Origin of the sequence: Frigidibacter sp. MR17.24 (genome assembly GCF_037095655.1) — a bacterium.
Lineage (GTDB): Bacteria > Pseudomonadota > Alphaproteobacteria > Rhodobacterales > Rhodobacteraceae > Frigidibacter.
In genome coordinates, this window is the sequence record NZ_JBAWKE010000001.1 from 716,903 (window position 1) to 772,238 (window position 55,336).

The 55,336-nt window shown below is 70.6% G+C and carries 51 protein-coding genes and 1 tRNA gene (2 of these 52 cut by a window edge); 24 read left to right on the forward strand and 28 right to left on the reverse strand.

Going from position 1 to position 55,336, the window contains the following annotated elements:
- The 3 genes from V8J39_RS03355 to V8J39_RS03365 all read left to right on the forward strand — a co-directional run.
- Positions 1 to 43: the final stretch of a MerR family transcriptional regulator gene (locus V8J39_RS03355; RefSeq protein ID WP_336459448.1), read on the forward strand. 785 nt of this gene lie to the left of the window's left edge; only the last 43 of its 828 coding nucleotides appear in the window; its start codon lies off the left edge, out of view; its stop codon occupies positions 41 to 43.
- 249 nt (positions 44 to 292) lie between these two features.
- A tRNA-Pro gene (locus V8J39_RS03360) sits at positions 293 to 370 on the forward strand.
- 70 nt (positions 371 to 440) lie between these two features.
- Complete coding sequence (locus tag V8J39_RS03365; RefSeq protein ID WP_336459449.1) at positions 441 to 1,514, forward strand: 2'-deoxycytidine 5'-triphosphate deaminase; 1,074 nt, start codon at positions 441 to 443, stop codon at positions 1,512 to 1,514.
- Between the two features lie 218 nt (positions 1,515 to 1,732).
- Here the strand turns inward: V8J39_RS03365 and V8J39_RS03370 are convergent, their stop codons facing one another.
- From V8J39_RS03370 to V8J39_RS03395, 6 genes are all read right to left on the reverse strand, one after another.
- Positions 1,733 to 2,755: an LLM class flavin-dependent oxidoreductase gene (locus V8J39_RS03370; RefSeq protein WP_336459450.1), complete on the reverse strand. Its 1,023-nt coding sequence runs from the start codon at positions 2,753 to 2,755 to the stop codon at positions 1,733 to 1,735.
- A 136-nt stretch (positions 2,756 to 2,891) separates the two neighbouring features.
- Positions 2,892 to 4,286 (reverse strand): dihydrolipoyl dehydrogenase, encoded by a 1,395-nt coding sequence (gene lpdA / locus V8J39_RS03375; protein WP_336459451.1) that lies wholly within the window; start codon positions 4,284 to 4,286, stop codon positions 2,892 to 2,894.
- Between the two features lie 81 nt (positions 4,287 to 4,367).
- Positions 4,368 to 4,946, reverse strand: coding sequence for a DUF924 family protein (locus tag V8J39_RS03380; protein WP_336459452.1), 579 nt, complete (start codon positions 4,944 to 4,946; stop codon positions 4,368 to 4,370).
- 63 nt (positions 4,947 to 5,009) lie between these two features.
- Positions 5,010 to 6,305 (reverse strand): MFS transporter, encoded by a 1,296-nt coding sequence (locus V8J39_RS03385; RefSeq protein WP_336459453.1) that lies wholly within the window; start codon positions 6,303 to 6,305, stop codon positions 5,010 to 5,012.
- A 375-nt stretch (positions 6,306 to 6,680) separates the two neighbouring features.
- Positions 6,681 to 7,763, reverse strand: coding sequence for a tRNA preQ1(34) S-adenosylmethionine ribosyltransferase-isomerase QueA (gene queA / locus V8J39_RS03390; protein WP_336459454.1), 1,083 nt, complete (start codon positions 7,761 to 7,763; stop codon positions 6,681 to 6,683).
- 17 nt (positions 7,764 to 7,780) lie between these two features.
- Positions 7,781 to 11,221: an AsmA-like C-terminal region-containing protein gene (locus V8J39_RS03395; protein ID WP_336459455.1), complete on the reverse strand. Its 3,441-nt coding sequence runs from the start codon at positions 11,219 to 11,221 to the stop codon at positions 7,781 to 7,783.
- A gap of 115 nt (positions 11,222 to 11,336) precedes the next feature.
- On the opposite strand from V8J39_RS03395, the gene V8J39_RS03400 reads away from it, so the two are divergent.
- The 5 genes from V8J39_RS03400 to V8J39_RS03420 all read left to right on the forward strand — a co-directional run bounded on the left by V8J39_RS03400 (position 11,337) and on the right by V8J39_RS03420 (position 15,160).
- Positions 11,337 to 11,798: a peroxiredoxin gene (locus tag V8J39_RS03400; protein ID WP_336459456.1), complete on the forward strand. Its 462-nt coding sequence runs from the start codon at positions 11,337 to 11,339 to the stop codon at positions 11,796 to 11,798.
- 14 nt (positions 11,799 to 11,812) lie between these two features.
- Positions 11,813 to 12,610, forward strand: a complete 798-nt coding sequence (locus tag V8J39_RS03405) for a ferritin-like domain-containing protein (RefSeq protein ID WP_336460182.1) — start codon at positions 11,813 to 11,815, stop codon at positions 12,608 to 12,610.
- Positions 12,611 to 12,932: 322 nt separating this feature from the next.
- The gene (locus V8J39_RS03410; protein ID WP_336459457.1) at positions 12,933 to 14,246 is read left to right on the forward strand and encodes a M23 family metallopeptidase; all 1,314 of its coding nucleotides are present in this window, start codon (positions 12,933 to 12,935) and stop codon (positions 14,244 to 14,246) included.
- Positions 14,236 to 14,721 (forward strand): bactofilin family protein, encoded by a 486-nt coding sequence (locus tag V8J39_RS03415; protein ID WP_336459458.1) that lies wholly within the window; start codon positions 14,236 to 14,238, stop codon positions 14,719 to 14,721. The genes V8J39_RS03410 and V8J39_RS03415 overlap by 11 nt, the downstream gene beginning before the upstream one ends.
- A 73-nt stretch (positions 14,722 to 14,794) precedes the next feature.
- Positions 14,795 to 15,160, forward strand: coding sequence for an antibiotic biosynthesis monooxygenase family protein (locus V8J39_RS03420; protein ID WP_336459459.1), 366 nt, complete (start codon positions 14,795 to 14,797; stop codon positions 15,158 to 15,160).
- Here the strand turns inward: V8J39_RS03420 and V8J39_RS03425 are convergent.
- The 4 genes from V8J39_RS03425 to V8J39_RS03440 form a co-directional block, all read right to left on the reverse strand.
- Positions 15,157 to 15,951 carry an ABC transporter permease gene (locus V8J39_RS03425; protein ID WP_336459460.1) on the reverse strand — a complete coding sequence of 265 codons (795 nt, stop codon included), beginning with the start codon at positions 15,949 to 15,951 and terminating at the stop codon, positions 15,157 to 15,159. The two genes, V8J39_RS03420 and V8J39_RS03425, sit on opposite strands and share 4 nt — an antisense overlap.
- A 100-nt stretch (positions 15,952 to 16,051) precedes the next feature.
- Positions 16,052 to 16,786, reverse strand: a complete 735-nt coding sequence (locus V8J39_RS03430) for an ABC transporter ATP-binding protein (RefSeq protein ID WP_336459461.1) — start codon at positions 16,784 to 16,786, stop codon at positions 16,052 to 16,054.
- Between the two features lie 64 nt (positions 16,787 to 16,850).
- Positions 16,851 to 17,807, reverse strand: a complete 957-nt coding sequence (locus V8J39_RS03435; protein WP_336459462.1) for a YVTN family beta-propeller repeat protein — start codon at positions 17,805 to 17,807, stop codon at positions 16,851 to 16,853.
- 2 nt (positions 17,808 to 17,809) lie between these two features.
- The gene (locus V8J39_RS03440) at positions 17,810 to 19,039 is read right to left on the reverse strand and encodes an ABC transporter substrate-binding protein (RefSeq protein ID WP_336459463.1); all 1,230 of its coding nucleotides are present in this window, start codon (positions 19,037 to 19,039) and stop codon (positions 17,810 to 17,812) included.
- 169 nt (positions 19,040 to 19,208) lie between these two features.
- Between V8J39_RS03440 and pedF the strand changes: the two genes are divergently transcribed.
- The 6 genes from pedF to V8J39_RS03470 all read left to right on the forward strand — a co-directional run bounded on the left by pedF (position 19,209) and on the right by V8J39_RS03470 (position 25,380).
- Complete coding sequence (pedF, locus tag V8J39_RS03445) at positions 19,209 to 19,907, forward strand: cytochrome c-550 PedF (protein ID WP_336459464.1); 699 nt, start codon at positions 19,209 to 19,211, stop codon at positions 19,905 to 19,907.
- 14 nt (positions 19,908 to 19,921) lie between these two features.
- Entirely contained in the window at positions 19,922 to 20,839 is a 918-nt protein-coding gene (locus V8J39_RS03450) for a substrate-binding periplasmic protein (protein WP_336459465.1), read from the forward strand.
- Between the two features lie 35 nt (positions 20,840 to 20,874).
- Complete coding sequence (locus tag V8J39_RS03455; RefSeq protein WP_336459466.1) at positions 20,875 to 21,414, forward strand: CoxG family protein; 540 nt, start codon at positions 20,875 to 20,877, stop codon at positions 21,412 to 21,414.
- A gap of 105 nt (positions 21,415 to 21,519) precedes the next feature.
- The gene (locus tag V8J39_RS03460; protein WP_336459467.1) at positions 21,520 to 22,020 is read left to right on the forward strand and encodes a (2Fe-2S)-binding protein; all 501 of its coding nucleotides are present in this window, start codon (positions 21,520 to 21,522) and stop codon (positions 22,018 to 22,020) included.
- A 62-nt stretch (positions 22,021 to 22,082) separates the two neighbouring features.
- Complete coding sequence (locus tag V8J39_RS03465; RefSeq protein ID WP_336459468.1) at positions 22,083 to 24,470, forward strand: xanthine dehydrogenase family protein molybdopterin-binding subunit; 2,388 nt, start codon at positions 22,083 to 22,085, stop codon at positions 24,468 to 24,470.
- Between the two features lie 121 nt (positions 24,471 to 24,591).
- On the forward strand, positions 24,592 to 25,380 hold the full coding sequence (locus V8J39_RS03470; protein WP_336459469.1) for an FAD binding domain-containing protein: 789 nt from the start codon (positions 24,592 to 24,594) through the stop codon (positions 25,378 to 25,380).
- A gap of 229 nt (positions 25,381 to 25,609) precedes the next feature.
- Here the strand turns inward: V8J39_RS03470 and V8J39_RS03475 are convergent, their stop codons facing one another.
- Positions 25,610 to 27,226: a GMC family oxidoreductase gene (locus V8J39_RS03475; protein ID WP_336459470.1), complete on the reverse strand. Its 1,617-nt coding sequence runs from the start codon at positions 27,224 to 27,226 to the stop codon at positions 25,610 to 25,612.
- 246 nt (positions 27,227 to 27,472) lie between these two features.
- On the opposite strand from V8J39_RS03475, the gene V8J39_RS03480 reads away from it, so the two are divergent.
- From V8J39_RS03480 to V8J39_RS03490, 3 genes are all read left to right on the forward strand, one after another.
- Positions 27,473 to 28,237: a metallophosphoesterase gene (locus V8J39_RS03480; RefSeq protein ID WP_336460183.1), complete on the forward strand. Its 765-nt coding sequence runs from the start codon at positions 27,473 to 27,475 to the stop codon at positions 28,235 to 28,237.
- A 60-nt stretch (positions 28,238 to 28,297) separates the two neighbouring features.
- Positions 28,298 to 28,483, forward strand: a complete 186-nt coding sequence (locus V8J39_RS03485) for a hypothetical protein (protein WP_336459471.1) — start codon at positions 28,298 to 28,300, stop codon at positions 28,481 to 28,483.
- Positions 28,484 to 28,700: 217 nt separating this feature from the next.
- Positions 28,701 to 29,423: a sugar transferase gene (locus V8J39_RS03490; RefSeq protein ID WP_336459472.1), complete on the forward strand. Its 723-nt coding sequence runs from the start codon at positions 28,701 to 28,703 to the stop codon at positions 29,421 to 29,423.
- A gap of 526 nt (positions 29,424 to 29,949) precedes the next feature.
- Here V8J39_RS03490 and V8J39_RS03495 read toward each other — a convergent pair.
- The 5 genes from V8J39_RS03495 to V8J39_RS03515 form a co-directional block, all read right to left on the reverse strand.
- Positions 29,950 to 31,197, reverse strand: coding sequence for an aminopeptidase (locus tag V8J39_RS03495; protein WP_336460184.1), 1,248 nt, complete (start codon positions 31,195 to 31,197; stop codon positions 29,950 to 29,952).
- A 197-nt stretch (positions 31,198 to 31,394) separates the two neighbouring features.
- Complete coding sequence (locus V8J39_RS03500; protein WP_336459473.1) at positions 31,395 to 31,961, reverse strand: PqiC family protein; 567 nt, start codon at positions 31,959 to 31,961, stop codon at positions 31,395 to 31,397.
- A 1-nt stretch (position 31,962) separates the two neighbouring features.
- Positions 31,963 to 34,101, reverse strand: coding sequence for a PqiB family protein (locus V8J39_RS03505; protein WP_336459474.1), 2,139 nt, complete (start codon positions 34,099 to 34,101; stop codon positions 31,963 to 31,965).
- Positions 34,102 to 34,128: 27 nt separating this feature from the next.
- Positions 34,129 to 34,752, reverse strand: coding sequence for a paraquat-inducible protein A (locus V8J39_RS03510; RefSeq protein ID WP_336459475.1), 624 nt, complete (start codon positions 34,750 to 34,752; stop codon positions 34,129 to 34,131).
- A complete protein-coding gene (locus V8J39_RS03515; RefSeq protein ID WP_336459476.1) occupies positions 34,749 to 35,441 on the reverse strand; it encodes a paraquat-inducible protein A in 693 nt (230 codons plus the stop codon). The genes V8J39_RS03510 and V8J39_RS03515 overlap by 4 nt, the downstream gene beginning before the upstream one ends.
- Before the next feature lie 289 nt (positions 35,442 to 35,730).
- Between V8J39_RS03515 and V8J39_RS03520 the strand changes: the two genes are divergently transcribed.
- Complete coding sequence (locus V8J39_RS03520; protein ID WP_336459477.1) at positions 35,731 to 35,946, forward strand: hypothetical protein; 216 nt, start codon at positions 35,731 to 35,733, stop codon at positions 35,944 to 35,946.
- An 84-nt stretch (positions 35,947 to 36,030) separates the two neighbouring features.
- On the opposite strand, the gene V8J39_RS03525 is transcribed toward V8J39_RS03520, so the two are convergent.
- The 6 genes from V8J39_RS03525 to trkA form a co-directional block, all read right to left on the reverse strand.
- A complete protein-coding gene (locus V8J39_RS03525) occupies positions 36,031 to 37,104 on the reverse strand; it encodes a DUF475 domain-containing protein (RefSeq protein ID WP_336459478.1) in 1,074 nt (357 codons plus the stop codon).
- Between the two features lie 315 nt (positions 37,105 to 37,419).
- Positions 37,420 to 37,635: a hypothetical protein gene (locus V8J39_RS03530; protein WP_336459479.1), complete on the reverse strand. Its 216-nt coding sequence runs from the start codon at positions 37,633 to 37,635 to the stop codon at positions 37,420 to 37,422.
- Positions 37,636 to 38,117: 482 nt separating this feature from the next.
- Positions 38,118 to 39,407, reverse strand: coding sequence for a GTPase HflX (gene hflX, locus V8J39_RS03535; RefSeq protein WP_336460185.1), 1,290 nt, complete (start codon positions 39,405 to 39,407; stop codon positions 38,118 to 38,120).
- Positions 39,408 to 39,433: 26 nt separating this feature from the next.
- Positions 39,434 to 39,664 carry an RNA chaperone Hfq gene (gene hfq, locus V8J39_RS03540; RefSeq protein ID WP_336460186.1) on the reverse strand — a complete coding sequence of 77 codons (231 nt, stop codon included), beginning with the start codon at positions 39,662 to 39,664 and terminating at the stop codon, positions 39,434 to 39,436.
- Positions 39,665 to 39,875: 211 nt separating this feature from the next.
- Positions 39,876 to 41,447 (reverse strand): TrkH family potassium uptake protein, encoded by a 1,572-nt coding sequence (locus V8J39_RS03545; protein ID WP_336459480.1) that lies wholly within the window; start codon positions 41,445 to 41,447, stop codon positions 39,876 to 39,878.
- A 12-nt stretch (positions 41,448 to 41,459) separates the two neighbouring features.
- Entirely contained in the window at positions 41,460 to 42,836 is a 1,377-nt protein-coding gene (gene trkA, locus V8J39_RS03550; protein ID WP_336459481.1) for a Trk system potassium transporter TrkA, read from the reverse strand.
- Between the two features lie 254 nt (positions 42,837 to 43,090).
- Between trkA and V8J39_RS03555 the strand changes: the two genes are divergently transcribed.
- The gene (locus tag V8J39_RS03555) at positions 43,091 to 43,597 is read left to right on the forward strand and encodes a TIGR00645 family protein (protein ID WP_336460187.1); all 507 of its coding nucleotides are present in this window, start codon (positions 43,091 to 43,093) and stop codon (positions 43,595 to 43,597) included.
- A 45-nt stretch (positions 43,598 to 43,642) separates the two neighbouring features.
- On the opposite strand, the gene ntrX is transcribed toward V8J39_RS03555, so the two are convergent.
- The 5 genes from ntrX to dusB all read right to left on the reverse strand — a co-directional run bounded on the left by ntrX (position 43,643) and on the right by dusB (position 51,302).
- Positions 43,643 to 45,097, reverse strand: a complete 1,455-nt coding sequence (gene ntrX / locus V8J39_RS03560) for a nitrogen assimilation response regulator NtrX (protein WP_336459482.1) — start codon at positions 45,095 to 45,097, stop codon at positions 43,643 to 43,645.
- Positions 45,094 to 47,400: a sensor histidine kinase NtrY-like gene (locus tag V8J39_RS03565; RefSeq protein ID WP_336460188.1), complete on the reverse strand. Its 2,307-nt coding sequence runs from the start codon at positions 47,398 to 47,400 to the stop codon at positions 45,094 to 45,096. The genes ntrX and V8J39_RS03565 overlap by 4 nt, the downstream gene beginning before the upstream one ends.
- Before the next feature lie 256 nt (positions 47,401 to 47,656).
- Positions 47,657 to 49,042, reverse strand: a complete 1,386-nt coding sequence (locus V8J39_RS03570) for a response regulator (protein ID WP_336459483.1) — start codon at positions 49,040 to 49,042, stop codon at positions 47,657 to 47,659.
- Between the two features lie 113 nt (positions 49,043 to 49,155).
- Complete coding sequence (locus V8J39_RS03575) at positions 49,156 to 50,274, reverse strand: two-component system sensor histidine kinase NtrB (RefSeq protein ID WP_336459484.1); 1,119 nt, start codon at positions 50,272 to 50,274, stop codon at positions 49,156 to 49,158.
- Positions 50,271 to 51,302 (reverse strand): tRNA dihydrouridine synthase DusB, encoded by a 1,032-nt coding sequence (gene dusB / locus V8J39_RS03580; protein ID WP_336459485.1) that lies wholly within the window; start codon positions 51,300 to 51,302, stop codon positions 50,271 to 50,273. The genes V8J39_RS03575 and dusB overlap by 4 nt, the downstream gene beginning before the upstream one ends.
- Positions 51,303 to 51,543: 241 nt before the next feature.
- On the opposite strand from dusB, the gene V8J39_RS03585 reads away from it, so the two are divergent.
- The 4 genes from V8J39_RS03585 to V8J39_RS03600 are packed head-to-tail and all read left to right on the forward strand — an operon-like array spanning position 51,544 to position 54,159.
- Positions 51,544 to 52,686, forward strand: a complete 1,143-nt coding sequence (locus tag V8J39_RS03585) for a bifunctional 2-C-methyl-D-erythritol 4-phosphate cytidylyltransferase/2-C-methyl-D-erythritol 2,4-cyclodiphosphate synthase (RefSeq protein ID WP_336459486.1) — start codon at positions 51,544 to 51,546, stop codon at positions 52,684 to 52,686.
- 1 nt (position 52,687) lies between these two features.
- Complete coding sequence (locus V8J39_RS03590) at positions 52,688 to 53,251, forward strand: phosphatidylglycerophosphatase A family protein (RefSeq protein WP_336459487.1); 564 nt, start codon at positions 52,688 to 52,690, stop codon at positions 53,249 to 53,251.
- Positions 53,248 to 53,721 (forward strand): CinA family protein, encoded by a 474-nt coding sequence (locus tag V8J39_RS03595; protein WP_336459488.1) that lies wholly within the window; start codon positions 53,248 to 53,250, stop codon positions 53,719 to 53,721. Before V8J39_RS03590 ends, V8J39_RS03595 begins: the two co-directional genes overlap by 4 nt.
- Positions 53,722 to 53,781: 60 nt before the next feature.
- Complete coding sequence (locus V8J39_RS03600; protein WP_336459489.1) at positions 53,782 to 54,159, forward strand: DoxX family protein; 378 nt, start codon at positions 53,782 to 53,784, stop codon at positions 54,157 to 54,159.
- Positions 54,160 to 54,228: 69 nt separating this feature from the next.
- Here the strand turns inward: V8J39_RS03600 and V8J39_RS03605 are convergent, their stop codons facing one another.
- Positions 54,229 to 54,816 (reverse strand): YceI family protein, encoded by a 588-nt coding sequence (locus V8J39_RS03605; RefSeq protein WP_336459490.1) that lies wholly within the window; start codon positions 54,814 to 54,816, stop codon positions 54,229 to 54,231.
- 345 nt (positions 54,817 to 55,161) lie between these two features.
- Here V8J39_RS03605 and rpsF point away from each other — a divergent pair, with 345 nt between their 5' ends.
- Positions 55,162 to 55,336, forward strand: partial view of a 30S ribosomal protein S6 gene (rpsF, locus tag V8J39_RS03610; RefSeq protein ID WP_336459491.1) — the 5' portion only. The gene runs 206 nt beyond the window's last position; the window shows 175 of its 381 coding nt (coding positions 1–175); its start codon is at positions 55,162 to 55,164; its stop codon lies off the right edge, out of view.

A 55,336-nucleotide genomic window follows, 5' to 3' on the forward strand; every position in this document is an offset into this window, starting at 1 on the left:
CCGGCTCGCCGCCCGGCTCTCGGCGCTGCGCGACCGCTTCTGACCGGCGTGCCCCGCCGGACGACCGGCAGCGGCAAGGCCGCGTCCGCAGGCGCCGCAGGGCGCTCCGAAGAGCCCTCCCTCAAGCGCGGCACGCGCCGTGATCACGGCGGCGCGGGCCCGGTGTCGCCCCGGTCCGGCGCGCGATTTGCCGGTCGTGGCGGCGCCGTCAGGATGCCCCTACGAAAACCCCGCCGCTTCCCGCGTTTTGCCGCTTGTGCCCGCCCCGCGCTTCGCGCTAAGAGGCCCCCGTCGGGCCGTGGCGCAGCCTGGTTAGCGCGTCCGTCTGGGGGGCGGAAGGTCGAGAGTTCGAATCTCTCCGGCCCGACCAACCGAAACACCCGTCCCCGCAAGGGGGCGGGTGTTCGCTTATCCGACAACCGGTTGCAGGAGGCACCACCATGACCGAAGGCGTCCTGCCCGATACCGAGATCCGCGCGATGATCGCCGCCGGCGCCATCACCGCCGCGCCCGAGGTCACCGACGCCCAGCTGCAGCCCGCCAGCCTCGACCTGCGCCTGGGAACCGTCGCCTACCGCGTCCGCGCCTCGTTCCTGTGCGGCCGCGGCGCCACCGTCGCCGACCGCCTGGCCGAGTTCGAGATGCACCGCGTCTCGCTGCAGGACGGCGCGGTGCTGGAGAAGGGCTGCGTCTACCTCGTGCCGCTGGCCGAGGGGCTGCGCCTGCCCGCCGGCGTCACCGCCGTGTGCAATGCCAAGTCCTCGACCGGCCGGCTCGACCTGCTGACCCGCGTCGTCACCGACGGCGGGGTCGAGTTCGACCGCATCCCCGAAGGCTATGACGGCGCGCTCTGGGCCGAGATCTGCCCGCGCTCGTTCTCGGTGCTGGTGCGGCCGGGGATGCGGCTGAACCAGATCCGATTCCGCCGCGGCCGGGCCGAGCTGTCGGACGCCGCCCTGCGGGCGCTGCACGCGCGCACGCGGCTCGTGGACGGCGATCCGGTGATCTCGGCAGGCCTCGGCTTCTCGGTCGACCTCAGGCCCGCCACGGGCGATCTGGTGGGCTACCGCGCCAAGCCCCATACCGGGGTCATCGACCTCGACCGGATCGGCCAGTACCCGGCGGCCGAGTTCTGGGAAGAGATCCGCACCACCGAGGGGCGCATCATCCTCGACCCCGGCGCCTTCTACATCCTCGTCAGCCGCGAGGCGGTGACGATCCCGCCCGACCATGCCGCCGAGATGGCGCCCTATCTCGCCATGGTGGGCGAGTTCCGGGTGCATTACGCGGGCTTCTTCGACCCCGGCTTCGGCCATGCCGAGGCCGGCGGCGCCGGCTCGCGCGGCGTGCTCGAGGTGCGCTGCCACGAGGCGCCCTTCGTGCTGGAACATGCGCAGGTGGTGGGGCGGCTCGTCTACGAGCGCATGGCGGCCCTGCCCGCGCGGCTCTACGGCGCCGACATCAAGTCGAACTATCAGGGCCAGGGGCTGAAGCTGGCCAAGCACTTCAAGTGAAAGACCGGGGGGCATGCATGCCCCCGCGCCCCCCGCATGTCTTGGCACGGCCAATTCCGCGGGGGTCCGGGGGGATGCATCCCCCCGGACCCCCGCGGAATTGGCCGTGCCAAGACATGCGGGGGGCGGGGGGGCATGCATGCCCCCGCGCCCCCCGCATGTCTTGGCACGGCCAATTCCGCGGGGGTCCGGGGGGATGCATCCCCCCGGCCTAGCTTTCACTTCCAGCCCATCGCCGGGGCGACGTCCTTCAGGATCGCCTCCAGCACATGGGTGTTGTAGGCGACGCCCAGCTGGTTCGGGATCGTAAGAAGCAGCGTGTCGGCCTCGGTGATCGCCTCGTCGGCCTTCAGCTGCTCGACCAGCCGGTCGGGTTCCGCCGCATAGCTGCGCCCGAAGATCGCACGGGTCTGCGGGTCGATGTAGCCCACCGAATCCCGGCTCTCGCCCGCGCGGCCGAAATACATCCGGTCCTCGTCGCTGGTGATCGCGAAGATCGACCGGCTGACCGAGACGCGGGGTCTGCGCGTGTGGCCGGCCCTGTCCCAGGCCGCGCGGTACAGGCGGATCTGCGCGGCCTGCTGGACGTGGAACGGCTCGCCGGTCTCGTCGTCCTTCAGGGTCGAGCTTTGCAGGTTCATGCCGCGCTCGGCCGCCCAGACCGCGGTCGCGTTCGACCCCGACCCCCACCAGATCCGCTCCCTCAACCCCTCCGAATGCGGCTCGAGCCGCAAGAGCCCCGGCGGGTTCGGGAACATCGGCTGCGGATTGGGCCGGGCGAAGCCCTCGCCCCGCAGCGCGTCGAGAAACACCTCGGCATGGGCGCGGCCCATGTCGGCATCCGACGCGCCCTCGGCGGGGCTGTAGCCGAAATGGCGCCAGCCCTCGATCACCTGTTCGGGCGACCCGCGCGAGATCCCCAGCTGCAGCCGCCCGCCCGAGATCAGGTCCGCGGCCCCCGCATCCTCGACCATGTAGAGCGGGTTTTCATAGCGCATGTCGATGACGCCGGTGCCGATCTCGATGCGCGAGGTCTTCGCCCCGACCGCCGCCAGCAGCGGGAACGGCGAGGCGAGCTGGCGCGCGAAGTGGTGGACGCGGAAATAGGCGCCGTCGAGGCCGATGCCCTCTGCCGCCTGCGCAAGGTCGATCGACTGCAGCAGCACGTCGGCGGCGCTGTGGGTCTGCGAGCCCTGTTGCGGCGACCAGTGGCCGAAGGACAGGAAACCGATGCTCTTCATGGGGATGCTCCCTTTCGTTGCCCGGAAAGCTAGGCATCGGGGCCGTGCCCCGCAACGTCAGCCCCCGCACAGCCCCCGTGCGTCAGGGGCCCGGAAGCGGGGGGTGGGGGGGGGGTGCATACCCCCCGCGCCCTGTTCAGAAGTGGATCGCGCGGCCGTAGGCGTCCAGCACCGCCTCGTGCATCATCTCCGACAGCGTCGGGTGCGGGAACACGGTCTCCATCAGCTCGGCCTCGGTGGTCTCGAGCGTGCGGCCGATGACATAGCCCTGGATCAGCTCGGTCACCTCGGCCCCGACCATGTGCGCGCCCAGAAGCTCGCCGGTCTTGGCGTCGAAGACGGTCTTCACCATCCCCTCGGGCTCGCCCAGCGCGATCGCCTTGCCGTTGCCGATGAAGGGGAAGCGGCCGACCTTGACCTCGAACCCGGCCTCCTTGGCCTTGGCTTCGGTCATGCCCACCGAGGCGACCTGCGGCTGGCAGTAGGTGCAGCCCGCGATCGTGCCCGGCTTGATCGGGTGGCCCTTCTTGCCCGCGGCGAGTTCCGCGACCATGACGCCCTCGTGGCTGGCCTTGTGCGCAAGCCACGGTGCCCCGGCGATGTCGCCGATCGCATAAAGCCCCTCGATCCCCGTGCGGCAGTATTCGTCGACCACGACGTGGGTGCGGTCGATCTTCACCCCCAGCGCCTCGAGCCCCAGATCCTCGTAGTTGCCGACGATGCCGACGGCGGAGATCACGGTGTCGAACTCCATCGTCTCGACCTTGCCGTTGGCCTCGAGATGCGCGACGACCTTGCCCTGCCCGCGGTCGAGCTTCTTGACGTTGGTCTTCTCGCGGATCTTCATGCCCTGCTTCTCGAACTGTTTCTTGGCGAAGGCCGAGATCTCGGCATCCTCCACCGGCAGCACGCGGTCCATGACCTCGACCACCGTGGTGTCGGCGCCCAGCGTGTTGAAGAAGCTCGCGAATTCGATGCCGATCGCGCCCGAGCCGATCACCAGCAGCTTCTTGGGCATCCGGCTCGCCACCAGCGCGTCGCGATAGCCCCAGACCAGGTCGCCGTCGGGCTCCAGCCCCGGCAGGTTGCGGCCTCGCGCGCCCGTGGCCAGCACGATCGATTTCGCCGCCAGCTCCTCGGTGCCCTTGTCGGTCTTGACCGACACCTTGCCCTTCGCGGGGATCGTCGCGTGGCCCATGAAGACGGTGATCTTGTTCTTCTTCATCAGGTGCGCGATGCCCGACGACAGCTGCTTGGCCACCCCGCGCGAGCGCTTGACCACCGCGGCAAGGTCATAGCCGATCTTCTCGGCCGACAGCCCGTAGTCCTTGGCCCGCTCCATCATGTGGAACACCTCGGCCGAGCGCAGCAGCGCCTTGGTCGGAATGCAGCCCCAGTTCAGGCAGATGCCGCCCAGGTTCTCGCGCTCGACGATGGCCACCTTGAGGCCAAGCTGCGCGCCACGGATCGCCGCGACATAGCCGCCGGGACCGGCGCCGATCACGATCATGTCGAAAGTCTGGGCCGCCATCGCACCCTCCCTGAAACAGATAGTTTGGCCTTAAACTATTTTCCGGCCGCCTTCAACGCGGCCGTCGCCACACAGCTTCGGTCAGGGCCGATTAACGCCGACCGCGTCCAGCGCCGCGCGATAGCCGCCCGCCTCGAGAAAGTCGTGCTCGTCCGGCGACGAGTCGCGCCCCAGGTGCGGGTTGCGATAGGGAAAGCGGCCGAAGCGGTCGATGACCCAGGCATGGGCCCGGGCATGGCCAAGGTTGTCCGCGCCGGTCTCGGGCATCCGGGTCGCGAACATCTCGATGCAGCGCGCCTGCAGGTCCGGGTCCTCGGCATGCATGAACGGCAGGTAGAAGAACTGCCGGATCGGCTCGGGCCAGTCGCGGTCCCAGCCGTGATCACAGGCGGCCTCGGCCGCGGCGACGGCCTGGGCATCGGTGGCATAGGCCCGCGCCTCGCCGCGGTGGATGTTGCGCGGGAACTGGTCGGTCAGCAGGATGTAGGCCAGCGCGCCGCGGGCGTCGGTCAGCCAGCCTTCGCGGTCGCCCCGTGCCGCCGCTTCCCAGTCCGGCGCAAAGCGCGCGCGGATCTCGTCGTCGATCGCCGTTGATCCCTTGTACCAGCCGTCCGGTCCAAGCTCTTGCCAATAGTGCAGAATATCCTCGGCAGTCGCCATCGTTCGTCTCCTCCTCCTCGCGTCGCGCGCCCCGTCCGGCTTGGCCCGGACCGGCGCGCTGGATCAGGTGGCGGGGCGCTCGACCGGCTCCTGCGGGCCATGATCCTGCGGCCCGTGATCCTGCGGGCCATCCTCCTGCGCCGCCCCCAGCGCGGCCTCGACCGCGATCGCCGAGGCGGTCGGCGACAGCGGCGCGAAGGCCCCGGTCTGGTCCGACGACAGCGACGGCCGCCGCGTCATCCGCCAGCCCGCGTACAGCGCCAGCATCGCCATCAGCACGCCGATGTACAGGAAGAACCCGGGCGGGCCGAAGACCTCCATCGCCCAGCCGGTGATCAGCGGGCCGCCGATCGCGCCAAGCCCGTTGATGAACAGCAGCCCCGCCGAGGCCGCGGCCATGTCGGAATTGTCGAGGAAGTCGTTGGTATAGGCCACCAGCAGCGAATACAGCGGGTTGGCGATGCCGCCCGCGATCACCGCCACCGGCAGCAGCGCCCAGAACGGCAGCGGGAAGATCGCGGCCGGCACCATCGCCAGCCCCGCCACCACCGCCAGCACCAGGATCAGCAGCCGCCGGTCCATCCGGTCCGACGCCCAGCCGATCGGGAACTGGAACACCAGCCCCCCGGCATAGATGCAGCCCACGAAGATCGAGATCTCGCCGACGCTCAGCCCCGCCGTCGTCCCGAAGACCGAGGCCATGCCCCAGAGCGCGGCGAAGATCCCGCCCACCAGGAACATGCCGACACAGCCCAGCGGCGAGGCGCGGTAGAGGCGCACGAAGCTCAGCGGCTGGGTCTTGTCGAAGGCCGGCGGGTGGCCGGCGGTCAGCAGGATCGGCGTGAAGGCGAGCGAGACCAGCACCGAGGGGATGATGAACAGCACGAACCCGCCCGGATCCGCAAGGTTCAGCATCGCCTGTGCCGCGATGATGCCGATCATCTGCACCATCATGTAGGCCGACAGCGCCTGCCCCCGCGTCTCGTTGGTCGAGGTCGCGTTCAGCCAGCTTTCCGAGGTGATGTAGACGCCCGAGAAGCAGAAGCCGATCACCACCCGCAGCAGCGCCCAGGCATGCCAGTCGGGCAGCAGCGCGTAGATCACGAGCACCGCCGAGATCGTCGAGCCGAGCGCGGCGAAGACGCGCACGTGGCCGACGTTGCGCAGCAGCTCGGGCGTGAAGGTCGACCCGAGCAGGAACCCCAGGAAGTAGGACGACATCACGATCGACATCTCGAAGGGCGCGAAGCCCTCGATGCCGCCGCGGATGCCCAGCAGCGTGCCCTGCATCCCGTTGCCCAGCATGATCAGCGTGAGCCCCAGCAGCAGCGCCCAGGAGCCGCGCAGAACTTGGATCATGAAGGCACTCCCGGATGGTGGTGGCAGGCGACGGCGCGCATGGCCCGCCCCTAGGGACTGCTAGCCCGAAGCGGCGCGCCTTGCAAATCCTTCGCCGACTCCGCACGTGCCGGGGGCGACGTGCTGCGGGCGCACACGCGGCGCGTGCAATTTGCAACCTGGGCACGAAAAAGACGACTCAGGTCTTTGATAAAACGCCACAAATCCAAGATGCCGCCCCGCAGCGAACACAATCGCGCCACGTTTCAGGAGCACAGAGAAGCCAGTTCAGAAGGAACGTCCAGATGCTCAACGCGTTGCCCCTCGCAGATCCCGCCGTCGTCTTCCCGGCCCTGATCCTCCTTGCGCTGTCCGGTCCCTCGGTGGCGCTGGTCCTCACCCGCTGGTTCCCGCGCCCGGTCCGCCGGGGAGCAGCAGCGAGGCGTCTCCGTAGCTGAAGAAGCGGTAGCGGCTGGCGACGGCATGGGCATAGATCGCGCGGATGCGCGCCTGTCCCATCAGCGCCGAGACCAGCATCAGCAGCGTCGACTTCGGCAGGTGGAAATTCGTCATCAGCCCGTCCGCCACCCGGAAGGTGAATCCCGGATAGATGAAGATGTCGGTCTCGCCCGTCCAGGGCGTGATCACACCCGTGTCGCGCGCCGCGCTCTCGATCAGCCGCAGCGCCGTGGTGCCGACCGCGATCACACGCCCGCCCGCCTGCCGCGTCGCCAGGATCTCAGCCGCGGCCTGCGCGGTCACCTCGCCCCATTCGGCATGCATCCTGTGCGTGGTCACATCCTCGACCTTCACCGGCAGGAAGGTTCCGGCGCCGACATGCAGCGTCACCTCGGTGAAGGCGACGCCGCGCGCGCTCAGCGCCGACAGCAGCTCGGCATCGAAATGCAGGCTGGCGGTCGGGGCCGCCACCGCGCCCGCGGTGCGCGCGAAGACCGGCTGGTAATCCTCGCGGTCCTGCGCGTCGGGCGCCCGCAGCGAGGCGATATAGGGCGGCAGCGGCATGTCGCCCGCCGCGTCCAGCGCCGCGTCGACATCGCCGCCCTCGGCGACCAGCCGCAGCGCGACCCGGCCGTCCTCGATCGCGTCGACCGCCGCCGACAGCCCGGCCGCGAACGTGATCACATCCCCCGCCCGCAGCCGGCGCAGCGGCTTGGCCAGCGCCCACCAGCCGCCCTCGGCATCGGGGCGCGGGTCCAGCAGCGTCACCTCGATCCGCGCCACGCCCGGCCCGTCGGTGCTGTCGCGCCGCCGCTCGCCCGACAGCCGCGCCGGGATCACCTTGGTGTTGTTGATCACCAGCCGGTCGCCGGGGCGCAGGATCTCGACCAGATCCGAAACCACGCGGTCGGCGATGCCGTCGCCCTCGGCCAGCAGCAGGCGCGCCGAGGACCGCGGGCGCGCCGGCCGCGTCGCGATCAACCCATCCGGCAAGTCGAAGTCAAAATCAGACAGTTTCAAGGGTTTGGACCCGTTTCCTATTTCTTCACTTCAGGCGGCGCCGAGCGGAAGATCTCGCGGAACTTGCCCGGTGTCAGGATCGACAGCGGGTTCACCCCCACCTTCGGATCGTCGGCCGTGCCCGAGATCGTGTAGTTGAAGCCGAACAGCCCCTCGCCGCGGCGCGACACCAGCGCGCCGACGCCGTTGAGCAGATAGACCGGCGAGACCACCCCGCGCAACTCGAGCCGGCGCGACACGAGGCCGTAGACCCCGTCCATCGACACGCCGAGCGAGGCGCCCATCGCCGAGCCCTGCAGGATCTCGACCCGCTCGGGGCTGATGCGGAAGCGGCTGTCGACCTCGGTGAACAGGATGCCGTCGCCTGACAGCTGCTCCAGCAGCCCCACGACCGAGACCGCGCTCAGCAGGTCCGCCATCACCGGCGCGTCCTTGATCCTGAGCCCCCGGATCGCGACCTGGCCGTCGTAATTCCCCGAGGCGGCGCCGCGCGGCGTCAGCAGCAGCTGCATCTCGCCCTCGCGCGCCATGCTGAAGATCCCGGTCGCGCGCAGGATCCGGCCCGCGTCGTCCGAGCGCAGCCGCACCGAGGGCCGGGCATTGCCGCGCGTCGGCGCCACCTCGCCCGAGACCGCGCCCTGACCGTTGACCTGGCCGCGGAAGCGGCCGTTGAAGCCGCCCGCGGTGGTGAAATCGCCGCTGAGCGCGGTCATCGCGATCGTGTCCGAGATCTGCAGCCGGTCCAGCGTCACCGTGATCGGCACCGCCTCGGAAGCGCCGCCCGATCCCGACGAGCTGCCCAGCGTCGCCTTGGCGAGATTGGCGCTGCCGCCCGTGATCACAACGCCCGGGGTCTTGCCGGCGCCGCGGCCGCGCAGCTCGACCCCGCCGTCGAACCAGCCCGCCAGCTGCACCCGCCCCAGCCGCACCGCATCCAGCGTGCCGTCGGCCTTGATCGTCACCGCCCCGTCCGACACGGTCAGCCCCGGCGCGCTCAGCGCGAGCGCCGTCACCTCGGGCGGCGTGCCGAGGCTGCCCTCGACCGTCAGCGTGCCCGCGGGCGCCGCCGGCTTCGACCAGCCGACCTCGGGCACCGACAGCCCGATCCCCGCGAGATCCGAGGTCAGCCGGAACCGCGGCGCGGCGCCGCCGGCGGCCAGATCGATGCGGATCTGCCCTTGGCCCGTGCCGGTGACCGACCCTTCGGGCAGCGGGATCTTGAAGGTGGACAGCGCGCGCGGGCTCAGCTCGACGAAGCCGTCGAGATGCGAGGCCCCCTTGGTCGCCGGGTCCTCGGGCTTGAGCGGCATCTCCCAGGCGCCGCGCACCGGCAGCCCGTCGATCGTCGCGTCGCCGGCGATGCGCAGCGCCGCGTTGCTGGCGGTCAGGCTCAGCCGGTCGGCGGCGATGGTGCGCTCGGGCACGATCGTGTCCGAGCTGACGCCGGTCAGGTCGGCCGTCACGTCGAACTGCACCGCGTCGGGATCGAGATGCGGCACCAGCGTGAAGGCCAGGTGGGTGCGCGCCCGGGCCCGGCCCTGCGCCAGATCGATGCCGCGCCCGGCCTTGGTCATCAGCTGCAGCGGCGGCTGGTCCAGCAAGGACAGCGCGTCGGGAATCGTCGAGTCGGTGACCAGCGTCACGTCCAGCGGCGTCGGGCGCCGGGTGATGTCGGGCACCGTCACCACCGAGCCCGCCGCCTCGACCGCGCCGCCGTTCGGTGCGGTGACATGGCCTTTCTCGATGACCAGCGTGTGGGTGCGCCCGACGATCGTGGCATAGCCCTCGCCATCCTCGACCGGCGGCAGCGTGTCCAGCACCCGCACCGAGGCGCCGCGGAACGCATAGGCCAGCGTCACCTTCGCCTCGGTCTGCGGCGCGATGCGGATCGCGGCCTTGACGTCGTGCAGCTCGCCCGTGGTGACGTTGCTGGCCAGCCAGTCGCGGGTCTTGGTCACCAGGCTCACCGGCCAGAGCGCGATCAGCCGGTCATGGGCGATGTGGTTGATCGCCATGTCCGCGCCCACGGTCCAGCCGCGATCGTCCGCGCCCACCCGCCCCTCGGCCGAGATCGCGCCGCCGGTGCCGTCGAACAGTGCGAACTGCCCGACCTCGAGGCTGAAGGGCGCGAGGTTCAGCTTCAGGTCCATCATCCCGCCCGGGAAGCTCACCGGCTCGTCGAAGACGCCCTGCGGATCGGCCCACAGATCGTAGACCGAGATCTGCCCCGCGATCGCGGTCGGCAGCCCGTTCTCCATCCCCTTGGCCCAGGCCCGGGCCGAGCCATGGGCGCGCAGCGCCGGGCTTTCGATGTTGATGTCGCGGAAATCCAGCATCTGCGTCTCGGGCAGATAGCGCAGCACGATCTGGGCCAGATCGAAGGGCACCGGGGTGGCGGCCTCGGTCGGGCGCAGCGCGCCGCGGCCCAGCCGCAGCCGGCCGTCGACCGGCAGGATCGCGTCGTTCACGTCGATCCCGGTCGAGAACGACCCCGAGATCGGGGCGTCGATCACCTGCAGCCAGGCCAGCGCCGGCGACTGCGCGGCCAGCGTGTCCGAGGGCACGTCGCGCACCTCGGCCGTCACCGCGACGCCGGTGCCCTCGCGGTCCATCCACAGGTTCAGGTCGGCGGTGGCGGGCGTGGGCTTGCCCGAGCCGTCGTCAAGCGCGAAGGCCAGGTCGAAGACCAGCCGCTCGCCGCGCTGGTCAAGGCTGAGCCGGCCGTCGCTCACCGTCCAGACCTGCCGCGCGCGCCGGTCGTCGTAGCGGATGTCGAGCCCGTCGAGATCCACCGTCTCGAGCCCCGACAGCAGCGGCGTCGCCAGCGCCTGCCGCACCGCCCGCGCCATGTCCTGCGGCGTGCGGATCGCGGGGCCGTCGCCGTCGAAGCCCGAGGCGAGGAAGCCAAGCTCGAGCGAGCCGTCGGTCAGCCGGCGGATGTCGAGCCGGGCGTCGGGGATGGTCAGGCTCACGGGCTCGACCTGGCCGTGCAGCAGTGCGCCGGTGGCAAAGCTTGCGCGCACGTCCGGCAGCTCGGCGATGCGGCGGCCCTGGGCCGAGGTCAGCACCACGTCGTCCAGCCGGATCCGGGGGTGGAAGTTGCGGTCGACGACGATCTCGCCCGCCGCGACCCCCAGCGTCGCCGCCCCCGCGAGCCGCGCGTTCACCCGTTCGGTCACCTGCGCCAGCGTCCAGTCCGGCAGCGGGATCGCCCGGCCGCCCAGCACGACAAGGCCGATGCCCGCCGCCAGCGCCAGCACCACCACCAGCGCCAGCACCGCAAGCCCCCGGCCCAGCCAGCGCAGCGGCCGCCGCGGCGGTCGCGCCGCGGCCCCGGACGTCTCCGCCGGTCCGGGGGCCGATGGCTCGGGGCCTTGCCCGGGGCGCGTCAGGGCCGGCGCGGCCTCGCGCGGCCCCTGCGGGCCCGCCTCGCCTGCCGCCCTGTCGCGTTCGCCCATCCGGCCCTGCCTTTCGCTCTGTCGCTGCCGCCCGCTCGCGCCGATGCGGGGTTTAACTTCCCGTCTGCCGTATTAGAACCCGATGTGTCCACCTCAAGGAAGGGATCACGCCGAGATGATCGAGACCGGAACCAACGCCCCCGATTTCACCCTGCCGCGCGACGGCGGCGGCGCGGTCACGCTCTCCGCGCTCGCCCCGAAGAAGGTGGTGCTGTACTTCTACCCCAAGGACGACACCCCCGGCTGCACCACCGAGGCGCTGGACTTCACCCGCCTGTCGGACGAATTCGCCGCCGCCGGCGCGCTGGTGATCGGCATCTCCAAGGACAGCGTCGCCGCGCATGACAAGTTCTGCGCCAAGCATTCGCTGTCGGTCATCCTCGCCTCGGACGAGGCCGGCTCGGTCTGCGAGGATTACGGCGTCTGGGGCGAAAAGAAGATGTACGGCAAGACCTTCATGGGCATCACCCGCGCGACGGTGCTGGTCGATGGCGCCGGCAAGGTGGCGCGGGTCTGGCCGAAGGTGAAGGTCGACGGCCACGCGACCGAGGTGCTGGACGCGGTGCGCGCGCTGTGATCACGCTGGCCGCGATGGCCGTCGAGGTGCTGACCACCGCCGACGGCCGCGCCAAGACCGCGCTCAGCCATGCCCATGCCGCGACCTGGCGCGCCTCGCGCGCGGACGGGGGGCAGCCGATCCCGGTCGGCCGCGCCACGCCGCCGCTGCGCCCGGCCCGCCCGCCGAAGCCGGACCTGCTCGATCCGCGCGACGTGCCGCGCCGAAGGCCCGGCAGCGCGCAGGGCCGCATCGCGCTGCTGCACGCGCTCGCGCATATCGAGCTGAACGCGGTCGACCTGCACTGGGACATCATCGCGCGCTTCACCGACCGGCCGATGCCGCCCGGGTTCTACGACGACTGGGTGAAATCGGCCGACGAGGAATCGAAGCATTTCAACCTGCTCTGCGATTGCCTCGAGGCGATGGGGTCCCATTACGGCGCCCTGCCCGCCCATGCCGGCATGTGGCGCGCGGCCGAGGACACGGCCGAGGACCTGTTCGGCCGCCTCGCCGTGGTGCCGATGGTGCTCGAGGCGCGCGGGCTCGACGTCACGCCGGGGCTGATCGCCACCTTCGAGAAGGCCGGCGAGGCGCAGGCGATCGCGGCGCTGAAGGTGATCTATGCCGAAGAGGTGCACCACGTCGCCTATGGCGCCAAGTGGTTCAACTGGCTGTGCGGCCGCGACGGGCTGGACCCGACCGGCGTGTTCCACGACCTGGTGCGGCGCTATTTCCACGGCGCGCTGAAGCCGCCCTTCAACGAGGAGAAGCGCGCCGAGGCCGGCCTGCCGCCCGACTTCTACTGGCCGCTGGCCGAGGGCACCGACTAGCGGCAGAGGACCGCGCTGAGGACCGGGCAGCCGACCGGGTGACCGCCGCGCACACGCGGTGCGGCAAGAATCGCTAACGGCTTTTCAACCTTTCGCTGCATTGCGCGCATGGGCGCGCCCGACACCAGATTTGGGCCGAGGGACGGCGCCTGCGCACAACTCGTGCCGCGACAGCCGTCGAACTGGTGTCAGAATCGGCAAGATCCCGCCTATATCGGCTTCCCGGCGCTGATCGCGGGCCCCTGCTGCCTGTTGAACGTTGCCGCGGGGCGCCTTCGGTTGCTATCCCGCATCCGGGACAGGGGCAATCGGGGACGGACTGGTGCCGAAACGGATACTCAATCGGGTCAACAGCGCCCTCGCACGGCATCTTCCGGAACAGCGGCTGTTCCTGCGCACGGATACCGAGACGCGCTTCCTGCGCATCTCGCCGGTCTCGCAGGCCGCCCTCCTCGCCGGCTCCGGCGCGGTCATCGCCTGGACGATCGTCGCCTCCGCGATCCTGCTGATGGATTCGATCGGGTCCGGCAGCGCCCGCGACCAGACGCTGCGCAAGCAGGCGGTCTATGAACAGCGGCTCGACACGATCGGCAAGGAGCGCGACGCCCGCGCGGCCGAACTGGTCGCGGCCCAGGCCCGCTTCGCCGTCGCGCTCGACCAGGTCTCGACCATGCAGACCGCGCTTCTCGACAGCGAGGAGCGCCGGCGCGAGCTCGAGACCGGGATCGACGTGATCCAGACCACCCTCAAGCGCACCATGGCCGAGCGCGACGCCGCCCGCGGTGAGGTGCGCACCGCCGAAGCCGCGCTGGCCGGCAATGCCGATGCCCGCGCCGCCGCCCGCGCCAACGACCTTCAGGCGACGCTGGTCGCGATGACCGCCGCGCTCGACCACACCTCGGGCGAACGCGACGACGAGATCGCCACCGCGAGCGAGGCCCAGGCGCAGATCGACCGCCTCGCCTACGAGCGCCGGCTGATCGACCAGCGCAACGACGAGATCTTCGACACGCTCGAAGAGGCGATCAACGTCTCGATGGAGCCGCTGGACAAGGTGTTCCGCTCGGTCGGCGTCAGCCCCGACGACCTGCTGAAAAAGGTGCGCCGCAGCCGCGACATGCCCGAACTCACGCCGATCTCGGCCTCGACCAAGGGGACCGAGAACCTTGGCATCGGCGAAGACCGCGCCGAGGCGATCATGGACGGCTTCGCCCAGCTGAACGCCTATCGCATCGCCGCGGAATCGGTGCCGCTCGCCTTTCCGCTGAAGACCTCCTTCCGCTATTCCTCGCCCTTCGGGCGCCGCTGGGGCCGGCTGCATGCCGGCGTCGATTTCGCCGGCGCCTACGGCTCGCCGATCTATGCCACCGCCGACGGCACCGTGACCCGCGCGGGCTGGATGAACGGCTACGGCAACATGGTCGAGATCAAGCACGACTTCGGTTTCGAAACCGTTTACGGGCACATGTCCAAAATCCGCGTGAGCGTTGGCGATCGCGTCTCGCGTGGCGAGCAGGTCGGTGATATGGGAAGTACGGGACGGTCGACGGGCAACCACCTGCACTATGAAGTGCGTCCGAACGGCAACCCGGTCGATCCGATGACCTATATCAAGGCGGGAAGAGATGTTTTCTAAAAGCAGAATCAACGAGCCGGGCCCGAAGACGCCCGAGCCGGAAAAACCGAAAACCCCCGAGAGCCTGACGAAGCCCATGGATTACGCGCCCACCCCGTCGATGCCGAAGGCCAAGCCCGCGCCGTCGCTGCTGTCGTCGGACCTGACGATCTCCGGCAATATCAAGACCTCGGGCGACATCCAGATCGAGGGCACGGTCGAGGGCGACATCCGCGCCCACCTGCTGACCGTCGGCGAGAGCGCGACGATCCGCGGCGAGATCGTGGCCGACGACATCGTCGTCAACGGCCGCGTCGTCGGTCGCGTGCGCGGCCTGAAGGTGCGCCTGACCTCGACCGCCCGCGTCGAGGGCGACATCATCCACAAGACGATCGCCATCGAATCGGGTGCGCATTTCGAAGGCTCGGTCCAGCGCCAGGAAGACCCGCTGTCGCAGGGCAGCACGCCCAAGCTGGCGCCGCCGACGGCCGAGTGAGCCCGGCGACGCGCCCGACCCGGCCCGCCTCGGCGGGCCGTTTTCTTTTGGAATCGCCGCTTCGGGAGGAGCCATGATCGCCATCATCTTCGAGGTCCGCCCCGCCGAGGGCCGGCGCGAGCAATATCTGGCGCTGGCGGCCCGGCTGCGCGAGGATCTCATGACGATCGACGGCTTCCTGTCGGTCGAGCGGTTCCAGAGCCTGACCGACCCCGACAAGATGCTGTCGCTGTCGTTCTGGCGCGACGAGAGCGCGGTCGCGGCCTGGCGCCGGCTGGAAAGCCACCGCGCCGCCCAGGCCGCCGGCCGCGCCGGGGTCTTCGCCGATTACCGGCTGCGGGTGGCCGGGGTGATCCGCGACTATGGCATGACCGACCGGGCCGAGGCGCCGGACGACAGCCTGCGGGTGCACGACACCGGCACGGGCCCCCTGCTTTAGGCCTTGCGCGCGGTCTGGCCCCGCCCTGGATCATAGCCCCAGACCGCGCCCGCGCCGAAGACGACAAGCGCCCCCAGCGTCACCGCCAGCGCCAGCCAGTTCATCTGGCCGTAGAGCGCGAAGCGGATCAGCTCGACCGCGTGGCTGAACGGGTTGGCGGCGCAGATCCGGTAGAGCAGCAGCGAGGCCTCCTGCATCTTCCACAGCGGGTAGAGCGCCGAGGACAGGAAGAACATCGGGAAGATCACGAAGTTCATCACCCCGGCGAAATTCTCGAGCTGGCGGATCTGCGACGACAGCAGCAACCCCAGCGCACCCAACATGAGAGCAGCGGCGAAAATTGCAGGTATCGCAAACAGATATCCACTGATGTTCATCGAGATTCCGAAGGCTGCGGCAATCGCCAGAAACGCCAGGCATTGCAGCACCGAGATCAGGCTGCCGGCCACGAGCTTTGCCGTCAGCAGCCACCAGCGCGGCAGCGGCGCGGTCAGCAAAAGCCGCATCGATCCCATCTCGCGATCGTAGACAAGGCTCAGCGAGCTTTGCATCCCATTGAAAAGGCAGATCATTCCGCACAGGCCCGGGACGATGTAGGTCTCGTAGGTGATATAGGTCTGATAGGGCGGGATGATCGACAGGCCCAGCGCGGCGCGGAAGCCGGCGGCGAAGACCAGCAGCCAGACCAGCGGGCGGACCAGCGCCGAAACGAACCGGCCGCGCTGGCCGAGGAAGCGCAGGAATTCGCGCAGGATGATCGCGCGAAGGGCGGTGATCCAGGCTGATGTCATCTGTAAGGTCTTTTCCGTTGTCGTTTGATGACAATGTGATGAGCGTCAGACTTCACGTGAAGTGTTGCGTGAAGATCAAGGGCTGTCGGGCGGTGGCGGATCATGCCTTGGCGTCCGTCGTCGCGGCGGTCATCGACAGGAAGGTCGCGGTGAGGTCGTCCCCGCCGATCGCGGCGGCGGTCCCGTCGGCCAGCACCCGGCCGCGGTGCAGGATCACCAGCCGGTCGGCGGGGCGCACCTCGTCGGTCAGATGGGTGGCCCAGAGCACGGTCAGCCCCTCGGTCGCGGCGAGGTCGTGGACATGGTCGGTGATCGCCCGGCGCGCGGCGGCGTCGAGCCCCACCGTCGGTTCGTCCAGCAGCAGCACCGAGGGGCGATGGATCAGCGCCCGCGCGATCTCCATCCGCCGGCGGTGGCCGCCGTTCAGCGCGGCCACCTTCTCGGCCGCGCGCTCGGCCATGCCGAGCCTGTCGAGCGCGGCCATCGCGCGGCGGTCGGCCTCGCGCCCCGAGATCCCGTGCAGCGCGGCGAAATATAGCAGGTTGCGGCGCACCGTCTGGTCGAGGTCCAGCGTCGACTGCTGGAACACCACCCCGATGCGCGACAGCGCCTTGAGCGGCGCCCGCGACAGGTCGTGCCCGGCCACCACCACCCGGCCGGTCTGCGGCGTGAACAGCCGGGTGAGGATGCCGAACAGCGTCGACTTGCCCGCCCCGTTCGGCCCCAGAAGCGCGCAGAAGGCCCCGGGCGCAAGGTCGAAGCCGACCCCGTCCAGCGCCTGTTTCGCGCCCCAGCGATGGCCGATGCCTTCGACCTGCAAGCCGCCGTCATGCATGTGAAATCTCTCCCTGCCCGGAAGACTAGCGGCTGGGCCGCGCCGCGACCATCCCCCGAAAGCCTTACGGCCGCATCGCCGCGCCCCAGGGGAAGCGGCCGACGCGGATCGTCTTCACCGGCGTCTCGGAGGCGACGTCGATCACCGTCACGTCGCCCGAGACGCCGTTGGTGGTGAACAGCTGCGCATGGTCGGGCGAGAAGGCCAGGTGCCAGACCCGCCGCCCGGTCAGGATGTAGTCGCGCACCTCGAAGCTGGCCATGTCGACCACCGCGACGTGGTTGGCGGGCCCGAGCGCGACGAAGGCGGTGCGGCCGTCGGGGGTGAATTCGAAGCCGACCGGCTGGATCAGGTCGGAATGCACGCCCGGGATCGCGAAGCGGATCTTGGCCAATTCGCGCTGGTCGGCGGCCGCGAAGACCGTGACCGTGCCGCCGATCTCGGACGAGACCCAGAGCTGGGCGCCGTCGGCGGTGAACTCGGCATGGCGCGGGCGCGCGTCGACCAGCGAATTGGCGAAGATCTGGTGCGTCGCGGTCGAGATCCAGTGCGCCATCGAGGTGGTTTCCGAGGTCGTGATCACGGTCGCGCCGTCGGGCGAGACCGCCATGCCCTCGGGCTCGATCCCGACGTTGATCTGGGCGACGACGCGGCGGGTCTCGGTGTCGACGACCGTGGTCACGGCGTCGTTCTCGTTGGCGATCCACAGGTGGCGGTCGTCGGGGGCGAGGATGAACTGCTCGGGGTCCTCGCCCGAGGGCAGGTCGTGCAGGATCGCGCCGGTCGCGGGGTCCATCACCTGCACGGCATTGGAATCCGAGGCGCAGATGTAGACCCTGGAATAGTCGTGGCTGAAGGTGATGCCGCGCGGACGCTCGCCGGTGGGGATCGTGCGCGTCACCGCGAGCGTGGCGGTGTCGATGACGCTGATGGTGTCGTCCTTCTCGTTCGTCACCCAGATCTCGGCGGCCGAGGCGGGCGCGGCCAGCGCGGTGCACAGCAGAAGGGGCAGAAGTCGCATCGTCATCCTCCGAACGCCCGGCAGGCGCTTTCGGGCCGGTCGAGGCCCAGCGTGTCCATCTCGTTGACCTGGTGCAGGAAGCCCTCGACCGGGGCGAGGTCGATCAGCGCGCGGTCGTTGGCCACCGCGACCGGCTGGCGCAGCTGGCCGTTCCAGGGCCGGAAGCTGAGCGAGCGGCCGAGGAAGCCGTCGAGCGCGAAGCCCGGAGACAGCAGGTAGGCGCGCAGGGCGGCGGGATCGGCGCTGCCGGTGCGGGTCACAGCCTCTGCCAGGGCGCGCAGCGCGAGCCAGCCCGCGAAGTCGCGCGGGCGCATGGCGCGGCCGGTGGCGTCGCGGAAGCGCGCCTGCAGCTGCGAGGCGCCCCATTGTTCCAGCACCGGCGACCAGGCGGCGGGGACGATGCCCGCGGCCCCCGCGACCGGGCGCGGCAGGAAGGTGTTGTCGGGGATGTAGCGGGCGAAATCCGCGGCCTCGTCGGCGACCAGCACCACGTCGTGGTCGCGCAGGCCCTGGGTGAAGGCCGGGATCTCGGTCGTGGTCGAGCGGCGCAGGTCGGACTGGAACGGCCAGTCCTTTTCATCGACGATCTTCAGCCCGAATTTCGTCGCCGCGCGCACGAGTTCGCCGGCGAAGGCGCGGTCGGCGATGCGCGGCCCGGTGACGAGCGCGAGCCGCGTCCAGCGCTTGGCCTGCAGCACCTGCATCAGCGCATCCGCCCGCGCGCCGTCCTCGAGCGCGGTGTGCAGCAGGTTCGCCCGGCAGTCGGCCGAGCGCAGCCGCGCCTCGCCGGCCGCGACGTTGACGATCAGCGCGCCCTGCGCCTCGGGCAGGTCGGCGAGCGCGAGCAGGTCCTCGGGCCCCATGTCGGCCAGGATCAGCCGCGAGCGCGACAGCGCCTGCCGGGCCGGCCCGGCGAGCGCCGCATCCTCGGGCACCGAGACGAGGTCGAGCGTGTAGTGCTGGCCAAGGAAGCCGCCCGTGGTGGCGCTGTCGGCCAGCGCGAGGCGCGCGCCGTCGAGCCCTTGGTCGGGCGGCACCGGGTCAAGCTCGGACAGGGTCGAGGGGGGCGTGCGTTCGTGGCGCAGGTAGGTGACCGGCACCGACAGCTCGGCCGCCGACCGCTTGGCCCCGGGCAGATCGGCCCCGGGCAGGTCGGCCCGGGCCGGCGGCGCGCCCGACAGGGCCAGGGCCACGGCCATCGCCCCCGCCAGCGCGGCGGTCTTCGCAGCCATCCGGGCCTCCTCCCTCGGCGTCGTTCCGGGGTCCGACCCTAGGGGGGCGCGGGGGGCAAGTCCTCTACGACCAAGGTCCAATTTCGGGGGTTTCGGGACCAAGGTCGAATAGGGAGGTCCGGGGCGGCGCCGTTAGATCGGGGCGAAACGGACATGAGGGAGGACTGACATGACGTTCATCACCCGCGGGCGCCCTGCGGCGCTGCTGCTTGGCACCTGCGCGCTGGTCGGATCGGTCGCCGTGGCGCTGGCGCATGGCGATGTGGCGCCGCAGCCGGTCAACACCGACGCCCTGCCCGAGGTGGGCGAGGAATGGCTGACCGAGAATCCCTATCGCGAGGACAAGGTTGGCCACGAGATCTGGCAGAAGGCGGTGGACATCGGCGCCTCGGGCTACACGCAGAACTGCGCGCGCTGCCATGGCTTGGGCGCGGTGTCGGGCGGGCTTGCGCCCGACCTGCGGTTCCTGGAGGCGGAGGAATACGGCGACGAGTGGTTCGTCGAGCGGTTCCAGCACGGCTATACCCAGGACGGCACCACCAAGATGCCGGCCTTCGGCGAGGTGCTGGGCCAGAAGGCGGGCTGGGCGATCCGGACCTATATCGAGACCCGGCCCGAGGATGGCGCGCTGGACGCCCATGCCGACCGGCTGCGCGAGATCCGCGACGCGCTGGCGGCGGGCACGGTCGAGGACCCGGCCGCGGTGAAGGCCGAGCTGTCGGAGATCGCGGCCGAGGCCAAGACCGCCTCGGGCGCGCCGGTGGCCGACAGCGTCGCCTACGAGGCCGCGCGCCACCTGAGCGACGATCCCGCCAGCTTCAAGACCGCCGCGGACACGCTGACGGTCGGGCTGTCGGACGCGAAATGAGCGCGGGGGCGGGCATGCGGATCACTCGTCGCCTCGCCCCGCTCCTGCTGGCCGGGCTGGCCGCCGCGACGGTGGCGGGCCCGGCCCTTGCCCGCTGCGAGGGGGTGACGCCGCAGGCGCGGCCGCAGAACACCCCGCTTGAGGACGTGGGCCGCGACTTCGACCGCATCCTCGACGAGGGCTGGATCGAGATCGCGCTTTACGACGATTTCGCGCCCTGGAGCGCCGAGGTGAACGGCGCGCCCGAGGGCGTCGATGTCGACCTCGCCCGGCTGATCGCCGCGGAGCTTGGGGTCGAGGCTCGGATCCGGCTGGTCACGGCGGGCGAGACGCTGGACGCCGACCTGATGAACTATGTCTGGAAGGGCGCGGCGATCGGCGGGCATGTCTCGGACCTGATGCTGCACGTGCCCTATGACAGCGACTATGCCTGCCGCTTCGACCAGGTGGTGTTCACCGGCCAGTACGCGACCGAGAGCATGGCCATCGGCTACCGGCTGGCCGACTACCCCGAGAAGGGGCCGACGCCCAACTACTTCCGCTATGACACGGTGGGGGTCGAGAACGACTCGATCGCCGATTTCTACCTGACCTCGATCGGCAACGGCTCGGTCGACCATTCGATCCACCGCTACCGCTCGGTCGCGGCGGCGGTGGCGGCGATGGCGGCGGGCGAGGTCATGGCGGTGATGGGCCCGCGCGGCCAGATCGAGGGCGCGACGCAGGATCATTCGGAAGCGGGGCTTGCGGTGCACGAGCCTCCGCTTCTAGGGTTCACCCGTGGCAGCTGGACGGTGGGCACCGGCCTGTCGGCACAGCACCGCGACCTGGGCTATGCCGTGGATGACGCGATTGCGCGCGCACTGGACGACGGGCGTATTTCCGCGATATTCCAAGCTCATGGCCTGACATTCAAGCCGCCGGAGCGCTGAGGGCGCGCGCGCAGCCAGACAGAAGGAGACGCCGGATGCAGCTGACCGATCACCGGATCATCAAGGCCGACCCCGCCACGGTCTGGGCCGCGATCCTCGATCCCGAGGTGCTCAGGGCCTGCGTGCCGGGGTGCGAGACGCTCACCGGCAGCGTCGAGGACGGCTACGAGGCCGTCGTCGTGCAGAAGGTCGGCCCGGTGAAGGCCAAGTTCACCGGCCTCGTCACCATGTCCGACATCGTGCCCGGCCAGTCGCTGACCATCACCGGCGAGGGCAAGGGCGGGCCTGCGGGCTTTGCCAAGGGTGGCGCGAAGGTGACGTTCGAGCCGGTGCCCGAGGGCACCAAGCTTGACTACCAGGTCGATGCGAATGTCGGCGGCAAGCTTGCGCAGCTGGGCAGCCGCATCATCGACAGCTTCGCCAAGAAGCTGGCCGACGAGTTCTTCGCGCGGTTCCAGACCGCCGTCGAGGGCCCGGCCGACGAGGCCGATGCCGTGCCCAGCCCCGAGGCGGTGGCCGCGGGCGCCGAGCCCGAGGCCAAGAAGGGCTGGCTGAAGAAGCTGACCGGCGGCTGATCCGCCGCCCGCACCCCGCGCGCGGTGCCGCCGGCGGCCGCGCGCGCGACGTGATGACCAACAGGTGCCCGCGAGTGCCCAGGGACGATTTCAGGGAGGCATGAAATGACCAAGGTAACGCTGACGGTGAACGGCAAGACCGTGAGCCGCGATGTCGAGGGGCGCACGCTTCTCGTCCAGATGCTGCGCGACGACCCGGTGGGCGGCGGGCTGGGCCTGACCGGGACCCATGTCGGCTGCGACACCTCGCAATGCGGGGCCTGCCTCGTGCATGTGAACGGCGAGGCGGTGAAGAGCTGCACGATGCTCGCGCTCGAGGCCGAGGGGGCCGAGGTGACGACGATCGAGGGCATGGCCGCCCCCGACGGCACGCTGACCCGGCTGCAGCAGGCCTTCCAGGACCACCACGGCCTGCAGTGCGGCTTCTGCACCCCCGGCATGGTGATGTCGGCGGCGGCGCTGCTGAAGGACAACCCGACCCCCACCGAGGCCGAGATCCGCCACCACCTCGAGGGCAACATCTGCCGCTGCACGGGCTACCACAACATCGTCAAGGCGGTGATGGCGGCATCGGGGCAGGACGTGACGGCGCTGGCGGCGGAGTGAGGACCGCCCGCCGGCACTGACGACCACACAGGGCGATATTCCAAGGCAAGGGAGGAGAAACCATGCCGAAGGACCAGAGCGACGACATCGGCGCCAAGACGACCGGCATCGGTGCCGCGTCGAAGCGGCGCGAGGACCTGCGCTTCCTGACCGGGCGCGGCCGTTACACCGACGACATCAACCTGCGCGGACAGGCCTATGCCTGGTTCCTGCGCTCGGAGGTGGCGCATGGCAGGATCACCAGCCTCGACACCTCGGCCGCCGAGGGCATGGAGGGGGTGCTGAAGGTCTTCACCGCGAAGGATTTCGAGGGTGTCGGCGGCATTCCGACCGGCTGGCTGGTCACCGACCGGCAGGGCCAGCCGATGAAGGAGCCCAAGCACCCGATCCTGGCCGAAGGCAAGGTGCGCCACGTCGGCGACCCGATCGCCTGCGTCGTGGCCGAGACGCTGGCCCAGGCCCGCGATGCCGCCGAGGCGATCGGGCTCGAGATCGAGGAGCTGCCGGCGGTCATCGACATGAAGGCGGCGCTGGCCGAGGGCGCGACGCTGGTGCACGAGGACCAGGGCACCAACCTGTGCTATGACTGGGGCTTCGTCGAGGACAACCGCGAGGCGGTCAACGCCGCCTTCGCCGAGGCCGCGCATGTCACCACGCTCGAGCTGGTGAACAACCGCCTTGTCGCCAACCCGATGGAGCCGCGCGTGGCGGTCGGCGACTACGAGTTCGGCACCGACAACCACACGCTCTACACCACCTCGCAGAACCCGCACGTGATCCGGCTTCTGATGGGCGCCTTCGTGCTGGGCATCCCGGAACACAAGCTGCGCGTCGTCGCGCCCGATGTCGGCGGCGGCTTCGGCTCGAAGATCTACCACTATGCCGAGGAGGCCTTCGTCACCTTCGCGGCCAAGGCGCTGCGGCGGCCGGTGAAATGGACCTCGACCCGGTCCGAGGCCTTCATGTCGGACGCCCATGGCCGCGACCACGTGACGAAGATCGAGCTGGCGCTGGATGCGTCGAACAACTTCACCGCGCTGCGCACGGAGACCTACGCCAACATGGGGGCGTATCTGTCGACCTTCGCGCCCTGCATCCCGACCTGGCTGCATGGCACGCTGATGGCCGGGAACTATCGCACGCCGCTGATCTACGTGAACGTCAAGGCGGTGTTCACCAACACCGTGCCGGTCGACGCCTATCGCGGCGCGGGCCGGCCCGAGGCGACCTTCCAGCTGGAGCGGCTGGTGGACAAGGCCGCGCGCGAGCTGGGCGTCGACCCGGCCGAGCTGCGCCGGCAGAACTTCATCACCGAGTTCCCGTATCAGACGCCGGTCGCGGTCGTGTACGACACCGGCAACTACAACGCGACCCTGGACAAGCTGATGGAGGTCTGCGACCGCGCCGGCTTCGAGGCGCGGGCGGCGGAATCGAAGGCGCGCGGCAAGCTGCGGGGCTTCGGCCTTGCGCATTACATCGAGGCCTGCGGCATCGCGCCCTCGAACCTCGTGGGCCAGCTGGGCGCGCGGGCGGGTCTATATGAAAGCGCCACGGTCCGGGTGAACGCCACCGGCAACATCGTGGTGATGACCGGCTCGCACAGCCACGGTCAGGGCCACGAGACGACCTTCGCGCAGGTGGTGGCCGAGATGATCGGCATCGACGCCGCGAACGTGGAAATCGTGCATGGCGACACCGCCAACACGCCGATGGGCATGGGCACCTACGGCTCGCGCTCGCTCGCGGTCGGCGGCTCGGCGCTGGTCAAGGCCGCGAACAAGGTGATCAACAAGGCCAAGAAGATCGCGGCCCACCTGATGGAGGCGCCCGAGGGCGACGTGGAACTGGCCGACGGCAAGTTCACCATCGCCGGCACCGACAAGTCGGTCGACTGGGGCGCGGTCTGCCTTGCCGCCTACGTGCCGCACAACTACCCGCTGGAGGACCTGGAGCCGGGGCTCGAGGAGACGGCCTTCTACGACCCGTCGAACTTCACCTATCCCTCGGGCGCCTATGGCTGCGAGGTCGAGGTCGATCCCGAGACCGGCCGCGTCGAGATCGTGGCCTTCGCCGCGGCCGACGACTTCGGCAACATCGTCAACCCGATGATCGTCGAGGGCCAGGTGCAGGGCGGACTTGCGCAGGGCATCGGGCAGGCGCTGATGGAGGGCTGCGTCTACGACGAGACCGGGCAGCTGCTGTCGGGGTCGTTCATGGACTACGCGATGCCGCGCGCCGACGACCTGCCGATGTTCAAGGTCGACCACAGCTGCGTCACCCCCTGCACCCACAACCCGCTGGGCGTGAAGGGCTGCGGCGAGGCGGGCGCGATCGGCTCGCCGCCGGCGGTGGTGAACGCGGTGCTGGACGCGTTGAATCGCAACGGTTATTCCGTTGCCCATATCGACATGCCGCTGACCCCCTCGAAGGTCTGGGCGGCGATGCAGTGATCGCTCTCCCCGGGCGGCGGGACCGCCCGGGGCATGGCTTCCCGGCGGCGGCGCCGCCCGGGGGCACCCCATCCGGGCGGACCGGCCGCCCGGGGGCACCAACGCGAGACAGGAGCGAATGATGCACAATTTCGAATTCGTCCGGCCCTCGAGCATCGACGAGGCCGTCGCGGCGCTGGGCGCCGAGGAGGCGCTGGCGCTGTCGGGCGGGCAGACGCTGCTGCCGACGATGAAGCAGCGGCTGGCGGCGCCGGCGGTGCTGGTCAGCCTGACCGGCATCCCGGGGCTGAAGGGCGTGAGCGCCGCGGGCGGCGTGCTGACCATCGGCGGCGCCACGCCCCATGCCGTCGTCGCGCGCGAGGCGGCGGGCGTGTTCCCGGCGCTGGCGGCGCTTGCCGGCAACATCGGCGACCCGGCGGTGCGCAACCGCGGCACGATCGGCGGCTCGATCGCCAACAACGATCCCGCCGCCTGCTACCCCTCGGCGGCGCTGGCGACCGGTGCGACCATCGTGACCAACCTGCGCGAGATCGCGGCCGACGACTTCTTCCTGGGCATGTTCACCACCGCGCTGGAAGAGGGCGAGATCGTCACCGCGGTGAAGCTGCCGATCCCGCAGGCGGCGAACTACCAGAAGTTCGTCCAGCCCGCCTCGCGCTTCGCGCTGACCGGCGTCTTCGTCGCCAGACTGGCCGACGGGGTGCGGGTCGCGGTGACCGGCGCCTCGGGCGACGGCGTGTTCCGCTGGACCGAGGCCGAGGCGGCGCTGTCGGCCGATTTCAGCGCCGGCGCGATCGCCGGGCTGACGGTCGATGCCGAGGGCATGATCGGCGACCTGCACGGCTCGCCGCAGTACCGGGCGCATCTGGTGAAGGTGCTGACCGGCCGCGCCGTCACCGCCGCCGCCTGACCCGACAGACGCGGGCCCGCAGGGTCGGGCCCGCGCGACCGGCCCTGCACGACCGGGCCCGCAGGAAAGGGCCCGAAAGACAGGGCCCGCACGAAAGTTCCCCGGGCCCGGCCGCGGTGATCGCGCCCCTAGGGTTTACCGCCTCGCCCTTGCAGGCCCCCCGAGGTCGCCGCTGGCGGCGACCGCGACCGGCCGGGGGCAGGCCGGACGCCGGCCGGGTCGCCGCCTGTCAGGCGTCGACCAGCCCTGCCCCCAGCCGTGCATCCTCGATCATCATCGCCGCCGCCTTCTCGGCCACCATCATCACCGGGGCGTTGGTGTTGCCCGACGGGATCGTCGGCATCACCGAGGCATCGGCGATCCGCAGGCCGCCAAGCCCGCGCAGCCGCAGCCGCGGATCGACCACCGCGCCGGGGTCGCTGCCCATCCGGCAGGTGCCGACCGGGTGGAAGATCGTCGTCCCGATCTCGCCGGCGGCGCGCACCAGGTCGTCGCGGCTGCGATAGTCCGGCCCGGGGCGGTATTCCTCGGGCGAGAACCGCGCGAAGGCCGGCTGCGCCGCGATCCGCCGCGCGAGCGTGATCGCGCGGGCCGCGACCTCGCGGTCGCCCTCGGTCGACAGGTAGTTCGGCGCGATCACCGGGGCGCCCTGCGGCTCGGCGGGGTCGAGATGCACCGAGCCCCGGCTGTCGGGGCGCAGGTTGCACACGCTCGCCGTCATCGCCGGGAACGGGTGCACCGCGTCGCCGAACTTGTCGAGGCTGACCGGCTGGACGTGGAATTCCAGGTCCGGCGTCGCCTTCTCGGGCCCCGAGCGGGTGAAGATCCCGACCTGGCTTGGCGCCATCGCCATCGGCCCCGACCGGCGCAGCGCGTATTCCAGCCCGATCGCCGCCTTGCCGAACAGGGTCGAGGCCTTCTCGTTCAGCGTCGGCACCCCGGTGACCTTGTAGACCAGCCGCAGTTGCAGGTGGTCCTGCAGGTTCTCGCCCACGCCGGGCGCGTCCAGCACCGGGGCGATCCCCGCCGCCGCCAGCCGCGCGCCCTGCCCGATCCCCGAGCGTTCCAGAAGCTGCGGCGAATTCACCGCCCCCGCCGCCAGCACCGTCTCGGCGCGCGCCCGCGCGGTCTTCTCCTGCCCCTCGTGGCGGAAGCGCAGCCCGCGCACGGCGCCCGCCTCGACGATCAGGCTGCGCGCCTCGGCCCCGGTCAGCACCGTCAGGTTGGCCCGGGACCGCGCCGGGGCCAGGAAGGCGCGCGCCGCGCTCCAGCGCCAGCCCGCGCGCTGGGTCACGTCGAAATAGCCGCCGCCCTCGTTGCTGCCGCCGTTGAAGTCGGGCGTGCGCGCGATCCCCGCCTGCTCGGCCGCGTCGAGGAAGGCGTCGAGCACCTTCCAGCGCACCCGCGCCGTCTCGATCCGCAGCTCGCCCCCCGCGCCGTGCAGCGCCGTGGCGCCGCGGTAATGGTCCTCGTGCGCGCGAAACAACGGCAGCACCTCGTCCCAGCCCCAGCCGGTGCAGCCCAGCTGGCGCCAGTGGTCATAGTCTGCCGCCTGCCCGCGCATGTAGATCATGCCGTTGATCGACGAGCAGCCGCCCAGCACCTTGCCGCGCGGATAGCCGAGGACGCGGCCGTTCAGCCCCGGCTCGGGCGCGGTGCGGTACATCCAGTCGGTGCGCGGGTTGCCGATGCAGTAGAGATAGCCGACGGGGATGTGGATCCAGTGGTAGGCGTCGCTGCCGCCGGCCTCGAGCAACAGCACCGAGCGGCGCGGATCGGCGCTCAGCCGGTTCGCGAGCAGGCAGCCGGCGCTGCCCGCACCGATGACGATGTAGTCGAATTCCATGGCTTCCCCCGCCGCCGCCCTCCGGCCGCTCCCCTCGCCGGATGGGGTCAGGATTGCAGGCCGGCGCGCCTGCGGCAAGGCCCGCGCCCGCCGGCGACGCACCGGCACGCCGCCGCGGCGGTCCCCGCCGGTCGCGGCGCCCGCCCCGGCAGCCACTCCGGCAGCCACCCGCCGATCGCCGGCGGCGCCGGCGCGACCGTGCCGGGCGCCCTTGGCTTCCTGCCCGCCGCGGACTAGCTGTTGGCGATGTTCGAGCGCCTTCCCTTCCTGCGGCCCCGCCCGCGTGCCGCCCGCCTGCACCCCGGCGACACCGTGCCCACGGTCGAGCGGCCGCTCGCGGTGATCGGCGACATCCACGGCATGGCGGCGCTGCTCGAGCGGATGCTCGCCGCGCTGGCGCAGGCGGCGCCCGAGGCGCTGCCGATCTTCGTCGGCGACCTGATCGACCGCGGGCCGGCCAGCGCAGCGGTGCTGCACCGGGTGCAGGCGCTGGACGCGGCCGGGGCCGCGCGCTGCCTGCTTGGCAATCACGAGGAGATGCTGCTGGGCTTTCTCGACGACCCGGTGGCCGAGGGCCCGCGCTGGCTGCGCCACGGCGGGCGCGAGACGCTGGCAAGCTTCGGGCTTGCCGTCGACGGCACGCCCGACGACGCGGCGCTGGGGCAACTGGCGCGCGACCTGCGCGCGGCGCTCGGGCCGCTCGAAGGCTGGCTCAGGGCGCGTCCGCTGCTGCTGCAGTCGGGCACGGTCGTCATCACCCATGCCGGCTGCGATCCCGCCCGCCCGATCCGCGACCAGCGGCGCGAGGACCTGCTGTGGGGACCGCCCGGCGCCGGCGGCCAGCGGCGCGACGACGGGATGTGGATCGTGCAGGGCCACACCGTCATGCGCCGGGCGACGCTGGCGCGGGGGCGGATCATGATCGACACCGGGGCCCACGCGCACGGCCGGCTGACGGCGGTGCTTCTGGGCGGGGAGACGGCGGCGCCGCGGTTCCTCACCCTGTCCTGACCGCCGGCCCCGCCGCTTCGGCGCTGCGACGCAGAAACCCGCGACACCGCGAATCAACTTATGGATGTGCTGATCGAGATGACTTCGTTTTGGGCAAAACGTCGAATTCCGGGCGGATGCATGGCGAAGGCCGGATCTGGCCGTCGTGAACTTCCCGAGATGTTTAACGAAATCTCCGCAATCGGGACGGATCGTCATCCGTTTGAGATCAACTTATTGGCATTTTGCCGCTGCAGCGCGTCGTGAATCGGGCATCCTGACGAATGTGGCAAACTTTAGCGCATACTCTCGCAATCGCAGAAACTTTCTCCTTGTCTGCGCGTTGCACAGTCTGTCTTCTGCTGGAAGGATCCGACCCGATGCGACTTGGAAAGCCTGACGACCGATCTGCCCTCAAGCTGGCACGACACTTGTCGACCAGTGCATTTGCCCCGATGTGATTGAACCGGCCGGAGCTTGAGTCATGAAGGATGTGATGTTCGACAACAGCTATTCGCGGACCGAGACTGCGACAGCGAAGACTGCGAAGACGGCCAGAAAGGCGGTTGCCGTGGCCGAGGTTGAGCGGTCGGGGTTCTATTCCCGCCGCATCAAGCGCGCCATCGACATCGTCCTGGTCCTGATCCTCGCCCCGGCGGTGCTGCCGGCGACGCTGATCTTCTGGGTGCTGACCCGGATGGACGGCGCCGCGGGGTTCTACGGACAGGAGCGCGTCGGCCGCGAGGGCCGGCTATTCACCTGCTGGAAGATCCGCACCATGGTGCCGAACGCCGAGCAGGTGCTGGCCGAGCTGTGCGCCCGCAACCCCGAGATCGACCGGGAATGGCGCACGACCCAGAAGCTAAAGCGCGACCCGCGGATCACTAGGGTCGGCCGGCTGCTGCGCAAGACCAGCCTCGACGAGCTTCCGCAGCTGTGGAACATCTTCATCGGCGACATGAGCTTCGTCGGCCCGCGGCCCTTCACCACCTCGCAAGAGCATCTCTACGTGCAGGCCGGCGGCAAGGCCTATTTCCGGCTGCGTCCGGGCATCACCGGCCCCTGGCAGGTCGAAGGCCGCGGCACCACGCTGTTCACCGATCGCGTCCGCTTCGACGAAAGCTATCACGCGCGCCTGTCGCTGAAGACCGATGCGACCTATGTCTGGAAGACCTTCGGGGTCGTGCTGCGGATGACCGGCAGCTGACACCACGCGGTCCGGCCCGCCGCATGCCGCGGTCGGGCTGGTGGGGGTCGGGGTCTGCCGGAGCGCCGGGCGGGCCCGGGACAGTCCTCCGAACAGGCCACCGAGATGCCCCCGAAGGCCAGTACCATGGCCACGGTCCCGCGGGCAGCCACCCCTCGATACCGGCAGCCGAGGCTGCCACCAGGCCCCGGATCGCACCGAAGCCGATCCCGCGCCACCAAGGTCCCCTTACAGAACGACAGGGCCCGTCCCGCCGAACCCGGCGCGGAGCATGCCCCGCCAGATGCGGCGGAGACCACGGGCACGATCTTGTGCATGGCCCGCAGGCTCCACTCGCGCTCGCCCCCGTCCGAAGCCGCGCGCCCGTGTGCAGCCCGCCCGCCACTGGCCCTGGATCAAAGCCCGGTGACCGGCGGACCACTCGTCAGCCGCTCGGCCCCCGCCACGCCGGGTCTCCTGCGGCAGCGGGACTTGCCCGCCGACGCCAGGAGAACCCGGCCCGATAAGGCCGCCGACCGGCCCGGGATCAGACCGCCCATTCCCCCTTGCGGAACACCGCCACGCGGTCGCCGCCCGCGGTGACGCCGTCGATGTCGACCTGGTCCGACCCGATCATCCAGTCGACATGGATCAGGCTCGCGTTGCCGCCCTGCGCCGCGACCTGCTCGGCCGACAGCGTGGCGCCGTTCAGGAAGCACTTGGAATAGCACTGGCCCAGCGCGATGTGGCAGGCCGCGTTCTCGTCATAGAGCGTGTTGTAGAACAACAGGCCCGATTGCGAGATCGGCGAGGAATGCGGCACCAGCGCCACCTCGCCCAGCCGCCGCGCGCCCTCGTCGGTGTCGATCAGCTTGCGCAGCACCGCCTCGCCGCGGCTCGCCTGCGCCTCGACGATGGCGCCGCCCTCGAAGCGCACGCGGATGTCCTCGATCAGCGTGCCCTGGTGCGCCAGCGGCTTCGTCGCCGCGACCCAGCCCTCGACATGGCGCGCATGCGGCGTGGTGAAGACCTCTTCGGTCGGGATGTTGGGGTTGCAGGTCACGCCGTTCTGCGCGACCGAGCTGCCGCCATGCCACTCGTGGCCATCCGCCAGCCCCACGGTCAGGTCGGTGCCGGGGCCGGTGAAGTGCAGCGCCTCGAACCGCATGTCGTTGAGCCAGCGGGCGCGGGCGTGCAGCGCCTCGTTGTGGGCGGCCCATGCGGCGACGGGATCGTCCCGGTCGACGCGGCTCGCCGCGAAGATCGCCGCGGCAAGCTTCGCCACCGCCTCGTCCTGCGGCAGGCCGGGGAAGACCTGCGCCGCCCAGGAGGGCGTCGGGTAGGAACAGATCGACCAGTTGATCGCGAAGGTCGAGATCTTCTCGAGCGCGGGCTTGAAGGCGGTGGAATTCGCCCGGTTCGCACGCGCGACCTTCTCGGGGTCCTGCTCGGCCAGCAGCATCGGGTTGTCGCCCGAGACCGCCATCCGCGCCGCCCCCGCGCCATAGGCCTCGCCCATGCCGCGATAGAGCCAGCCCGCGGCCGCGTCGAAACTGGCATCGTGGCCATGGCGGAACCGCGCCAGCGTGATCTCCTCGTCGGCGAACAGCGGGGTCACGACACCGGCGCCCGCGGCATAGGCATGGGCCGCGACCCGCCGCACCAGCGGCAGCGCCGCCATCGGCGCAGTCAGGATCAGGTCCTGCCCGGGCTGCAGGTTCAGCCCCACCTTCACCGCCACCTCGGCCAGCCGGTCGAGCATCGCGGGATCCACCCCCGCCGGCACATCGCCCATCGCGCTCATGTCGAACTCCTTCTTGCGAAGCCCGACACTATCCCCCGCCCGGCCAGCGTCAACCGCCCGCCCCTTTCGCATTGGCCCAAATATCCCGGGGGGCCCGGAACGGGCGGGGGCAGAGCCCCCTCCGCCCTCGACCACCGGGCGCGCCCGCCGCGAAGCGCCGTGTGCGGCCGCCGGGCCGCCGGGCCGCCTCAGCGCCCGAGGCTGCGCGCGATCTGCTCGGCCAGCTGTCCCAGCGCCGCGCTTTGCGCCGTGGCGATCCGCTCGGCGCTGTTGCCGCCGGTGGGCACGGCGATGGCGAAGGTGGTGGCGCCGCCGCGGCCGATCTCGGAGAGGATGAAATACTGCCCCTCCAGCCGGTAGATCCCGTCGGCCCCGGCCAGCCCGCGCGCGACCCGGACCGAGACCTCGGCATCGGGCAGGCCCTGCAGCGGCCAGGGCTCCGAGGCGACGGTGGCCGAGGCGATGGTGTTGAGCGCTTTCGCCAGCGCGACCGAGAAGCCGCGCACCGGCTCGTCGGCCCAGAGCGCCGAGCCCGCGTTCTTGACCGCGCCGCCGTCATGCTCGACCGCCATCTCGACCGACGAGGCATATTCCGGCAGCGAGACGTCGCGCACCAGCACCGTGCGCGCCGCGGTCTGCACCCGCAGCGCCGAGGGCGGCGGTTCGGTGGTGTAGCGCGGCGGGTTGGTGCAGGCGGCCAGCGCCGAGGCCAGCGCCAGCGCGGCCGCGAGGGGGATCAGGGTGGTCTTCGGCATGTCAGCGTCCCAGCAGCAGCGATTGCGGATTGCGGTCGATGGTGCGCGCCAGCGCGGCCACGTTCTGCGCGGCGCGCTGGATCTCGCGCAGCGTCGCGACGAGGTCGGTGTTGAAGCGCGAGTCCGAGCCATAGCCCGAGACGACGCCGTTCGCGTTCGACACCAGCACGTTCAGCCGCGCCGACAGGTCGGGTAGCGTGGCGGCGGCGTCGCGGATCGCGTTGGCGGCCTGCTCGGCGGCCGAGATCGCGGAATTCGCGTTCTCGATCGCGCCGCCCTCGCGCACCTGGCCCAGGAACAGGCGCACCTCGTCCAGCGCCGCCGACAGCGATGCCGGCAGCTGGCGCGCGCCCTCGGTCGACAGGATCGCGTCGGCGCTCTGCACGAGGTCGTTGGCCGAGGCCGACAGCTCCTGCACCGGGATCGTGTTCAGCTTCTCGCTGAGCGCGCGCACCTGGTCGGTGATGGCGGGGAAGTCGGCGGCGGCGCTGTCGACATTGGCAAGGATGCCGTCCAGCCGGCCGACCGCGCCGATCAGCCGGTCGATCGCCTGGCCCTGCTCGATCTTCTCGACGGTCGCGCGGGCCGCGGCGGCGGTGGCGGCGAAATCGTCGATGATCGCAGTGATCTGCTCGGAATTCACCCGCGAGCGGGTGTCGTCCAGCAGGTCCGCGGCCGAGCCCGGCAGCCGGCGCGTGCCCGGGTCGGCGGCGACGGCGCGGATCGAGTCCAGGGTGTCGATCGCCGAGCGCATCAGCTCCTCGATCGGCAGGCCGTTGATCCGCCGGATCACCCCCTGCGAGGTCGAGGCGAAGTCCTGCACGCTTGCCGCCGCGCTTTCCAGCATCGGGTAGCCCTCGACCGAGGTGTCGAGCGTGGCGGGATCGTCGGGATCCTCGACCAGCTCGACCACCAGCGACCCGGTCAGGATCGAGCCGGTGGCGAGGCGCGCGCGCAGCCCGCGGTCGCGCACGAAGCTGGCCATCACCTCGACCGGGTCCTCGGTCGAGGCCTCCTCGTCAAGGCCGAGCCGGCCGGGCTGGACCTCGAAGCGCACCAGCATCGAGACCTGGCGCGCCGCGCCCTCGCCCACCGCCTCGGCGGTCAGGTCGGTGACCTCGCCGACCTTGAGGCCGCGGAAGATCACGTCGGCCTTGGCCGCGAGCCCGGCGACCGAGCCGTCGAACGAGGCCGAGAGCGGGATGCCGCGCTCCATCGGGTTCGAGAAGATCGAATCCCGTGCCGAGGTCTCGTCGCCGAAGACGTCGTAGACCTGCCCGGGGGTGGCGGGTTCGCCGCCCGAGATCACCGTCTCGAAGCTGATGCCGCCCTCGATCAGCGAGGCGAGCGAGCGCACGTCGAGATTGATCCCCGACGAGCCGACGTTGACGTCGAAGCCCGAGGTGTCCCAGAACCGCGTCATCGTCGTCAGCCGGTCGGCATAGGCCTCGTCGATGACGGCATCGACCAGCACGTGGCTGCCGTCGTCCGACAGCCGCGGCGTGCCGACGCTGCCGACCGAGATGCCGCGATACAGCACCGGCGCCCCGGCCGAGATCTGGTTGCCGTCCTCCATCCGCAGCGTCACCTGCAGCCCGCGCCGGCCCGGGCCCGAGATCAGCGGCGCCTGCGCCAGCCCCTCGAACTCGACCTTGGGCTCGTCCTGCTCGCTGTCCCAGTTGCCGGCGATGTAGGCGCCCGACAGCACGGTATCGAGCCCGGTCACCCCGCGCACGCTGACCTCGGGGCGCACGACCCAGAATTCGGCATCCTGATCGACATAGGGCGCCACGTCCTTGGCCACCCGGATCTGCACGTCGACCTGGTTCAGCCCGGCCGAGAAGCCGACCTGTTCCACCCGTCCCACGGTCACGTCGCGGTATTTCAGCAGGGTCGAGCCCGCCTCGATCCCGCTGGCATTGTCGAACTTGACCGAGATCAGCCGGCCCCGGTCGGCATAGCTGTTCCAGGCCACGCCCAGCGAGACCGCGAGCGCGACGATCGGGATCAGCCACACCGGCGAGAGCGACCGCCACCAGCGCTCGCGCGCCGGGCGGATCTTCATCTCGCCCGCGGTCGGGGGCGGTTCGGGGCGGCGCGGTGGCTCCGGGGGGGCGGAGCGGCCGTCGGGATCGGTCAATTCGGTCTCCGGGAAACGGTCGGTTGGTCAGTCCTCGTCCCAGATCAAGCGGGGATCGAAGCTTTGGGCGGACAGCATCGTGAAGGCGACCGACAGCGCGAAGCTGACGGCGGCGATGCCGGGGTTGATGGTGGCGATGGCGTCGAACTGCACCAGCGAGGCGAGGATCGCCACCACGAAGACGTCGATCATCGACCAGCGGCCGATGAATTCCACCACCGTGTGCAGGCGGTGCTGGCGGTGTTCGTCCATGGCGCCGCGCGCCCCGCCCGAGCGGCCGATCGACAGCGCGAGATAGGCGATGGCGATGAATTTCGACAGCGGGATCATGATCGAGGCGAAGAACACGATCCCCGCCACGCCATAGTCGCCGTGGCCCGCAAGCTCGACCACGCCGGCAAGGATCGTGGCCTCGCTGTCATAGGCGATCGTGCGGGTGATCAGCATCGGGTAGATGTTGGCGGGGATGTACACGATCAGCCCGGCGAACCACCAGGCCCAGACCCGCTGCAGCGATCCCGGCATCCGGCTGTGCAGCGCCGCGCCGCAGCGCAGGCAGCTGTCGCGGTCGGGTCCGTAGACCCGGCCGCAGCTGCGGCAGGCCACGAGGCCCGCGGCGCGGGCGGTGCCGGGGGCGGCGTGCAGGGTCATGCGCGCTTCGCCATGGCGGGGGTGGCGGCCGTGGGCCGTTCGGCGGCGCCGAAGCTGCCGTCGGGCTTGCCGCGCCGGGTCTCGATCGCGTGCCAGACGGTTTCCTTGTCCATGCTGGTGTCCTGCAGCACCGTGACCAGCACCAGCAGGCACAGCGCCCAGAACGCGATGCCCGGGTGCACCGTGGCAAGGCCCGCGACCTTGACCAGCGCCACCGCGACGCCGATCAGGAAGATCTCGGCCATCGACCAGGGCTTGAGCTGCTCGGCCAGCCGGAACGCCTGCCCCGCCCGCGGCCAAGGCGCGCCCCCGCGCAGCATCGGGCCCAGCGTGTAGGCGATCAGCGCCAGCCGCAGCGCCGGGATCACCACGATCAGCGCCCCCACCGCCAGCGACAGCGGGAACATCACCCCGTCGGAGAACGCCTCGATCGCGTCGAGCACCGAGGCGCGGCTTTGCATCCCCGCGGTCGACAGGTCGAGGAACGGGCCGAAGACGGCGCCCGCCATCAGGATCAGCGCGGTGATCGCCAGCGCGAAGCTGCGCGAGAAGGCGCGCACCTGCGGCGCAATCAGCGTGGCGCCGCAGCGGGCGCAATCGGCCCGCTCGCGCGGCGCAAGCTCCGGCAGGCGATAGAGCGCGTCGCAATGCGGGCAGGCCCTGAGCCTTGCAAGGTCGCTGTCGTCCATACCGGCCTCGTGATCCCCATCGGACGGTCCGTGCGGCGTCCCGGGCACCGCGTCGTCCTTCCCAGCCATTCTAGGCCATGGCTCTGCCGCGTCCAGCCGCCGGGAGGGATAAATTCGCCGTATCCACCACAATATCTGGTGTTTACCCCCGGGATCCGCCGCGACCTGGCCCTGCTTGCGCTGCATGGCGGGGTTGTCATGCCCTGACCGCATGGCGGGGCTTCCGTCTTCTGCATTGCAGCATGACTTTCGCGAACGCAGAATGATCACGAAAGCAAGAGGTTGCCCCATGTCCGCACTGAACATCACCGCCCGCCCCGCCGAAACCGCCGCCCTTCCGGCCCCGAAGACCATGCTGCGCGGCGCGCTGGCGACGGTCGTGTCGCTGGTGTCGAGCTTTGCCGCCGCCACCCGCGTCACCCACGCGCTGCAGTCGCGCCGCCAGCCGGCCACCCGCGATCTCGAACTGCTCGGCATCGACCCGAAGACGCATTTCAACGTCTGAACCCACCGCGCCGAACGCCGAAAACCGAAAACGCCGCCCTGTCGGGGCGGCGTTTCGCGTTTTCACAAAGCGTCGGCTCGGCGATCACTCGGCCGGGACCGCCTCGGGGTTCTGGCGGTTCCAGCGGATCGAGGACCAGAGCGCGATCCCGATCAGCGCGGCGCCGCCAAGTCCGGTGATCACCTCGGGGATGTGCACGATGGTCTGCACGTACATGATCGCCGACAGGATCAGGATCGCGTAGAACGCCCCGTGTTCGAGGAAGCGGTACTGCGTCAGCGTGCCCTTCTCGACCAGCATGATCGTCATCGAGCGGACGTACATCGCGCCGATGCCGAGGCCGATCGCGATCACGAACAGGTTCTGCGTCAGCGCGAAGGCGCCGATCACCCCGTCGAACGAGAAGCTCGCGTCCAGCACCTCGAGATAGAGGAAGGCGCCGAGACCGCCGCGGGCCGCACCCGACATCGTCTCCTCTGTCTTGTCGAGCACGCCGCCCAGCACCTCGACCAGCAGGAACGTCAGAAGGCCCCAGATCGCCGAGGTGATGAACAGCACCGACTCCTCCGGCGGCAGGATCCGGCTGAAGCCCAGCATGATCAGAAGCACGATCGCGATCTCGATCCCGCGGATCGAGGAATAGCGCGCGGCCCAGTCCTCGAGCCAGGCGACCCAGTGCACGTCCTTCTCGTGGTCGAAGAAGAAGTTCAGCGCCACCATCATCAGGAAGGTGCCGCCGAAGGCCGCGATCGGAAGATGCGCGTCGTTCATGATCGCGGCGTATTCCGCAGGTTCGGTCGCGGCCAGCACCATCGCCTGCCAAGGGCCGATCTTCGCGGCGATCACCACGATCAGCACCGGGAACAGGATGCGCATGCCGAAGACCGCGATCACGATGCCCCAGGTCAGGAAGCGGTGCTGCCACTCGGGCGTCATGTCCTTGAGCTTGTTGGCATTGACGATCGCGTTGTCGAAGGACAGCGAGATCTCGAGCACCGCCAGCACGCAGCAGATGAAGAAGATCGACGCGGTGCCCGAGGCGGTGCCGGTCATCTGCCAGCCAAGCCAGGCGCCCAGCGCGAGCCCGACCGCGGTCAGGATGAAGGCCCAGCGGAAATAGCCCAGCGTCGAGGTCCCGGAGGGTGATTGCGCGCTCATGCCGCCCCCCCGGTCGCGAGGGGGCCGGATACGGGCGATTGGCCCGCGCGGATCGCGCAGGCGGAGGGTTTGGATGTCATGGATCAGGATCCAGCCGGCTTCGCTTTTCACACGGCGGTGCCGACATCATGCGAGCGCCGATTACTCGCACCAGAGGGGCCCGGTCACCGAGTGTGCCGCAAAACCGCGGCACGCGTGCCTTTAGACATAGCGAAGTTCACGGTCGCGTCAACTGGCGCCGCCGGCAAAGTGCCGGGCGACGGGCGGATTCCCGGGTGGGGATCGGGGGGCCGGGCGGAACCCGGCCCCCGCGCCTTACCAGGGTCTGGCCCCGGGCGGAGGGGGCGGCGCGTGCACCGGCGGCAGGCCGATGTCGCGACGCAGATGCGCGTCATGCACCGGCACGACGAGCAGTTGCCGCCGGCCGCTGCCGCGCAGCATCGCGAGGACCGCGGCAAAAAGCACGCGCCGCGCGCCGTGGATGGCGATCAGCGCCTCGATGGACGGAGTCCGGGTTTCGGTGATGGTCATGGTGTTTCCGGGCCCCGCGGGCGCCGGCTCCTGTACTGGGTTGGGTTGGGCCGGCCGGGCGCGAGGGATGCGGGCACGGAAGCGGCGGCAGGCGTCGGATCGGACGCAGGTCATGCCGCGGCCGTCGGGGCGCGCGCGATCGTGTCAGGCTGGCTGGAGGGTGGAAGAGAGGCCCGGAACGCGGGCCCGATCGGTCAGGTCAGGCGAAGACGCGGCGCGATGCGCGCTGTCGCCAGATGCCATGGACGATCCCGGCGGCGAGGTCGGTATAAAACTGGTTCATGCCCGCCCTCCTCTTCCTGTGGTGCCGGATGACGCGGTTGTGACCGCAAAAACGATTCGCGCCAAGCCGGAAATGATGCCTAGGCAGCAAAACCCTGCCGGCAGCGAAATTCCCCGAGGGCGGACGGGGGCGCCGCCCCCGGCGGGCCGCCGGCCCGCTCCCCCGGGATATTTGGACCAATGCGAAAGGGCTGCCGGCGTCAGCCGGTGACGTCCTCGAAGTTGACGCGCTGGCGCGCGGTCCAGCGGACGTGGATCCGGTAGCCGGTCTCGGTCGCGGTTTCCGACAGCACCTCGGTCTCGCGGTGCAGGTAGGCGCGACGGCGGCCGTCGGCGAAGGGCAGCTCTACCACCTGCTCGGTGCGCTCGTCGTCGAGCGCGCCGGAGATCGCGGCATAAAGCCGGTCGAGCCCCTCGCCGGTGATCGCCGAGGCCGCGAAGACGCCCGGCGTGCGCGCATCCGTCGCCAGCAGCGCCGCGCGGGTCTCGGGGCCCAGAAGGTCGATCTTGTTCCAGACCTCGAACATCGGCACATCCTCGTCGACGCCGAGGCTTTCGAGGATCTCGCCGACATCCTCGGCCTGCTCCTCGGTCTCGGGGTGGGCGATGTCGCGCACGTGCAGGATCAGGTCGGCCTCGAGCACCTCTTCGAGCGTGGCACGGAAGGCCGCGACCAGCTGCGTGGGCAGGTCCGAGATGAAGCCCACGGTGTCGCTGAGGATCACCTTGCGCCCCGAGGGCAGCGTGACCGCGCGCATCGTCGGATCGAGCGTGGCGAAGAGCATGTCCTTGGCCATCACCTCGGCCCCGGTCATGCGGTTGAAGAGCGTCGACTTGCCGGCGTTGGTGTAGCCCACCAGCGCCACCACCGGGAACGGCACCTTGCGCCGCGCGGCGCGGTGCAGCTCGCGCGTCTTGACCACCTTGCCAAGCTGGCGGCGGATCTTGATCACCTGTTCGTCGATCGCGCGCCGGTCGGCCTCGATCTGGGTCTCGCCGGGGCCGCCGACGAAGCCGAAGCCGCCGCGCTGGCGTTCCAGGTGGGTCCAGGCGCGCACGAGGCGGGTGCGCTGGTAGCTGAGTGCCGCCAGTTCCACCTGCAGCACGCCCTCGCGGGTGCGGGCGCGGTCGGCGAAGATCTCGAGGATGAGCCCGGTCCGGTCGAGGAGCTTGACCCCCCATTCCTTTTCCAGGTTGCGCTGCTGCACGGGGGTGACGGGACCGTCGACGAGCACCAGCTCGACCTCGGCCGCCTTCATCGCGGCGCCCAGCTCCTCGATCTTGCCAGAGCCGAACAGCCAGCCGGGCGCGACCTTGGGCAGGCGCACGACCTCGGCCCCGCGGATGTCGAGATTGGGCAGCGCATGGGCAAGCGAGACCGCTTCCTCGAGCGCGAGTTCCGCCGTGCGGCGCCGGTCGGCGCCGCGGATGTCGGGATGCAGCACGAAGGCCCGGGTGGGCTTCGCCTGGACGTCGGTCGTATCGGTCAGTTCAGAGCCCCGCAGGTCTGCAAGCTTCAGTCTTCCGCTTCGTAAAGCGAGATGGCCTGTCCCGGCATGATCGTCGAGATGGCGTGCTTGTAGACGAGTTGCGACTGGCCGTCACGGCGCAGAAGCACACAAAAGTTGTCGAACCAGGTGATCACGCCCTGCAGCTTGACGCCGTTGATCAGGAAGATGGTCACGGGAACCTTTGCCTTGCGGACGTGGTTGAGGAAGGCGTCCTGAAGATTCTGTTTGTCGGCCATTTCTGTCGTTGCCTTTGTTCCGGCCCCGGACAAACGCTCCGGGGTCATTCACGCTTTATCTGCCCCCGGTGCGATCTGGCGCGTGTTGCGCAAAAGGGCGCGAGCCCGGGGTTGAACGAACTATGAACGGGGATTCGGGGGCGTTCCAGCGGAAAATGGTCGAAGGTGCGGCAGCTTGTCCCTGCCGCGACGTGATCGCCGGGGCCTTGCGTCAGTTTCGCCACATCTCGGGATTGAGCAGCGCGATGATCGCCAGCGTCTCGAGCCGACCGACCACCATCGCCACCGCGAGGATCGCCTTGGCCGCGTCCGACAGCGCCGCCCAGCCCAGCGGTGCATCCGCCGCCGCCGCCGCCAGCGGCCCGACATTGGCCAGGGCCGAGATCGTCAGCACCGTCGTCGGCGTGAAGCCGAGCCCGGTCAGCGACAGCGCCAGCATCGTCACCGCGATCGCCAGCGCGAACAGCGCGAAGAACACCCAGGCGATCTGCGCGCCCTGCCGGCGCAGCCGCCGCGCCGCATTGCCGCCGCCGCCGACGGAATTGGGATGCACGAGCTTTTGCAGCTCGCGCTCGCCGTGGCGGTAGAGCGCGTAGACCCGCAAGAGCTTCACGCCCCCCGCCGTGGTCGCGACCCCGCCGCCGATGATCGCGAGCCCCGCCAGCACCAGCCCCGGCGTCGGCAGCCCCGACCAGAACCGCGCCGCGACCCAGCCGTGCGATTCGAAGCCGGTGGTGGTCAGGAACGACAGCACCGTGAACACCGCGCCCCAGGCCGCGTCGGCGGCGCGCGGGATGTCCTGGCTGTCGGCGATCTCGACCGCGCCGATCCAGTGGCGCAGGAACAGCACCGCCGGCACCACCGCGATGATCGCGAGGCCCAGCCCCAGCTCGGGGTCGGACAGAAGCGGGCGCGGGCGCCAGCGCCGCCCCGCCTCGGGCATCATCCGGCGCGACAGCGCGAGGCACAGGAACAGGAAGATCAGGATCTCGCCCGTTGTGCCCGAGGACGCCCCCGCAAGCCCCCGCACCGGCGAGATCCCCGAGGTCGAGACCGTCGCCATCGCATGCATCGCCGCCACCAGCGCCGGGTCGCCGGCCAGTTGCAGCGCCGACCACAGCACCAGCGTCAGCGCGACGTAGATCGGCAGCACCGCCATCGTCTGGCGCACCAGCCGGTCGCCGGTGGTGGTGCCCGACAGGCCGCCCGCCGAACCCGAGGAGATCTGGGCCGAGCGCAGCCCGCCCTCGCGCGCGCCCTCGGCCTCGCGCGTGGCGGGCGAGACGCCGGGCACGGTCTCGGCCAGCACCTCGAAGCCGCCGAGGTTCATCGGCGCGAGGATCGCGATGCCCGCGACCAGCATGAAGAAGCCGCCCATCCAGCCCACGAGCCCGCGCCACAGGTGCACCGAGGGCGGCAGCCGGCCGGGTTCGAAAAGCGTGGCACCGGTGGTGGTCAGGGACGAGACCATCTCCCACCAGGCCGAGAAATAGCCGGTGTCGGGCACGGCCTCGTTCACCGGCACCGCCAGCATCAGCGGCAGCACCAGGTAGGTGCCGCACAGCGCCAGCAGGTGGCTGCGCGCCGGGTTCACGGTGGGCCGCGCCGCCAGCGCGATGCCCACCAGCGTGATCGCGACCAGGAACAGCAGCGACGGGAACAGGAAGGCCCGCGCCGTGTCCCAGTCGCGCAGCGCCCAGGCATGCAGCGCCGGCACCATCATCGCCAGCGCGCCGATGCCCGCGAGGATGACCAGCAGCGGCAGGTCGAGGATCTTGCGCATCGCCCTGCCCCGTCAGAAGAAGTCGATCGAGACCTGCAGCAGCCGCTCGACCTCCGGCACGTCGCCGGCCATCGCGAAGAGCACGATGACATCGCCCTCCTCGATCCGGGTGTCGCCGGTGGGCTTGACCACCTGGTCGCCCTTCAGCACCGCGCCCACCAGCACGCCCTCGGGGAATTCGGTGTCGCGGATGGTCTTGCCGGTGATCGGCGAGGTCGAGAGCACCTGCGCCTCGATGATCTCGGCCTCGGCATCGCCGATCGAGTAGATCTCGCGCACGCGGCCGTGGCGGATGTGGCGCAGGATCGAGCTGACGGTGGTGGCGCGCGGGTTGATGTAGGCGTCGATGTCGAGCGGCCCCATCAGCGGCACCAGCGTCGGATCGTTGACCAGCGCGATCGCCATCGGGCAGCCGGCCTGCTTGGCGCGCACCGCGGCCAGGATGTTGGTCTTGTCGTCGTCGGTCACCACCAGCACCGCGTCGGCGCGGTCGATGTTGGCCTCCTGCAGGATGTCCATGTCGAGCCCGTCGCCGTTCAGCACGATCGTGCGCTCGAGCGCGTCGGCGGCGCGTTCGGCCTGCGAGCGGTCGCGCTCGATCACCTTGGCGCGGATGCGCTGGGTGCGCCTCTCAAGCGCCCGCGCGACCGCAAGGCCCACGTTGCCGCCGCCGATGATGACGACGCGCTCCTGCTTCTTGGTCTCCTTGCCGAAGATCTCGAGCGTGCGGTTCACGTCCTCGTTGTGGCTGAAGACATAGACCTGGTCGCCGGCGAACAGCTGGTCCTCGGCCTCGGGCGCGAACAGCCGGCCGTCGCGGCGCACGCCGACGACGATGGCGCGCAGGGTCGAGAACAGGTCGGTCAGCTGCCGCAGCGGGGTGTTCAGCACCGGGCAGTCGTCGTCGAGCGCGATGCCCAGCAGCTGCACCCGGTTGCCAAGGAAGTTCTCGGTGTCGAAGGTCGCGGGCGCCGCGAGCCGCTGCAGCGCGGCCTCGGCCACCTCCTTCTCGGGCGAGATCACCACGTCGATCGGCAGGTGGTCGGTGCGGTAGAGGTCGGAGTAGATCGCGTCGAGATAGCTTTGCGCGCGGACGCGGGCGATCTTGCGGGTGATGCCGAAGACCGAATGGGCGACCTGGCAGATCACCATGTTCACTTCGTCGGAATAGGTCGCGGCGATCACCAGGTCCGCGTCGCGCGCCCCCGCCCGCTCGAGCACGTCGGGATAGCTCGCGAAGCCCGCGACGCCCTGGACGTCGAGCGTGTCCGAGGCGCGGCGCACGAGATCGGGGTTGCTGTCGACCACCGTGACGTCGTTGCGCTCGCCCGAGAGGTGGCGGGCGATCTGCCAGCCGACCTGTCCCGCGCCGCAGATGATGATCTTCATGTCACTCTCCCGAGGGCCGTCAGGACCTTGAGTGGCAGCGGCAGGCCGAAAGGTCAACCGACGCCCGCACCGCCGCAGAGCGGCAACGCTCAAATAGCCGCGCCGCGGCAAGGCCCAAACCGCCGCGCCGCGGGTCGGCATCGCAGCCCCCGGCCCGGGCCGGTCGCCGCGCCGCGGCATGGCCTTTGCCAACGGTGCGCGAAGCGGATAGATCGGGGACGGATGCAGTTTTCCGGAGGTCCGCCGTGGACAGGATGATCGAGCGGGGCCTCTTCGCCAGCCGCTGGCTGATGGCGCCGATGTACGTGGGGCTGGTGGGCGCGCTCGCGATCCTCGTCTGGGCCTTCCTGCAGGAGCTGTGGCACTTCGCGCTGCAGATCCCGGCGATGACCGTCGACGACGCGGTCCTCGGCGCGCTCGCGCTGATCGACCTGTCGCTCGCGGCCAATCTCCTCGTGATCGTGATCTTCTCGGGCTACGAGAACTTCGTGTCGCGCATGGACCTCGGCGATCACGAGGACCGCCCGGACTGGCAGGGCGAGGTCGACTTCTCGGGGCTGAAGCTGAAGCTGGTGGCCTCGATCGTCGCGATCTCGGGGATCCACCTGCTGAAGGTCTTCATGGATGTCGAGCACTACGCGCCGCAGAAGATCGGCTGGATGGTCGCGATCCATCTCGTCTTCGTCGTCTCGGGGGTGCTGCTGGCGTTCATGGACTGGCTGACGATGACGACCAAGGCGCTCAAGAAGCCCAAGGCCTGAGCCCCGCGGCAGGCGCCGGGGCTCTGCCCCGGTCCGCGGCCGGGATCACTCGGCGGCTTCGTCGGCCTCGATCTCGTCCTCCTCGCCCATCGAGGCGACGCGGGCACCGGACTTGGTCGTCGTCACCACCCCCAGCGACTTCAGCTTGCGGTGCAGCGCCGAGCGCTCCATGCCGACGAAATTCGCGGTTCGGCTGATGTTGCCGCCGAAGCGGTTGATCTGCGTCAGCAGGTATTCCCGCTCGAACAGCTCGCGCGCCTCGCGCAGGGGCAGCGTGGCCAGCGCGCCCGACAGCACGACCCGGCCCTCGTCGGCCGTGCCCTCGGGGGCGCCGCCCGGCATCTCGCGCGCCTCGACCGGGCCGGTGCCCTCGCCCAGGATCAGCACCCGCTCGATCACGTTCTTCAGCTGGCGGATGTTGCCGGGCCAGGGCATCGTCTGCATCAGCGCCTCGGCTTCCTCGGACACCGCGCGCAGCGGCAGGCCCTGGCTCTTGTTGAAGGTGCCGATGAAGTGGCGGGCCAGTTCGGGAATGTCCTCGCGCCGGTCGGCGAGCGAGGGCACCCCGATCGGCACCACGTTCAGCCGGTCGTAGAGTTCCTGCCGGAAGCGCCCCGCCGCGATCTCGGCCGCAAGGTCGCGCGTCGTCGACGAGATCACCCGCAGGTCGACCCGCACCCGGTCCGAGCCGCCGACGCGGGTGAACTGCTGCTCGACCAGCACGCGCAGGATCTTCGACTGGGTGCCGGGCGGCATGTCGGCGACCTCGTCGAAATAGACGATGCCGCCATGCGCCTGTTCCAGCAGCCCCTTCTCGACCCCGCGCTCGGGCGACTCGCGACCGAAGAGCACCTCTTCCATCCGCTCGGGCTCGATCGAGGCCGAGGAGACCGAGATGAACGGCCCGCTCGCGCGGTTCGAATTCACATGGATGTAGCGCGCGGCCACCTCCTTGCCGGCGCCGGGCTGGCCGGTGAGCATCACCCGCGCGTTCGACTTCGTCACCTTGTCGAGGTTCGACTTCAGCGTGCGGAACGCGGGCGAGCCGCCGATCATCTCGGACGAGGCGACGTCGCGGCGGCGCAGCGACGCGTTCTCGCGCCGCAGCCGCGAGGTCTCCATCGCGCGGGTGATCACGACCATCAGCTGGTCGATGTTGAACGGCTTCTCGATGAAGTCGTAGGCGCCCTGCTTGATCGCCGCGACCGCGATCTCGATGTTGCCATGGCCCGAGATGATCACCACCGGCACGTCCGGGTTGTCGCGCTTGACGGTCTTGAGGATGTCGATCCCGTCCATCCGGCTGTCCTTGAGCCAGATGTCGAGGATCATCAGCGCCGGCGGCTCGGCGTTGATCTCGGCCATGCAGTCGTCGGAATTCGCCGCGAGGCGGGTCGCGAAGCCCTCGTCGCGCAGGATGTCCGAGATCAGCTCGCGGATGTCGCGCTCGTCGTCGACGATCAGGATGTCGCCCGGTTTCAGATCGCTCTTCTGGGTCATTCTACCGCCTCCTGTCCGGCTGCTTGCGGCCGGTTGATATGGTCTGCGGGCGCCTCGCGCCCCTCGGTCTCGCCGCGCACGCCAAGGCGCGGGGCACGGGCGCGCGGCAGCCGGATCTCGGCCAGTGCGCCCTGGTGCGCGCCCTCCTCGAAGGGCGCGGCGTCGGTGAGCGTCAGGCTGCCGCCATGCTCCTCGACGATCTTCTTCACGATCGGCAGGCCAAGCCCGGTGCCCTTGGCCCGGGTGGTGACATAGGGCTCGAACAGCCGCGATCTATCCTCGGGCAGCCCGGCGCCGTTGTCGGCGACGCGGATCGTCACGTGTTCGGGCTGCACCGTCATCTCGACCTGCACCCGCGGCCGGTAGCCCTCGGGCGCGCCCCTCTCGTAAAGGGTCTCGACCGCCTCGCCCGCGTTCTTGACGATGTTGGTCACCGCCTGGCCGATCATCGTGGCGTCCAGCTCGACCACCACGGGGGCGTCGGGCAGGCTCGCGTCCAGCGTGGCGCCGTGCAGCGCCTCCTGCTGCAGGGTGCAGATGTCGCGCACCAGCTTGGTCAGGTCGTGGTCGCGCCGGTCGGGTTCGGGCATCCGCGCGAAGCGCGAGAACTCATCGACGATGCGGCGCAGGTCGCCGGTCTGGCGCACGATCACGCCGACCATCTGCTCCATCGCCTCGGCCTCTTCGGGCGGCAAACCGCGGCCGAACTTGCGCTTGATGCGTTCGGCCGACAGCTGGATCGGGGTCAGCGGGTTCTTGATCTCGTGCGCGATGCGCCGCGCCACGTCGCCCCAGGCCGCCATCCGCTGCGCCGAGACCAGCTCGGTCACGTCGTCGAAGGCGACCACGTAGCCCTCGAGCCGGCCGTCCGCGCCCTGCCGGGTCGCCATGCGCACCAGCAGGCTTTCCAGCCGCCCCGACCGGCTGACGCGGACCTCATCCTGCACCGTCTCGCCGTGACCCTCGCGCAGCCGCGCCAGCAGGCCCGCGAATTCGGGCACCAGCGCCTCGAGCGCGACCTCGCCCTCGGGCGGGGTCAGCGACAGCAGCTTCTGCGCGGCGCGGTTCACGAAATCGACCCGGCCCGAGCTGTCGAGCCCGATCACCCCCGCGGTGACCGAGGACAGCACGCTGTCGAACAGCCGCCGCCGCTCCTCGGTCTGGGCATGGGTGGCGACCAGCGCCTCGCGCTGGCCCTTCAGCTGGCGGGTCATCTGGTTGAACAGCCGCCCCAGCATCGCGATCTCGTCGTCGCCCTTCTCCTCGAGCACCCGCACGTCCAGATCGCCCGCGCCCACCATCTGCGCCGCCCCCGCCAGACGGCCCACGGGGCGCGACAGCCGCTCGGCGAACCACAGCGCCAGCCAGACCGCGGCCAGGATCAGGATCAGCGCGAAGCCGAGGTAGAGCAGCGAGAATTCGAACAGCACCCGGCCCCGCTCGGCCTCGAGCTGGCGGTAGAGCTGGACCGAGTTGCGGGTCTCGTCGAGCAGGCTCAGGATCTGGCCGTCGACGTTGCGCGCGACGTAGAGGTAGCGGTCGAGATAGGGTTCAAGCTTGATCAGCGCGCGGAATTCGTTGTTGCCCCAGTCCTGGATCACCACCGTCTCGCCCTGGTCGGCGCGGGTGATCTCGCCCGGGGACGGGCGTTCGAAGTTGAACAGATAGCTGCGCTCGCCGCGGGCGCGGATCTCGCCCTGGCTGTCGATGACGAAGGCCTCCTTCAGCCCGCGCTGGATCTGCGCCTGGCCCTGGGTCAGGATCTGGCGCAGGTCGCTGTCGGCCAGGAAGAAGGTCGATTGCCGGGCAAGGTTGAGATAGCCCGCCAGCGCCTCGGTGTCGGTCACGAGGTCGCGCTGGTGCTCGCCCTCATAGGCCTCGGCCGCGTCGAGCGACGAGCCCACCACCTGGCGCACCCGGTCCGAGAACCAGCCCTCGAGGCCGATGTTGATCGTGAGGCCGGCGAAGACCGCGACGAGGATGGTGGGCACCAGCGCCATGCCGGCGAAGACGCCGGTCAGCCGCAGGTGCAGCCGCGACCCCGCCGACTGCGCCCGGCGCGCCGCGATCATCCGCGCAAGCCGCGCCAGCACCAGCGCCGCCACGACCAGCACGTAGACCAGGTCGGTCAGCAGGATCATCCGCAGCGGCGTCGACGACACGCCCTGGTCGAACGGCCCGAGCGCGAGGAAGGTCGCCAGCGTCAGCGCCGGGCCGAGGATCACCAGCCCGAGCGTCGCGCCGGTCTGGAACCGCTTCTGCCGCCGCAGCCGTTCGAACCGCGCGAGGGATTCGCGCGCCATCCCGCCGGCCGCGCCCGGCCGCGCAGCGCTCATCGCGCGGCCCCCGGGGCGGGTGTCCAGCCGGGCGCGCACACACCCCGTTCACGTCCTGCAGCCTGCGCTGCCGCCATCATCGCAAGGCCCTGTCCCGGCGGCCTGCGGCCCCCGCGGGGGCGCTGCCGTCTGTCCCGATCAGCGGGCCGGTCGAATCGCTCGCGGCCCGGCCGAAAGCGCCTGTTCACGGAGACGCGAGCAGGCCACAGTCGGCGTGACCTTTTTACATCAACTTGCGCCGACGTGTCACGCGGATATCCAGCTCGGTGATCTTCTTGCGCAAGGTATTGCGGTTGATCCCCAGAAGATCCGCACATTTCGCCTGATTACCGGCGGTTGCATCCAGCGCGATCTCGATCAGCGGCATCTCGACCTCGCGCAGGATGCGGCCGTAAAGCCCCGGAGGCGGCAGCGCGCCGCCGTGCAGGTCGAAATAGCGCTTCAGGTGCTTGGCGACCGAGGTCTGCAGCCGGTCGGCGCCGTCGCCGCCGCCCTTCAGCGGCTCCATCGCCGGCTGGTTGCCCAGGATCGCCTCGACCTCGGCCTTGGTGATCTCCTCTTCGGGCGAGGTCACCATCAGCCGGCGCACGGTGTTTTCCAGCTGGCGGACGTTGCCGGGCCAGCTGTAGGCGCGGATCAGCTCCATCGCCTCGGGCGCGATGCGCCGCAGCGGGAAGCCGTCGCGCTCGCCGCGGGTCAGGAAGTGCTCGGCCAGCGCCGGGATGTCGTCGACGCGCTCGCGCAGCGCGGGCACCGACAGCGTCACCCCGCCCAGGCGGTAGAACAGGTCCTGGCGGAAGCCGCCCCCCTCCATCCGCCGGGCCAGATCGACCTGGCTCGTGGCCATGATCCGCGGCGGGTTCGACCCCAGCGTGTCGAGAAGCCGCACCACCCGGCCCTGCGCCTCGTCGTCGAAATCGCCGACCTCGTCGAACACGAGGCTGCCGCCGCGCGCCCGCGCCACCAGCGATGACGGGCCGTCCGCGCCCATCAGGTCCTGCGCCTGCGCCACCACGAAGGGCAGCGTGCGGCGGTCCGAGAAATCGTGGATCGCGCGGGCGATCAGCGACTTGCCGGTGCCGCTCTCGCCCGAGATCAGCACGGCGAGATCGGTGTTCATCACCCGCGCCACCAGCCGGTACAGCGCCTGCATCGCCGGGGTGCGGCCCACCAGCGGCAGGTCCTCGCCGGTGGCCTCGATCCGGGGCTCGGCCACGGGCTTGGGCGGCGCGGTCACGGCGCGGCGCTTCTGCTCGAGCGCGCGGGCGGCGCGCTTCATCAGGTCCGGCAGGTCGAAGGGCTTGGGCAGGTAGTCGTAGGCATCCGCCTCGGCCGCCTGGATCGCGGTCATGATCGTGTTCTGCGCCGAGATGACGATCACCGGCAGCCCGGGCCGCTCCTGCCCGATCTTCGGCAGCTGCTCGAGCCCGTTGCCGTCGGGCATGATCACGTCGGAGATGACGAGATCGCCCTTCCCCTCCTCGACCCAGCGCATCAGCGTCATCAGCGACGAGGTCGCGTGCACCTTGCAGCCCGCGCGCGTCAGCGCCTGGGTCAGAACGGTGCGGATCGTGCGGTCGTCATCGGCGACGAGAACGGTGCCGTCCATCGGTCAGTCTCCTGTTCGGTCCCCTTGCCGGGGGTGCCAAGTCTGCACTTTCACGGGCCGCGGCGCCGCCGCGGCGTCACTGGGATCGCGCCGCCCCGCCGGGGCGGCAGCCGTCATGCGGCGCCCTGGGGCGCGTCGGGATCGCTGCCCTTGGGCGCGATCGGAAGCGAGATGCGGAACACGGTGCGTCCCGGCACCGAGTCGACGTTCACCAGCCCGCCGTGGTCGCCCACGATCTTCGAGACCAGCGCCAGCCCAAGCCCGGTGCCGTTCTCGCGGCCCGAGACGAAGGGTTCGAAGATCTCGGCGGCGATGTCGGGCGGGATGCCGGGGCCGTCGTCGATGATCTCGACCTGCAGCGGCAGGCGGCGGCTGGTGCCGTCCTTCATCCGCACCCGCAGCGACAGGTCGTAGAAGGTGTGGATCGTGATCGTGCCGGGCTGGCCCTTGCTGGCCTCGGAGGCGTTCTTCAGCAGGTTGAGGAACACCTGCAGAAGCTGGTCCATGTCGCCCAGCGTCGGCGGCAGCGAGGGGTCGTAGTTCTCGACCACCTGCATGTGCGTGGCAAAGCCCACCAGCGCCGACTTGCGCGCGCGGTCCAGCACGTCGTGGATGTTGACCGGGCGCTGCTCGGGCGGGCGCAGGTTGCCGAACTGCTCGACCTGTTCGAGAAGCTTCACGATCCGGCGGGTCTCCAGCACGATCAGCTCGGTCAGCTCGCGGTCCTCGGGGCCCAGGCCCATCGACAGCAGCTGCGCCGCGCCCGCGATCCCCGCCAGCGGGTTCTTGATCTCGTGCGCCAGCATCTCGGACATGCCGATCGCCGATTTCGCCGCCGACTTCACGTGCTGGGCCCGGCCCAGCCGGTCGGCCAGCTCGCGCGGGGCGATGGTCAGCAGCAGCATCTCGGGCGCGTCCGACAGCGGCGAGACCTGCAGCGTGCAGCTGACCGGCGGCCGCTCACCGGTGCCGACATCGACCTCGTTGACGAACAGCGCCGACTGGTTGGCGCGGGCGCGGGCGAAGATCTCCTCGATCGGGGCGTCGATCGCCAGCCGGTCCAGCACCGGCTGCCCGGACAGGCTTTTCGAGGAATGGTTCAGGAACACCTCGGCGGCCGGGTTGACCTCGGTCACCGTGTCGTCGGGGCCGATGATCAGCGCCGGCGTCGGCAGCGAGGCCCAGATCGAGCCCAGGACCGGGCGGCGCGTCTCGCGCTCGGCCAGGGTCATGCCGCGCGCTCCGCGGCGGCGGCAGCCTCGGCCGCGGCCTCGCTCGCCGCGTCGGTCGCGGCAAAGCCCGCGCGGATCAGCGCCCGCACCTCGGCCGCCGCGGTCGCGGTGAACAGCGCCCGGCGCAGGCCCGGCTCGGCCCCCGCCGCCTCGGCATACCAGCCAAGGTGCTTGCGCGCGATCCGGATCCCCAGGTCGGCGCCGTAGAATGACAGCATCGCTTCGTAATGTCCTTCGATCAGATCCGCGCGCGCGGCCCCGCGGGGCACGTCGGGCGCGGGCGTGCCGTGCAGCGCATGCGCGATCTCGGCCAGCCGCCAGGGGCGCCCCTGGATGCCGCGCCCGACCATCACCGCATCGGCGCCCGAGGCCGCCCGCGCGGCGCGCGCGCTGTCGGCGCACAGGATGTCGCCATTGGCCACCACCGGGATCGCCACCGCGTCCTTCACGGCGCGGATCGCGGCCCAGTCGGCGCGGCCCTTGTAGAACTGCATCCGGGTGCGGCCGTGGACGGTGACCATCGCCACCCCCGCCGCCTCGGCCCGCCGGGCGAGGTCGGGCGCGTTCAGGCACCCGCCGTCCCAGCCCAGCCGCATCTTCAGCGTCACCGGCACCGGGCTTGCCGCCACCACCGCCTCGATCAGCCCCAGCGCATGGTCGAGGTCGCGCATCAGCGCCGAGCCCGACAGCCCGCCCGTCACCTTCTTCGCCGGGCAGCCCATGTTGATGTCGATCACCGGCGCGCCCAGATCCGCGACCAGCCGCGCCGCCTCGCCCATCGCGCCCGCCTCGCGCCCCGCCAGCTGGACCGAGCACAGCGGCCCCGCCGCGAGGCCAAGGTCGACCCGCGCCTTGGCCCGCACCGAGGGCTTGGCCGTCAGCATCTCGCCCGAGGCGACCATCTCGGACACGACGAGGCCCGCGCCGAAGCCCGCCACGACCTGCCGGAACGGCAGATCGGTGATCCCCGCCATCGGGGCCAGAAAGACCGGGGGATCGAGCGCGAGACCCGAAAGCTGCACCGACAACTGCCTATTCCTTGTGCGTCCGCCTTCGAGGTAGACAATCACCGATGGAGTCGCAATGTCCAGTGCCAAGGCAAGCGGCAAATCCGACGCCGTGATCAAACTTTGTGCGCCGTCGCGCAAGTTTGATGCGCTTGGTTAAGTTCGCTGCGCAAATCGCTGCCCCGGGCGCCGCCCTTGCCTGCCCGGCGCCGCTCGCCTAGACCGCCCCCGAGGACACAGCGCGCGCACCAACGGAGGGCCGATGCCGGTCGCAGCCATCATCGTCGCCGCAGGCCGCGGCACCCGCGCCGGCGGGGCCGAGCCGAAGCAGTGGCAGGACCTTGCCGGGCGCCCGGTGCTGGCCCACGCGCTCGATGCCTTCGGCTTCTGCGACCGGGTGATCGCGGTGCTGCACCCCGAGGACATGGCGCGCGGCGTCGCGGCCTTCGGCGGCGCGGTGACGCTGGTGGCGGGCGGGGCCACGCGCTCGGCCAGCGTGCGCAACGCGCTCGAGACGCTCGCGGGCGCGGGCATCGACCGGGTGCTGATCCACGACGCCGCCCGCCCGCTGGTCCCGCGCGCGGTGATCGAGCGGGTGATCGCCGCGCTCGACACCCATGTCGGCGCGGCGCCGGGGCTGCCGGTCGCGGATGCGCTGTGGCGGGTGGATGCGGCGGGCGCCATCACCGGCACCGCCGACCGCGCCGGGCTCTGGCGCGCGCAGACCCCGCAGGGCTTCCGCCTGAACGAGATCCTCGCCGCGCACCGCGCCCATCCCGACGGTGCCGACGACGACGTGGCGCTGGCGCGCGCGGCCGGGCACGCGGTGGTGGCGGTCGCGGGCGACGAGGCGAATTTCAAGATCACCTGGCCCGGCGACCTCGCCCGGGCCGAACGGCACCTGGACAGGAGAGCGACCATGGGCTTCGACGTGCGGCTGGGCAACGGCTATGACGTGCATGCCTTCACCGAGGGCGACCACGTCGTGCTGTGCGGCGTGAAGGTGCCGCATGGCCGCGCGCTTCTGGGTCATTCCGACGCCGACGTGGGGATGCACGCGCTGACCGACGCGATCTACGGCGCGCTGGCCGAGGGCGACATCGGCCGCCACTTCCCGCCGTCGGACCCGCAGTGGAAGGGCGCCGCCTCGGAGATCTTCCTGGCCCATGCCGCGGCGCTGGCGCGCGAAAAGGGCTTCCGCATCGGCAATGTGGACGTGACGATCGTCTGCGAACGGCCCAAGGTGGGGCCGCATGCCGCCGCGATGCAGGCGGAACTGGCGCGGATCATGGGGATTGAGCCCGGGCGGGTCTCGGTCAAGGCCACGACCTCGGAGCGGCTGGGCTTCACCGGCCGCGAGGAAGGCATCGCGGCGCTGGCCACCGCCACGCTGATCGGAGAGTGAGATGGCAGAGCGCGAAACCCTGGCCGAGCGGCTGGACCCGAACCAGCCCCGCAAGCTGCGCCGCGGCCCCTGGACGGTGCCCGTCGCGGTGGTGACGGTGGGCGGCATCGGCTACCTGCGACCCGCCTCGGGCACCTGGGCCTCGGCCGCCGCGATCGTCGTCGCCTCGTTCCTGCACGTGACGGGCGGCTTTCCGCTGGTGGCGATCGCGACGGTGCTCGCGATCGGGGCGGGGTTCTGGGGCTGCCATGTCGTGCTGAAGGACCGCCCCGGCGAGGATCCTTCGGAAATCGTCATCGACGAGGTGGCAGGCCAGTGGCTGGCGTTCTCGGCCGTGTCCTTCGGGCTGTGGCACGCGGGCGTCGCCACCCTGCCCTGGCCGGCCTGGGTCGCGCCCTTCGCGCTGTTCCGGCTGTTCGACATCTGGAAGCCGGGCTGGATCGGCCGGGCCGACCGGCGCGGCGACGGCGCGGGGGTGATGCTCGACGACCTGATCGCCGGTGTCTTCGCCGCCGCCGTCGCGGTGGTGCTGGCCGGGATCTACCACGGGGTGCTGGCGCTATGACCGCGGCAGGGGTCCTGGACGCCGCGCGGGCCGCGGGCGCGCGCATCGCCACCGCCGAAAGCTGCACCGGCGGGCTGATCTCGGCCGCGCTGACCGAGGTGGCGGGCTCGTCCGACGTGTTCGACCGCGGCTTCGTCACCTATTCCAACGCCGCCAAGACCGACATGCTGGGCGTCTCGCCCGGGACGCTCGCCGCCCATGGCGCCGTGTCCGAGCCGGTCGCGCGCGAGATGGCCGAGGGGGCGCTGGCCCGCTCGGGCGCGACGCTCGCGGTCTCGGTCACCGGCATCGCCGGGCCCGGCGGGTCCGAGTTCAAGCCCGAGGGCCGGGTCTGCTTCGGCCTTGCCGGCACCGGCCGCGCGACGGTGGTCACCACCATCGACTTCGGCCCCCGCGGCCGCGGCGCCGTGCGCGCGGCCAGCGTCGAGCAGGCCCTGGCGATGCTCGCCACCGCCCTCGCCCGCTCCTGATCGGCCCTTCCCGGACCCGACCGCCCCCGACCTGCCCGTACCTGACCGGAGACCGAGACCATGCCCGCCTTCTGGACCGCCCAGGCCCCGCTGTTTCTCAGCCTGATGCGCATCATCGTCGGCGCGGTGATGCTGAACTACGGCTGCATCAAGGTGCTGGGCCTGCCCGCGGGCCGGCCGCTGCCGACCGGGTCGCTGCTGTGGATCGCGGGCTGCCTGCAACTGGCGGGCGGGGTCGCGCTGGTGCTGGGCTGGCGCACGCGGCTTGCGGCGGCGCTGCTGATGCTGCTGACGGCTTCGGCCTACTACCTGCAGAACTGGCCGCGCGACTGGTACCCGGTCTCGAACGGCGGGGCCGAGAACGCGGCGCTGTTCGCGGCGCTCCTCTATCTCTCGGCCGCGGGCGCCGGGTCGCTCGCCGTCGACCGGGCGCGCTGAGCGCCCCCGAGACGCGAAACGGCGCCGGGTCTCCCCGACGCCGCCCGCAAGGTCCCGCAGGACCGCCGATCACTCGGCCTTCATCGCCTCGATCGAGATCTCGATGGTCACGTCGTCGCCGACATAGGGGGCGAACATGCCCAGGTCGAAGTCCGAGCGCTTGACGGTGGTGGTCGCGTCGAACCCGGCCCAGGGCTTGTTGGCCATCGGGTGGTTGCCGACCTGGTTCAGCTTGGCATCCAGCACGACCGGCTTGGTGATGCCGTTCAGCGTCAGGTCGCCGGTGATGTTGGCGGTGTCCTCGCCCGTCACCTCGATCGCGGTCGACTTGAAGGTCACGGTCGGGTCGTCCGACTTGCCGAAGAAGTCGGCCGACAGGAAGTGCTCGGTGCGCGCGTCGATGCCGGTGATCAGCGAGGTGACCGGGAAGGACACGGTGACCGACGAGTTCGCCGGCTCGTCCTGGTCGAACATGATCTCGCCGTCGAAGCCCGCGAACATGCCAAAGCCGGTCGAGAAGCCGAGGTGGTTGTAGTGGAACACGATCTGCGTGTGCGTGTTGTCGAGCACGTATTTCTCGGGCGCAGCCAGGGCGGCGGTGCCGGCGAAGGCGGCAAGCGACAGGGCGGCGCCGGCGGCGAAGGTGCGGAAGGTCATGGTCGGGGCTCCTGGGGAGGTGTGTCGATGACCCCAAGGTGCCGCGCCCGACCGATCCGCACAATTCGTTAGCCGGCCACAGAATATGTGCGCCGATGCAGGTACACCTCTTCGTCAGGACCCGCCCGCCAGGTTCCCCCCGTCAGGTTCCGCCCGTCAGGGCCCGCCCCCGGGTGCCGTCCCCGGGTCCCGTCCCCGCGGCGGCCCACTTCGTGGTTGCGCCGCGCCGGGCCCCGTGTATAAGGCCGCATTCCTTCCGCCGCGTTCTTGAAACCGGCGCATCCTCTCGTGGCGGGAGCGGAAGGTCAGCCCGCCTATGAAGTGCGCAGAGACATAGGAGCGTTCATGCCGCTTTACGAGCATGTCCTCATCGCGCGTCAGGACCTGTCCAACGCGCAGGCCGAAGGCCTCGTCGAACATTTCTCGACCGTTCTCGCCGACAACGGCGGCACGGTTGTCACCTCGGAATACTGGGGTGTGAAGACGATGGCCTACAAGATCAACAAGAACCGCAAGGGCC

What these genes read in the sequence shown, in the direction of transcription:
- V8J39_RS03480 (WP_336460183.1), top strand. Translation starts at nt 27,473, where the DNA reads ATGTTCGAGCGCCTTCCCTTCCTGCGGCCCCGCCCGCGTGCCGCCCGC.
- V8J39_RS03465 (WP_336459468.1), top strand. Translation starts at nt 22,083, where the DNA reads ATGCCGAAGGACCAGAGCGACGACATCGGCGCCAAGACGACCGGCATC.
- V8J39_RS03570 (WP_336459483.1), bottom strand. Translation starts at nt 49,042, where the DNA reads ATGGACGGCACCGTTCTCGTCGCCGATGACGACCGCACGATCCGCACC.
- V8J39_RS03525 (WP_336459478.1), bottom strand. Translation starts at nt 37,104, where the DNA reads ATGAGCGCGCAATCACCCTCCGGGACCTCGACGCTGGGCTATTTCCGC.
- V8J39_RS03485 (WP_336459471.1), top strand. Translation starts at nt 28,298, where the DNA reads ATGGATGTGCTGATCGAGATGACTTCGTTTTGGGCAAAACGTCGAATT.
- V8J39_RS03490 (WP_336459472.1), top strand. Translation starts at nt 28,701, where the DNA reads ATGAAGGATGTGATGTTCGACAACAGCTATTCGCGGACCGAGACTGCG.
- V8J39_RS03365 (WP_336459449.1), top strand. Translation starts at nt 441, where the DNA reads ATGACCGAAGGCGTCCTGCCCGATACCGAGATCCGCGCGATGATCGCC.
- V8J39_RS03545 (WP_336459480.1), bottom strand. Translation starts at nt 41,447, where the DNA reads ATGCGCAAGATCCTCGACCTGCCGCTGCTGGTCATCCTCGCGGGCATC.
- V8J39_RS03530 (WP_336459479.1), bottom strand. Translation starts at nt 37,635, where the DNA reads ATGACCATCACCGAAACCCGGACTCCGTCCATCGAGGCGCTGATCGCC.
- V8J39_RS03515 (WP_336459476.1), bottom strand. Translation starts at nt 35,441, where the DNA reads ATGGACGACAGCGACCTTGCAAGGCTCAGGGCCTGCCCGCATTGCGAC.
- pedF (WP_336459464.1), top strand. Translation starts at nt 19,209, where the DNA reads ATGACGTTCATCACCCGCGGGCGCCCTGCGGCGCTGCTGCTTGGCACC.
- V8J39_RS03470 (WP_336459469.1), top strand. Translation starts at nt 24,592, where the DNA reads ATGCACAATTTCGAATTCGTCCGGCCCTCGAGCATCGACGAGGCCGTC.
- V8J39_RS03595 (WP_336459488.1), top strand. Translation starts at nt 53,248, where the DNA reads ATGACCGCGGCAGGGGTCCTGGACGCCGCGCGGGCCGCGGGCGCGCGC.
- V8J39_RS03370 (WP_336459450.1), bottom strand. Translation starts at nt 2,755, where the DNA reads ATGAAGAGCATCGGTTTCCTGTCCTTCGGCCACTGGTCGCCGCAACAG.
- V8J39_RS03400 (WP_336459456.1), top strand. Translation starts at nt 11,337, where the DNA reads ATGATCGAGACCGGAACCAACGCCCCCGATTTCACCCTGCCGCGCGAC.
- lpdA (WP_336459451.1), bottom strand. Translation starts at nt 4,286, where the DNA reads ATGGCGGCCCAGACTTTCGACATGATCGTGATCGGCGCCGGTCCCGGC.
- V8J39_RS03495 (WP_336460184.1), bottom strand. Translation starts at nt 31,197, where the DNA reads ATGGGCGATGTGCCGGCGGGGGTGGATCCCGCGATGCTCGACCGGCTG.
- V8J39_RS03600 (WP_336459489.1), top strand. Translation starts at nt 53,782, where the DNA reads ATGCCCGCCTTCTGGACCGCCCAGGCCCCGCTGTTTCTCAGCCTGATG.
- V8J39_RS03555 (WP_336460187.1), top strand. Translation starts at nt 43,091, where the DNA reads ATGATCGAGCGGGGCCTCTTCGCCAGCCGCTGGCTGATGGCGCCGATG.
- V8J39_RS03500 (WP_336459473.1), bottom strand. Translation starts at nt 31,961, where the DNA reads ATGCCGAAGACCACCCTGATCCCCCTCGCGGCCGCGCTGGCGCTGGCC.
- V8J39_RS03440 (WP_336459463.1), bottom strand. Translation starts at nt 19,039, where the DNA reads ATGGCTGCGAAGACCGCCGCGCTGGCGGGGGCGATGGCCGTGGCCCTG.
- V8J39_RS03455 (WP_336459466.1), top strand. Translation starts at nt 20,875, where the DNA reads ATGCAGCTGACCGATCACCGGATCATCAAGGCCGACCCCGCCACGGTC.
- V8J39_RS03425 (WP_336459460.1), bottom strand. Translation starts at nt 15,951, where the DNA reads ATGACATCAGCCTGGATCACCGCCCTTCGCGCGATCATCCTGCGCGAA.
- V8J39_RS03420 (WP_336459459.1), top strand. Translation starts at nt 14,795, where the DNA reads ATGATCGCCATCATCTTCGAGGTCCGCCCCGCCGAGGGCCGGCGCGAG.
- V8J39_RS03450 (WP_336459465.1), top strand. Translation starts at nt 19,922, where the DNA reads ATGCGGATCACTCGTCGCCTCGCCCCGCTCCTGCTGGCCGGGCTGGCC.
- V8J39_RS03590 (WP_336459487.1), top strand. Translation starts at nt 52,688, where the DNA reads ATGGCAGAGCGCGAAACCCTGGCCGAGCGGCTGGACCCGAACCAGCCC.
- V8J39_RS03585 (WP_336459486.1), top strand. Translation starts at nt 51,544, where the DNA reads ATGCCGGTCGCAGCCATCATCGTCGCCGCAGGCCGCGGCACCCGCGCC.
- V8J39_RS03435 (WP_336459462.1), bottom strand. Translation starts at nt 17,807, where the DNA reads ATGCGACTTCTGCCCCTTCTGCTGTGCACCGCGCTGGCCGCGCCCGCC.
- V8J39_RS03605 (WP_336459490.1), bottom strand. Translation starts at nt 54,816, where the DNA reads ATGACCTTCCGCACCTTCGCCGCCGGCGCCGCCCTGTCGCTTGCCGCC.
- V8J39_RS03405 (WP_336460182.1), top strand. Translation starts at nt 11,813, where the DNA reads ATGGCCGTCGAGGTGCTGACCACCGCCGACGGCCGCGCCAAGACCGCG.
- V8J39_RS03460 (WP_336459467.1), top strand. Translation starts at nt 21,520, where the DNA reads ATGACCAAGGTAACGCTGACGGTGAACGGCAAGACCGTGAGCCGCGAT.
- V8J39_RS03475 (WP_336459470.1), bottom strand. Translation starts at nt 27,226, where the DNA reads ATGGAATTCGACTACATCGTCATCGGTGCGGGCAGCGCCGGCTGCCTG.
- hfq (WP_336460186.1), bottom strand. Translation starts at nt 39,664, where the DNA reads ATGGCCGACAAACAGAATCTTCAGGACGCCTTCCTCAACCACGTCCGC.
- V8J39_RS03565 (WP_336460188.1), bottom strand. Translation starts at nt 47,400, where the DNA reads ATGGCGCGCGAATCCCTCGCGCGGTTCGAACGGCTGCGGCGGCAGAAG.
- V8J39_RS03385 (WP_336459453.1), bottom strand. Translation starts at nt 6,305, where the DNA reads ATGATCCAAGTTCTGCGCGGCTCCTGGGCGCTGCTGCTGGGGCTCACG.
- V8J39_RS03430 (WP_336459461.1), bottom strand. Translation starts at nt 16,786, where the DNA reads ATGCATGACGGCGGCTTGCAGGTCGAAGGCATCGGCCATCGCTGGGGC.
- V8J39_RS03520 (WP_336459477.1), top strand. Translation starts at nt 35,731, where the DNA reads ATGTCCGCACTGAACATCACCGCCCGCCCCGCCGAAACCGCCGCCCTT.
- ntrX (WP_336459482.1), bottom strand. Translation starts at nt 45,097, where the DNA reads ATGACCCAGAAGAGCGATCTGAAACCGGGCGACATCCTGATCGTCGAC.
- V8J39_RS03380 (WP_336459452.1), bottom strand. Translation starts at nt 4,946, where the DNA reads ATGGCGACTGCCGAGGATATTCTGCACTATTGGCAAGAGCTTGGACCG.
- V8J39_RS03415 (WP_336459458.1), top strand. Translation starts at nt 14,236, where the DNA reads ATGTTTTCTAAAAGCAGAATCAACGAGCCGGGCCCGAAGACGCCCGAG.
- V8J39_RS03395 (WP_336459455.1), bottom strand. Translation starts at nt 11,221, where the DNA reads ATGGGCGAACGCGACAGGGCGGCAGGCGAGGCGGGCCCGCAGGGGCCG.
- V8J39_RS03510 (WP_336459475.1), bottom strand. Translation starts at nt 34,752, where the DNA reads ATGACCCTGCACGCCGCCCCCGGCACCGCCCGCGCCGCGGGCCTCGTG.
- V8J39_RS03575 (WP_336459484.1), bottom strand. Translation starts at nt 50,274, where the DNA reads ATGACCCTGGCCGAGCGCGAGACGCGCCGCCCGGTCCTGGGCTCGATC.
- trkA (WP_336459481.1), bottom strand. Translation starts at nt 42,836, where the DNA reads ATGAAGATCATCATCTGCGGCGCGGGACAGGTCGGCTGGCAGATCGCC.